At 39.0% G+C, this 57,249-nt stretch carries 59 protein-coding genes, 2 tRNA genes and 1 rRNA gene; 46 read left to right on the forward strand and 16 right to left on the reverse strand.

Annotation, left to right across the window (positions count from 1 at the left end; all coding sequences use genetic code 11):
* From LBH98_06315 to LBH98_06330, 4 genes are all read left to right on the forward strand, one after another.
* A 16S ribosomal RNA gene (locus tag LBH98_06315) occupies nucleotides 1-63 on the forward strand; the annotation flags it as partial.
* Nucleotides 64-291: 228 nt separating this feature from the next.
* A complete protein-coding gene (locus tag LBH98_06320) occupies nucleotides 292-1,479 on the forward strand; it encodes an efflux RND transporter periplasmic adaptor subunit (GenBank protein ID MDR0304365.1) in 1,188 nt (395 codons plus the stop codon).
* Entirely contained in the window at nucleotides 1,476-4,589 is a 3,114-nt protein-coding gene (locus tag LBH98_06325; GenBank protein ID MDR0304366.1) for an efflux RND transporter permease subunit, read from the forward strand. The genes LBH98_06320 and LBH98_06325 overlap by 4 nt, the downstream gene beginning before the upstream one ends.
* Nucleotides 4,586-6,043: a TolC family protein gene (locus LBH98_06330; GenBank protein ID MDR0304367.1), complete on the forward strand. Its 1,458-nt coding sequence runs from the start codon at nucleotides 4,586-4,588 to the stop codon at nucleotides 6,041-6,043. The genes LBH98_06325 and LBH98_06330 overlap by 4 nt, the downstream gene beginning before the upstream one ends.
* 44 nt (nucleotides 6,044-6,087) lie before the next feature.
* Here the strand turns inward: LBH98_06330 and LBH98_06335 are convergent, their stop codons facing one another.
* The gene (locus LBH98_06335) at nucleotides 6,088-6,591 is read right to left on the reverse strand and encodes a hypothetical protein (GenBank protein MDR0304368.1); all 504 of its coding nucleotides are present in this window, start codon (nucleotides 6,589-6,591) and stop codon (nucleotides 6,088-6,090) included.
* Between the two features lie 3 nt (nucleotides 6,592-6,594).
* Nucleotides 6,595-7,452, reverse strand: coding sequence for a dihydrodipicolinate synthase family protein (locus LBH98_06340; protein ID MDR0304369.1), 858 nt, complete (start codon nucleotides 7,450-7,452; stop codon nucleotides 6,595-6,597).
* Between the two features lie 229 nt (nucleotides 7,453-7,681).
* Between LBH98_06340 and LBH98_06345 the strand changes: the two genes are divergently transcribed.
* From LBH98_06345 to vsr, 33 genes are all read left to right on the forward strand, one after another.
* On the forward strand, nucleotides 7,682-7,867 hold the full coding sequence (locus tag LBH98_06345; protein ID MDR0304370.1) for a hypothetical protein: 186 nt from the start codon (nucleotides 7,682-7,684) through the stop codon (nucleotides 7,865-7,867).
* 3 nt (nucleotides 7,868-7,870) lie between these two features.
* A complete protein-coding gene (gene ruvA / locus LBH98_06350; protein MDR0304371.1) occupies nucleotides 7,871-8,476 on the forward strand; it encodes a Holliday junction branch migration protein RuvA in 606 nt (201 codons plus the stop codon).
* On the forward strand, nucleotides 8,473-9,123 hold the full coding sequence (locus tag LBH98_06355) for a thermonuclease family protein (GenBank protein ID MDR0304372.1): 651 nt from the start codon (nucleotides 8,473-8,475) through the stop codon (nucleotides 9,121-9,123). Before ruvA ends, LBH98_06355 begins: the two co-directional genes overlap by 4 nt.
* A gap of 2 nt (nucleotides 9,124-9,125) precedes the next feature.
* Entirely contained in the window at nucleotides 9,126-9,350 is a 225-nt protein-coding gene (locus tag LBH98_06360; GenBank protein MDR0304373.1) for an MjaI family restriction endonuclease, read from the forward strand.
* Between the two features lies 1 nt (nucleotide 9,351).
* Nucleotides 9,352-10,401 (forward strand): Holliday junction branch migration DNA helicase RuvB, encoded by a 1,050-nt coding sequence (gene ruvB, locus LBH98_06365; protein MDR0304374.1) that lies wholly within the window; start codon nucleotides 9,352-9,354, stop codon nucleotides 10,399-10,401.
* Between the two features lie 13 nt (nucleotides 10,402-10,414).
* The gene (locus tag LBH98_06370) at nucleotides 10,415-10,630 is read left to right on the forward strand and encodes a DUF2905 domain-containing protein (GenBank protein ID MDR0304375.1); all 216 of its coding nucleotides are present in this window, start codon (nucleotides 10,415-10,417) and stop codon (nucleotides 10,628-10,630) included.
* 86 nt (nucleotides 10,631-10,716) lie between these two features.
* Complete coding sequence (locus tag LBH98_06375) at nucleotides 10,717-12,438, forward strand: glycoside hydrolase family 9 protein (GenBank protein ID MDR0304376.1); 1,722 nt, start codon at nucleotides 10,717-10,719, stop codon at nucleotides 12,436-12,438.
* 10 nt (nucleotides 12,439-12,448) lie between these two features.
* On the forward strand, nucleotides 12,449-14,245 hold the full coding sequence (locus LBH98_06380) for a glycoside hydrolase family 9 protein (GenBank protein ID MDR0304377.1): 1,797 nt from the start codon (nucleotides 12,449-12,451) through the stop codon (nucleotides 14,243-14,245).
* 106 nt (nucleotides 14,246-14,351) lie between these two features.
* Nucleotides 14,352-14,648: a hypothetical protein gene (locus LBH98_06385; GenBank protein ID MDR0304378.1), complete on the forward strand. Its 297-nt coding sequence runs from the start codon at nucleotides 14,352-14,354 to the stop codon at nucleotides 14,646-14,648.
* 53 nt (nucleotides 14,649-14,701) lie between these two features.
* The gene (locus LBH98_06390) at nucleotides 14,702-15,064 is read left to right on the forward strand and encodes a hypothetical protein (GenBank protein ID MDR0304379.1); all 363 of its coding nucleotides are present in this window, start codon (nucleotides 14,702-14,704) and stop codon (nucleotides 15,062-15,064) included.
* Complete coding sequence (locus LBH98_06395; GenBank protein ID MDR0304380.1) at nucleotides 15,057-15,239, forward strand: hypothetical protein; 183 nt, start codon at nucleotides 15,057-15,059, stop codon at nucleotides 15,237-15,239. Before LBH98_06390 ends, LBH98_06395 begins: the two co-directional genes overlap by 8 nt.
* Nucleotides 15,240-15,342: 103 nt before the next feature.
* A complete protein-coding gene (locus tag LBH98_06400) occupies nucleotides 15,343-15,624 on the forward strand; it encodes a hypothetical protein (protein ID MDR0304381.1) in 282 nt (93 codons plus the stop codon).
* 12 nt (nucleotides 15,625-15,636) lie between these two features.
* The gene (locus LBH98_06405; GenBank protein ID MDR0304382.1) at nucleotides 15,637-16,536 is read left to right on the forward strand and encodes a hypothetical protein; all 900 of its coding nucleotides are present in this window, start codon (nucleotides 15,637-15,639) and stop codon (nucleotides 16,534-16,536) included.
* Nucleotides 16,536-16,835, forward strand: a complete 300-nt coding sequence (locus LBH98_06410; GenBank protein ID MDR0304383.1) for a hypothetical protein — start codon at nucleotides 16,536-16,538, stop codon at nucleotides 16,833-16,835. The genes LBH98_06405 and LBH98_06410 overlap by 1 nt, the downstream gene beginning before the upstream one ends.
* Nucleotides 16,836-16,932: 97 nt before the next feature.
* Nucleotides 16,933-19,203 (forward strand): hypothetical protein, encoded by a 2,271-nt coding sequence (locus LBH98_06415; GenBank protein MDR0304384.1) that lies wholly within the window; start codon nucleotides 16,933-16,935, stop codon nucleotides 19,201-19,203.
* 2 nt (nucleotides 19,204-19,205) lie between these two features.
* Nucleotides 19,206-19,961, forward strand: a complete 756-nt coding sequence (locus LBH98_06420; protein ID MDR0304385.1) for a hypothetical protein — start codon at nucleotides 19,206-19,208, stop codon at nucleotides 19,959-19,961.
* Nucleotides 19,962-19,964: 3 nt separating this feature from the next.
* Nucleotides 19,965-20,972, forward strand: a complete 1,008-nt coding sequence (locus LBH98_06425; protein MDR0304386.1) for a hypothetical protein — start codon at nucleotides 19,965-19,967, stop codon at nucleotides 20,970-20,972.
* Complete coding sequence (locus tag LBH98_06430; GenBank protein ID MDR0304387.1) at nucleotides 20,973-21,662, forward strand: hypothetical protein; 690 nt, start codon at nucleotides 20,973-20,975, stop codon at nucleotides 21,660-21,662.
* Nucleotides 21,663-21,863: 201 nt separating this feature from the next.
* On the forward strand, nucleotides 21,864-22,325 hold the full coding sequence (locus LBH98_06435) for a hypothetical protein (GenBank protein ID MDR0304388.1): 462 nt from the start codon (nucleotides 21,864-21,866) through the stop codon (nucleotides 22,323-22,325).
* Nucleotides 22,306-22,887 (forward strand): hypothetical protein, encoded by a 582-nt coding sequence (locus LBH98_06440; GenBank protein ID MDR0304389.1) that lies wholly within the window; start codon nucleotides 22,306-22,308, stop codon nucleotides 22,885-22,887. The genes LBH98_06435 and LBH98_06440 overlap by 20 nt, the downstream gene beginning before the upstream one ends.
* Before the next feature lie 49 nt (nucleotides 22,888-22,936).
* A complete protein-coding gene (locus tag LBH98_06445) occupies nucleotides 22,937-23,620 on the forward strand; it encodes a hypothetical protein (GenBank protein MDR0304390.1) in 684 nt (227 codons plus the stop codon).
* Nucleotides 23,621-23,635: 15 nt separating this feature from the next.
* A complete protein-coding gene (locus LBH98_06450; protein ID MDR0304391.1) occupies nucleotides 23,636-23,887 on the forward strand; it encodes a hypothetical protein in 252 nt (83 codons plus the stop codon).
* A 460-nt stretch (nucleotides 23,888-24,347) separates the two neighbouring features.
* On the forward strand, nucleotides 24,348-25,850 hold the full coding sequence (locus LBH98_06455) for a hypothetical protein (protein ID MDR0304392.1): 1,503 nt from the start codon (nucleotides 24,348-24,350) through the stop codon (nucleotides 25,848-25,850).
* A gap of 27 nt (nucleotides 25,851-25,877) precedes the next feature.
* The gene (locus tag LBH98_06460) at nucleotides 25,878-26,096 is read left to right on the forward strand and encodes a hypothetical protein (GenBank protein ID MDR0304393.1); all 219 of its coding nucleotides are present in this window, start codon (nucleotides 25,878-25,880) and stop codon (nucleotides 26,094-26,096) included.
* The gene (locus LBH98_06465; GenBank protein MDR0304394.1) at nucleotides 26,097-26,768 is read left to right on the forward strand and encodes a hypothetical protein; all 672 of its coding nucleotides are present in this window, start codon (nucleotides 26,097-26,099) and stop codon (nucleotides 26,766-26,768) included.
* A 57-nt stretch (nucleotides 26,769-26,825) separates the two neighbouring features.
* Nucleotides 26,826-27,530 carry a hypothetical protein gene (locus LBH98_06470; protein ID MDR0304395.1) on the forward strand — a complete coding sequence of 235 codons (705 nt, stop codon included), beginning with the start codon at nucleotides 26,826-26,828 and terminating at the stop codon, nucleotides 27,528-27,530.
* Nucleotides 27,531-27,601: 71 nt separating this feature from the next.
* Complete coding sequence (locus LBH98_06475; protein ID MDR0304396.1) at nucleotides 27,602-27,901, forward strand: hypothetical protein; 300 nt, start codon at nucleotides 27,602-27,604, stop codon at nucleotides 27,899-27,901.
* A gap of 130 nt (nucleotides 27,902-28,031) precedes the next feature.
* Nucleotides 28,032-30,107, forward strand: a complete 2,076-nt coding sequence (gene fusA, locus LBH98_06480; protein MDR0304397.1) for an elongation factor G — start codon at nucleotides 28,032-28,034, stop codon at nucleotides 30,105-30,107.
* A 91-nt stretch (nucleotides 30,108-30,198) separates the two neighbouring features.
* Nucleotides 30,199-30,711, forward strand: coding sequence for a hypothetical protein (locus LBH98_06485; GenBank protein ID MDR0304398.1), 513 nt, complete (start codon nucleotides 30,199-30,201; stop codon nucleotides 30,709-30,711).
* A gap of 20 nt (nucleotides 30,712-30,731) precedes the next feature.
* Nucleotides 30,732-31,487 (forward strand): dienelactone hydrolase family protein, encoded by a 756-nt coding sequence (locus tag LBH98_06490; GenBank protein ID MDR0304399.1) that lies wholly within the window; start codon nucleotides 30,732-30,734, stop codon nucleotides 31,485-31,487.
* Between the two features lie 214 nt (nucleotides 31,488-31,701).
* Complete coding sequence (gene dcm / locus LBH98_06495) at nucleotides 31,702-32,595, forward strand: DNA (cytosine-5-)-methyltransferase (protein ID MDR0304400.1); 894 nt, start codon at nucleotides 31,702-31,704, stop codon at nucleotides 32,593-32,595.
* On the forward strand, nucleotides 32,570-33,301 hold the full coding sequence (locus LBH98_06500) for a hypothetical protein (GenBank protein ID MDR0304401.1): 732 nt from the start codon (nucleotides 32,570-32,572) through the stop codon (nucleotides 33,299-33,301). The genes dcm and LBH98_06500 overlap by 26 nt, the downstream gene beginning before the upstream one ends.
* Before the next feature lie 13 nt (nucleotides 33,302-33,314).
* Nucleotides 33,315-33,740, forward strand: a complete 426-nt coding sequence (gene vsr, locus LBH98_06505; protein MDR0304402.1) for a DNA mismatch endonuclease Vsr — start codon at nucleotides 33,315-33,317, stop codon at nucleotides 33,738-33,740.
* A 106-nt stretch (nucleotides 33,741-33,846) separates the two neighbouring features.
* On the opposite strand, the gene LBH98_06510 is transcribed toward vsr, so the two are convergent.
* The 8 genes from LBH98_06510 to LBH98_06545 form a co-directional block, all read right to left on the reverse strand.
* Nucleotides 33,847-33,923 (reverse strand) — tRNA-Asp (locus LBH98_06510).
* A gap of 15 nt (nucleotides 33,924-33,938) precedes the next feature.
* Nucleotides 33,939-34,013 (reverse strand) — tRNA-Val (locus LBH98_06515).
* Between the two features lie 13 nt (nucleotides 34,014-34,026).
* Nucleotides 34,027-34,227 carry a hypothetical protein gene (locus LBH98_06520; GenBank protein MDR0304403.1) on the reverse strand — a complete coding sequence of 67 codons (201 nt, stop codon included), beginning with the start codon at nucleotides 34,225-34,227 and terminating at the stop codon, nucleotides 34,027-34,029.
* A gap of 59 nt (nucleotides 34,228-34,286) precedes the next feature.
* Nucleotides 34,287-34,892, reverse strand: coding sequence for a hypothetical protein (locus LBH98_06525; GenBank protein MDR0304404.1), 606 nt, complete (start codon nucleotides 34,890-34,892; stop codon nucleotides 34,287-34,289).
* On the reverse strand, nucleotides 34,885-37,230 hold the full coding sequence (locus LBH98_06530) for an HDIG domain-containing protein (GenBank protein MDR0304405.1): 2,346 nt from the start codon (nucleotides 37,228-37,230) through the stop codon (nucleotides 34,885-34,887). Before LBH98_06530 ends, LBH98_06525 begins: the two co-directional genes overlap by 8 nt.
* A 25-nt stretch (nucleotides 37,231-37,255) precedes the next feature.
* Nucleotides 37,256-37,492 (reverse strand): hypothetical protein, encoded by a 237-nt coding sequence (locus LBH98_06535; GenBank protein ID MDR0304406.1) that lies wholly within the window; start codon nucleotides 37,490-37,492, stop codon nucleotides 37,256-37,258.
* A 101-nt stretch (nucleotides 37,493-37,593) separates the two neighbouring features.
* Nucleotides 37,594-39,216, reverse strand: coding sequence for a hypothetical protein (locus LBH98_06540; protein MDR0304407.1), 1,623 nt, complete (start codon nucleotides 39,214-39,216; stop codon nucleotides 37,594-37,596).
* 12 nt (nucleotides 39,217-39,228) lie between these two features.
* On the reverse strand, nucleotides 39,229-39,906 hold the full coding sequence (locus LBH98_06545) for a hypothetical protein (GenBank protein MDR0304408.1): 678 nt from the start codon (nucleotides 39,904-39,906) through the stop codon (nucleotides 39,229-39,231).
* A 120-nt stretch (nucleotides 39,907-40,026) separates the two neighbouring features.
* On the opposite strand from LBH98_06545, the gene LBH98_06550 reads away from it, so the two are divergent.
* From LBH98_06550 to LBH98_06565, 4 genes are all read left to right on the forward strand, one after another.
* Nucleotides 40,027-40,206 carry a hypothetical protein gene (locus LBH98_06550; protein ID MDR0304409.1) on the forward strand — a complete coding sequence of 60 codons (180 nt, stop codon included), beginning with the start codon at nucleotides 40,027-40,029 and terminating at the stop codon, nucleotides 40,204-40,206.
* A gap of 193 nt (nucleotides 40,207-40,399) precedes the next feature.
* Complete coding sequence (locus LBH98_06555) at nucleotides 40,400-41,737, forward strand: hypothetical protein (GenBank protein ID MDR0304410.1); 1,338 nt, start codon at nucleotides 40,400-40,402, stop codon at nucleotides 41,735-41,737.
* A 144-nt stretch (nucleotides 41,738-41,881) separates the two neighbouring features.
* Nucleotides 41,882-42,826 carry a PAC2 family protein gene (locus tag LBH98_06560; GenBank protein ID MDR0304411.1) on the forward strand — a complete coding sequence of 315 codons (945 nt, stop codon included), beginning with the start codon at nucleotides 41,882-41,884 and terminating at the stop codon, nucleotides 42,824-42,826.
* Between the two features lie 78 nt (nucleotides 42,827-42,904).
* The gene (locus tag LBH98_06565; GenBank protein MDR0304412.1) at nucleotides 42,905-43,918 is read left to right on the forward strand and encodes a class I SAM-dependent methyltransferase; all 1,014 of its coding nucleotides are present in this window, start codon (nucleotides 42,905-42,907) and stop codon (nucleotides 43,916-43,918) included.
* On the opposite strand, the gene bamA is transcribed toward LBH98_06565, so the two are convergent.
* Nucleotides 43,899-46,178, reverse strand: a complete 2,280-nt coding sequence (bamA, locus tag LBH98_06570; GenBank protein MDR0304413.1) for an outer membrane protein assembly factor BamA — start codon at nucleotides 46,176-46,178, stop codon at nucleotides 43,899-43,901. The genes LBH98_06565 and bamA overlap by 20 nt on opposite strands.
* Nucleotides 46,179-46,357: 179 nt before the next feature.
* Between bamA and LBH98_06575 the strand changes: the two genes are divergently transcribed.
* Both LBH98_06575 and LBH98_06580 read left to right on the forward strand, forming a co-directional pair.
* Nucleotides 46,358-47,605, forward strand: a complete 1,248-nt coding sequence (locus LBH98_06575; GenBank protein MDR0304414.1) for a DUF5683 domain-containing protein — start codon at nucleotides 46,358-46,360, stop codon at nucleotides 47,603-47,605.
* A complete protein-coding gene (locus LBH98_06580) occupies nucleotides 47,593-48,285 on the forward strand; it encodes a hypothetical protein (protein MDR0304415.1) in 693 nt (230 codons plus the stop codon). The genes LBH98_06575 and LBH98_06580 overlap by 13 nt, the downstream gene beginning before the upstream one ends.
* Before the next feature lie 53 nt (nucleotides 48,286-48,338).
* Here LBH98_06580 and gap read toward each other — a convergent pair whose 3' ends face one another.
* Complete coding sequence (gene gap / locus LBH98_06585; GenBank protein ID MDR0304416.1) at nucleotides 48,339-49,355, reverse strand: type I glyceraldehyde-3-phosphate dehydrogenase; 1,017 nt, start codon at nucleotides 49,353-49,355, stop codon at nucleotides 48,339-48,341.
* A gap of 192 nt (nucleotides 49,356-49,547) precedes the next feature.
* Between gap and aroA the strand changes: the two genes are divergently transcribed.
* The gene (gene aroA, locus LBH98_06590) at nucleotides 49,548-50,834 is read left to right on the forward strand and encodes a 3-phosphoshikimate 1-carboxyvinyltransferase (protein ID MDR0304417.1); all 1,287 of its coding nucleotides are present in this window, start codon (nucleotides 49,548-49,550) and stop codon (nucleotides 50,832-50,834) included.
* Here the strand turns inward: aroA and LBH98_06595 are convergent.
* The 4 genes from LBH98_06595 to rlmB form a co-directional block, all read right to left on the reverse strand.
* Nucleotides 50,831-51,592, reverse strand: coding sequence for a class I SAM-dependent methyltransferase (locus LBH98_06595; protein MDR0304418.1), 762 nt, complete (start codon nucleotides 51,590-51,592; stop codon nucleotides 50,831-50,833). The genes aroA and LBH98_06595 overlap by 4 nt on opposite strands.
* Nucleotides 51,593-51,685: 93 nt before the next feature.
* Nucleotides 51,686-52,975, reverse strand: coding sequence for a MiaB/RimO family radical SAM methylthiotransferase (locus LBH98_06600; protein ID MDR0304419.1), 1,290 nt, complete (start codon nucleotides 52,973-52,975; stop codon nucleotides 51,686-51,688).
* On the reverse strand, nucleotides 52,972-54,762 hold the full coding sequence (mutL, locus tag LBH98_06605) for a DNA mismatch repair endonuclease MutL (GenBank protein MDR0304420.1): 1,791 nt from the start codon (nucleotides 54,760-54,762) through the stop codon (nucleotides 52,972-52,974). The genes LBH98_06600 and mutL overlap by 4 nt, the downstream gene beginning before the upstream one ends.
* Before the next feature lie 15 nt (nucleotides 54,763-54,777).
* Nucleotides 54,778-55,545: a 23S rRNA (guanosine(2251)-2'-O)-methyltransferase RlmB gene (gene rlmB, locus LBH98_06610; GenBank protein MDR0304421.1), complete on the reverse strand. Its 768-nt coding sequence runs from the start codon at nucleotides 55,543-55,545 to the stop codon at nucleotides 54,778-54,780.
* A gap of 25 nt (nucleotides 55,546-55,570) precedes the next feature.
* Between rlmB and LBH98_06615 the strand changes: the two genes are divergently transcribed.
* Both LBH98_06615 and LBH98_06620 read left to right on the forward strand, forming a co-directional pair.
* Nucleotides 55,571-56,131 carry a 5-formyltetrahydrofolate cyclo-ligase gene (locus LBH98_06615; protein MDR0304422.1) on the forward strand — a complete coding sequence of 187 codons (561 nt, stop codon included), beginning with the start codon at nucleotides 55,571-55,573 and terminating at the stop codon, nucleotides 56,129-56,131.
* Nucleotides 56,128-56,940: a hypothetical protein gene (locus LBH98_06620; protein ID MDR0304423.1), complete on the forward strand. Its 813-nt coding sequence runs from the start codon at nucleotides 56,128-56,130 to the stop codon at nucleotides 56,938-56,940. Before LBH98_06615 ends, LBH98_06620 begins: the two co-directional genes overlap by 4 nt.
* Nucleotides 56,941-57,249 lie beyond the last annotated feature (309 nt).

Consider the following 57,249-nt stretch of genomic DNA (forward strand, 5'->3'; position numbering starts at 1 on the left):
TTAATTGGGGCTAAGTCGTAACAAGGTAGCTGTATCGGAAGTTGCAGCTGGATCACCTCCTTTCTGGAGAAACCAATTTCTCACTCGCATACATCTTAATCTTACATTATAATGTTTCAAGCCTTAACTGTCTTTAAGACGGTTGAGGCTTTTTTATAAGTTCTTTAAACAATCTCTCGCCAATCGTTGAAAATAAAATCAAATACGATAATTATTTTTATTCATGTAACAAATATTATTTTTGTATTATCCAAACGAGCGAAGAGTTCCTAAAAAATATTGAGAAGATTAATGAAGAAAAATCACAGGGTATTTATAATCGTTTTCGTGAGCGTAGCCGCGGCGGCAATCATTATAGCGCGTATTTTATCGGCTAATCAAGGTGTGAAACCCGCGCTTTCATCCGGTATCGGACGCGGCGGTTCGACGATTATTGCGGTAGAGGCGGAAAAAATCAGTACGCGTCCTATGACGGATATTCGAGAATTTACCGGAACGGTCAAGGCGTCATACACATACGTCGTTTCCGCAAAAATCGCCGGACGACTTGTAACAATAAACAAACGTATCGGAGATCCGGTTAAGACAAACGAAATCATCGGTCGCATAGACGATACCGAATACCGTAACGCTTTGGAAGAAGCGCAAACACAGGTAAGCATTAGTCAAGCGACGCTTGAAGAAGCCAATACACAGTTATTGCATACGGAAACGGAGCTTAAACGAGCGCGTGAATTGTTGGGGAAAGGAATAGTATCCAAAGCGGAATTCGACGCTTTTAACACTCAATATGAAACTCAAAAATCACGATGCGAGCTTGCAAACGCAATGCTTAAACAACGTCAAATTCTTTTATCTCAGGCAAGAACCAATTTTGAATACACTCAAATTAGAACCGCACAGGACGGTTTTATCGCTCAACGTCACGTTGACGGAGGAACATTGCTTGCGGTAGGCGGAGCGATAGTTACGGTAGTAGGCATTGATACGGTTTTCGTCGAGCTTGCCATCAGCGAAAGAGATTATCGCAGTATGAAGCCCGGTAAAAAAGCCGTTGTAACTACTGACGCCATATTGAATAAATCTTTTGAAGGAGCGGTTTATCGAGTCGCGCCTTTCTTTCAATCGGCTTCAAGAACCGCCGCCGTTGAAATCGCTTTAAGCAACGAATCGCACCTGCTTATGCCCGGCATGTTTTCCCGTATAAGAATCGTACTTGAAGAAGACGATAACGCTCAAGTAATCCCGTCCGCAGCATTAGTTGATAAAAACGGGGTAAATGCGGTATTCGTAATAAACGATTCGTCAAAAGTAAAATTAGTCCCTGTTCAAACGGGGATAAACGACGGAAAGTATGTGCAAATACTATCTCCAAAAAACATTGACGGACTGATAGTAACGCTCGGGCAGCATCTTTTACGCGACGGTTCCGAAGTTATCGTTTCCTCCGTCGGCGGCAGGCAGGACAATATAAAATGAGCGAACACTCGTTAATTTCGCTTCCGATACGCCGTCCGATCCTTATTACAGTTATTTATCTTATAGTAATCGTTATAGGCGCATTTTCGTTGCTTCGTCTGCCTATTGACCTTATGCCGGAAATCACTATGCCTACGGTTAGCGTTATCACAGATTACGAAAACGCCGGCTCGCAAGAAGTAGAAGAACTTATCACGCGCCCTATAGAATCGGCGCTGGCGGGAATTCAAGGAATAGAAGAGATTACATCTACTTCCAGCGAAGGCAGAAGCGTAGTGAGAGTGACTTTCCCTTGGAATTCCAACCTTGATTACGCCGTTAACGATATGCGCGACCGTATTGACCGTATCCTTGGCATGCTTCCAGAAGAAATCGACAGACCTTTAATACGCAAATTCGACGTTTCCGCAATGCCTATTATGATACTTGGCGTAACGGTGCAAGACAAGGATATTTCCGAAATACAGCAGATACTTGAAGACCAGGTTCAATATCGTTTGGAACGAGTCGCCGGTGTGGCTTCCGTCGATATACGCGGAGGACAAAAACGACAAATACACGTAGATTTGCGTTCCGCAAGCATGGAAGCGTACGGCATATCGACGGACATGGTTGTAACGGCTCTGAAACGGGAAAATAAAAATATTCCCGCCGGCTCTATTATTTCCGGGAATCGCGATATTACGGTTCGCACGCTTGCCGAATACAGAGGCGCCGACGACGTAAACAACACGGTTGTGACCGTAAGCGACGGAGTGCCGATACGCATAGCGGACATCGCGGAAGTTAAAGATGGCTATGAGGACGTAAAGTCGTTTGTGCGAATAAACGGCGTTATGGGAATTCGGCTTTCTGTAAGCAAACAGTCCGGCAGCAATACTGTGGCTGTGGCTAACGGCGTGAAAAAAGAAATTCAGCGTATAAACAGAGATATTGAAGACATAGAAATAATAGCGCTCGTAGATAACGCAAAATATGTGGAAAATTCAATTAAGTCGGTTACCCAATCGCTTATTATGGGCGGCAGTATAGCAATATTCGTGTTGCTTCTATTTTTGCGTAATATAACGACTACTATGATAATAAGCGTTGCAATTCCTATTTCGGTAATCGCTACGTTTGCGCTGATTTATTTCTGCGGCTTTACTCTTAATATGATGACTTTCGGCGGCTTGGCTTTGGGTATAGGAATGTTACTTGACAACGCGATAGTCGTGCTTGACAACATTTTTCACAAAAGAGAAAAAGGGATGGGCGCTTACGAGGGAGCGATAAAAGGGGTAAGCGAGGTGTCTTCCGCCGTTATTGCGAGCACTCTTACTACGCTTGTAGTATTTATTCCGGTTATTTTTATGCGTGGAATGTCCGGTATAATGTTTCAGTCGCTTGCGTACGTGGTCGCATTTTCAATCTCATGTTCTCTGTTGGTCGCATTAACGTTTGTGCCTATGCTGACGACGAAATTTTTACGTTCCGAAAGTATAAAACATACGAACGATTCCAATATGGCTAAAATATTTCAGGTTTCGGAGAGGTTTTATGTAAAAATAGAGCATAGATATAAAGGCGTAATTCATTGGGCGCTGCATAACCGTCTCACCGTGATAGTATTTGTCTTTGCGCTCTTTGCGCTTTCATTTTTCGCTCTGCCGTTAGTCGGCGTAGATCTTATGCCCGCTACGGACGAAAGCGACGTGAGAGTAAACGTAGAAATGGAAATAGGAACAAAGCTTGAGATATTAGACGAAACGGTAAGAAAAATTGAAAGTATAATACGTAAAGAAGTGCCGGAAGCAATATTCACTTTGTCCAATATAGCATCCGGAATGGGAAGTCAGGCGGTCAGCGGCAACACAGCTCAAATTCGCATATCATTGGTTCCTAAAAACAAACGTTCTCGTTCGTCCATTCAAGTCGCGGAACAGCTTCGTCCAAAACTTTCAGGCTTGCCCGGAACGACCGTACGAGTTCGGGAAGGTCAAGGGATGTTTTTGCTTAGAATGGGAACAAATACGGATCAGGCGATAGGGATAGAAATTCGCGGGTATGATTTAGAAACTGGTCAAACGCTTGCCAAACAGATAAACGACGCCGTATCGGAGATTTCGGGTATTACCGAAACGCAGATAAGCCGTGAAGCCGGAATGCCGGAATATCGAGTGAAAATCGACAGAGGCAAAGCCGCCGAATTGGGCTTGTCCGCCACTCAAATCGGTTCTACGGTACAGACGGCGATGGGCGGAACATCCGCAACAAAAGTACGCGTCGACGGGAAAGAGTATTCGGTTATGGTGCGACTTGCGGAAGACGATCGAAAGAGTATTGACAACGTTAGTAATCTATCCGTAATGAACAGTAGCAATCGTCCGATACTTCTACAAAGCGCGGCGCAAATTGAAACCGGCATTGGACCGGTCAAAGTGGAACGCCGCGACCGAGAACGTATAGTGACCGTAAGCGTCAATTATGCTGGACGAGATATGAAAAGCGTTGTGGAAGATATTCGTTCGGCGATAAAAGATATTTCAATCCCGCAAGAATTTGTAGTGCTTATTCGCGGTGATTGGGAAGAACAGCAAAAAGCGCAAAGAGAGCTGTTTTTCGGTATCGCTATGGCTATAACGCTTATTTTCTTGGTTATGGCAGGACAGTTTGAGTCGTTAAAAGATCCTTTAATAGTTATATTCTCAATTCCTATGGCGTTGACCGGAGTAGTCGCTATAATGCTTATTACAAGAACTCCTTTTACGATACAAGCGTTTATAGGGTGCATCATCCTTGTCGGCGTGGTTGTCAATAACGCCATAATATTAGTGGATATGATCAACCGTTTGTATAGAGACGAAGAAATGGAACTTTTCACCGCTATTGAAATCACAGGAGAAAGGCGGCTTCGCCCTATTCTTATGACTACGCTGTCGACAATTTTGGGACTTCTTCCAATGGCTATCGGAATAGGAGAAGGCAGTGAATCGCAGGTGCCTATGGCAAGAGTAATTATCGGAGGTCTTACCGTATCAACGGTTATCACTTTGGTATTTATACCTGTGATTTATTCGTTGGTAGAACATAAAATTAAAAAAAGAGGAAAGGCGGTGCAGACGGCTTGATTAAACTTAACGTTAATAAAATTGCGATGATTGCGATTCTTTTTTCAACTTGGACGGGATGTATTATTTATGGAAACGATACTACCGCTCTTTCTTTAAGTCACACATTATTGCGGGCTATGCAGAATAATCCTTTAGTCAAAATAGAAAGGATAAATACTGACGCCGCCGTTTCTATATTAAGGGAGAATCGTTACACATACGAACCGCAAATTGAATTTTCTTACAGTACGAGCAAACAGGACAGTATAGATTTTTCGGAATCGAATCAAATGTCATTGTCTATTTACGAGACGCTTCCTACGGGAACAAACATTAAACTTTGGGGAGAAGCGGTTCCGCTTTCGTCTGCGTTAAAATCGGCAACCGGCGCTAGTTATCAAAATAACGTCGGTTTTACAATAACCCAGTCGTTGCTTAGAGGAGTTAATCCCGCCGTAAATTTGGCTCCGTTGCGGAAAGTGCGTATAGACGTTGAATTGCGGGAAGAAGAATTGACCGGATACGCACAAAAATTTTTGATGGATGCGGAGCGGGCGTACTGGGATTTGTCGTTAAGCGGCGAAGAAGTAAAAATTTATCGATATTCTTTAGAACTAGTGCAAAGATTTCTTTACGAAGCTGAAGAGCGGCTGAAAACCGGAAGCATAGCGGCGATAGATCTTGCGGCTATAAGGGCGGAAGCCGCTTCAAGAGAAAGACAATTATTTGACGCCGCTACCGCGTATAAACAAAAAATTCTTTATCTTGCTTACATTATGAACGCTCCAGAATATTGGAGCGTAAACGCAGTTATTACCGATACCATTATGTCTTTGGGCAAAGCGGATGCGCTTGAAGAGCATATAGAAGCGGCGCGGAGGTTCAGACCGGACTTCCGTCAAGCGGCGCTGCAAGCGAAAAAGGGGGAATTAGATTTAGCATATACAAAAAACGGGTTGCTTCCGAAACTTGATTTTTTCATTTCTCTGCGTGAAACTTCTTACGCAGAATCTTTTTCTGAAGCGCTGACGCCAAAAGACCCTGAAGGAATTATAACCGGCGGTTTTACGCTTCAATTTCCACTTACGAGCGGCGCTTCCCGTGAAAAATACCGTAGGGCTGCGTACTCAATAGAACAGCAAAAACTGTCTATTGAAAATTTTTCACATTTGCTTGAATACGAGGTTCGTTCTGCGCACATAGAAGTATTAAGAGCGGCGACACAGATTGAAACGGCAAAAACGGTTAGTGCGCTTCAACAACAAAAATTAGACGCCGAACAGGAAAAATTGAACGTAGGGAAATCAACCGGATATGCGGTATTGCAAGTGCAGCGGGATTTTGTATCGGCAAACCTTGACGAAGCAAGGGCGCGCACCTCTTATATTTACGCGTTGCTCTCCCTTTATTTTCGCGACGGCACGCTTTTACTAAGGCGCGGAATTAAGCCGATGGATACGATTTTCGAATAATCTAAATTATATCTAAAATATTTTACGAATTTTTTATCGCCATTTTAATTTTGTTTTTCGTTTACAATTTCAAAATCCGTTTGTGAAACCTCATAATCTTGTTTTGGCAAAACATCTAAAAAGCATTGCCAAAGCGGCGGAAAGGTTTTTTCAGCGTTTTTTTTGAAGAATAAAAGTAATTTTTGAATATGATATTTTTTGCAGAAAAGTTTTTTTGCTCCCGGAGAACAAGAATACAAATACGATGAACGAAAGTCGCACTGTAAATCAACAAGTAAATCAAAAAATTCTTTTGAAAGCGCATCGTGAAGCGTGGTAAGCGGGAATTTTTCGTCTTTATCTAAAATGTGAATTTTTGATATTTCCTTTACTTTTGTTAAAATGTCGGCGTATTCTTTTTTTACCGCAAAATGAATTTCAGCTTGCGGATATTGCCGTTTCAAGACGCGGATTGCCGGAAGCGTTTGCATAACTTCATCGCTTTTGTCGAATCTTATCGTCAAAATTTTAGTAAATTCCAATTCTGAAAGTTGTATTCTTTTGGGCATGATTCATCCGAGAATTTTTTTGTCAAACAATTCGTCTATTTCTTTTTTTGCAAACTTGTCAAGCGGCAAAAGCGGCGGCAAAACTTCCGGCGAATATTCGTTCAAAATTCTTGAAAGCGCATATTTTATCCTTGCAATTTGATCGTCTTTTCTAAAATGCGACGCTATTTCACAAATTTGTTCCTGCGTTTTTTTAGCGTCATCAAAATCACTGTTTTGCAATTGATTCCACATTTTTACCGCCAATTTCGGACAATAATTCGCCATCACCGATATTACGCCCTTTGCGCCTTTTCGATAAAAATCATAAATAAGCGAATCGCCGCCGCAAACATAACACGGTGTGTGTGTAATAAGAGTTTCGTCTTTGTCGGAGTCCTTGAGTGCGGCGGCTTGCGGTACGGATTTTATAATTTCCGGCGTGATTTTATTCTGTGTATGTTTTGTGAAATTGTATAACATACACGGAATTTCTGAAAAATTAACCGCGTCGTTAAAAAAATTTATAATTCCTTCAATCGGCGCGTTTGCAAAATAAAACGGCGGTATCAAAGCTATAGCGTCCGCACCGGAATTTTGAGCGAATTCTATATTTTTTTTTACATCCGAAAGCGATGTGTCGGAAACGTTAAAAATTATTTTACCGTTAAAATTTTTTTTTGTTAGTTCGAATAATTTATATCTTAACGAGTTTCCTATTGAAAAAAATTCTCCGGTAGTTCCGCCCGAAAGAATTTTATTGACTCCGTTTTTTTGCAAAAACTCAAGGTGGTCGGCGAGCGCAGCTTCTTCTATTTGAAAGTTTTTTATCGGGGTTACAAGCGCAGCGATTAAGTTTTCAAAAATCGACTTTTCATTCATGACCGTTCCTTTTTTATATAAAATACTAAATTTTGAAATAAAAAGGCGGTTTTTGCGACTGCTGCGGAATTACTTGACGATATAACGATCTTTTAAAACAATTACAAATGCGATAGAGATATTTTCGGTAATTGTCCGGGTTGAATATAAAATTATTTTCGCTCTTTAATGTCGCGGCTTATCGTATTTTTAACATAAGTAAGCGGACTTATTATACAAGTGAGGTAAAATGTTAATAACATGTGGAAGAATAACTATTCTTTTGGAGGAATCGGTGTCTCACGCGTTTGCCGGCGCAAGAGTTCTTGACGTTCATTATTATAGGGAACAGTATGTAGAATTTCAAACAACCAAAGGGCGTATCAGCATCCCTTATTCACGGGTAGTTTATATTAAGGAAGAATTGGCAAAGTAATTTATGTTTGAATTTTTTAAAGGGAAGTTGTTTTTTTCCGATACGAATACGGCGGTAGTGGACGTTAATGGAGTCGGATATAAACTCGGAATTTCGTTTAATACTTCACTTGCGCTTCCTAAAATTAATGAAGATATTTTTCTTTTCGCATACTATCATATCACCGAAAATTCGCAGGGGCTTTACGGGTTTATTTCCAAAGAAGAACGAGAAATTTTTTTGAAACTTATTGATATAAGCGGAGTCGGACCGAAAGTAGCGCTTGGAGTTTTATCGGGAATGACCGTAGAGCAAATTGTAAATGCGGTAGAAAACGAAGATGCGTCGATGTTCAAATCGGTAAGCGGCGTAGGAAAAAAAACGGCGGAACGCTTAATCCTGGAACTTCGCGGAAAATTGTCGGGGATTTCTATTCAAACGGCGATTAAACCGAAATCGCATAAATCGTCGCCGCTTGCCAAATCGTCTCGCGACGACGCTTTTGCAGGGCTTATCGCTTTAGGCTATACGGAAAATCAGGTACGTAATATCTTGGCTAAATTGGATGAGATTATGGATGAAGACATCCCCGCTCACGAGTGGATAACTGCGGCTTTGAGGGAAATATGAAAACAACACACAAAATAATAAACGGCGATTGTAGAAATATGCGGGAGTTGGAAGATAAAAGCGTTAATCTTATAATTACTTCTCCGCCATATTGGCAATTAAAAGATTACGGAATACAAAATCAAATCGGCTTTCACGACAGTTATGAAAATTATATAAACAATTTGAATTTTGTTTGGAAGGAATGTTTTCGTGTGCTTTGCGACTTTGACAAGGAAATTAAAAATTTACCTTATGTATTTGTTGACAGTCATAAGTTGGATAAAAAAATTGATGTAAAAAAATTACAATACGGCTCAAAAATTGATAAAGAAAGTAAAACGGTTCAGAAATATTTTTCTGTAAAAGAGATAATTTCTCCTGAAATTTTAAAATTGAATAACGATTTGACAGTTCGTTTGATTGGAATTAAGCAAAACCCCAAAGTTAACGGTTCTGCGACGAAATTCTTAAAAGAGAAATTAAAAGGCAAACGTGTTTTTCTAAAATATGACAATGCAAAATATGACAAAGATAATAATTTAATGGTTTATTTATATTTGGAAAATAAACCATTTATCAACGCCCATTTGTTGAAAAACGGTTTGGCATTAATCGATGAGAGTATAGAATTTGAACAAAAAAATAAGTTTAGAGCTTTAATATAAAAATGAATAAGCGCTCACAAGATTTCGGTAAAAAAGAAAAGGTGTTGAATTACGCTTGTCAAACATATCAACTTTCACGACCGAATAAAGTCGGAGCGGTTATGGCTTTAATTCGTGAATGCCAGCCGGACACAATATCGCGACGGCAAAAATGGTATTTTGAAAACGCATATACCGAAGCCAAAAATTACCAAATTAAACGGGAAATTGAAAGATTGAGTAAATAAAGTGGAATACACACGCATAATAACTCCGGTCGCACAGAATGACGACAGCGAATTGGACAGGACGTTGCGTCCGCAAACGTTTGCCGATTTTATAGGACAAGAACAGTTGAAGCAAAACCTGTCGATTTTCGTAGCGGCGGCAAAAAAACGCGGCGAACCTATCGACCACATACTTTTTTCGGGACCTCCGGGACTTGGCAAAACTACTTTAGCGAGAATTCTGGCTAACGAAATGGGCGTAGATATTACGACGACATCCGGTCCGGTGCTTGAAAAAAAAGGTGATTTGGCTGGAAATTTAACCGGACTTAACGATAAAGAAATATTTTTTATTGATGAAATTCATCGCCTTAATCGGGTTGTAGAGGAAGCTTTGTATCCCGCAATTGAAGATTTTGTGTTTGATATTATGACGGGAGAAGGTCCTGCGGCAAAATCGATACGCCTTCCGCTAAAACGATTTACGCTTGTCGGCGCAACGACAAGAGCCGGACTGATTACGTCGCCGATGCTTGCGCGCTTCGGATATGTCGGGCAAATGAAATATTACACCCCCGACGAAATGCAAAAAGTCGTTATGCGTTCGGCAAAACTGCTCAACATTCCTTGTGAGCCTCAAGCCGCTTTAGAATTGGGAAAACGCTCGCGCGGGACGCCCAGAGTAGCCAACCGCCTTTTGCGGAGGGTGAGAGATGTCGCCGATGTCCGCGGAAACGGAACTATTACGACGGATACGGTTTCACAAACCTGCAAAATGCTTGGAATAGACGATATAGGACTTGACGAAATGGACAGGGCGATTTTGACGACAATCGCACATCATTATGGCGGCGGACCTGTCGGAATAAAAAATATCGCGGTCGTAATCGGCGAGGAAACCGACACGATAGAAGACGTTTATGAACCGTATTTAATCCAGTGCGGGTTTCTAAAGCGCACCCCGCAAGGACGCGAAATCACTGAAAAGTCGTACAAAACGCTCGGATTAACGCCGAAAGTTAAAACAATCGGAAATAACGCCGTGCAAACAAGTATTTTTGATGAATACTGAAAGGAATAAATATATGTATTTTTCAGAGATAGGACGGTTTTTATTGGTGGCGGGAGTTTCAATTGCGATTGTCGGCGCTTTGTTTTTGCTTTCCGATAAACTTCTTGTCGGACATTTGCCGTTGGATATAAATGTAACCAAGGGAGATTTTAAGATTTCATTCCCGCTGATGACTTGCATTTTGTTGTCGCTAATATTGACCGTAGTAGTAAATTTTTTCTCAAAATGAAAAATTTTATTTTTCATTAGAGTAATAAATGTATATTAATAAGTTATAATTGTTATGTACTAAATCCTTACGAGAGGAGTTGTTGAGTGAAAAATTTTTGTAAAACGGCCGCTATCGGTTTATGTGCTGCCGCGTTGTTTTCGGTGCAGGCGCAAATATTTGTCCGAAGCAATTTGGCAGGATACTATCCGAATGCCGAAAAGAGAATCGTGGTAATGTCTTCGTCCGATATTTCCGCAAAGCCGTGGAAAATTACCGATGAAAACGGAACGGTCGCCGATGAAGGTAAAATTGGGAAAAGCATTGCCGGAAAAGGCGACCATTCTCCACTGGCTTTCAATTATGAAGTGTTTTTTTCAAAGATAAGCAAAGAGGGAAAATACCGGTTTAACATCGACGGCGTTGAAGAATCTTACCAGATAGCTGTAACGAAAAATCCGTACTCCGAAGCAATCTCGTCTTCTCTAAGATGGCTGCGTACCCAAAGAAGCGGAACGAAAGACGTTTTAGACCGTCAACCGGCGCATTTCGGCGATTCGACGGCTTTTGTTTATTATCGTGAAGGTAAAGAAAAGGATTCCGAATGGAGCGAAGACGAAAACGGAAAAACGTTCGACTTGATGGGCGGGTGGTATGCCGGCGGCGATTTTACAAAAATGACTTCGCTTATCGCATATACTTCTTATTGTTTGATTAAAGCGTATAATATCGCCCCTGAATCTTTTTCAAAAAAATACAGCAAATCGTCTTTAGTCGATATTCTTGACGAAGCGAAATTCGGTTTGGATTATCTTTTGAAGGTTATGCCTAACGATAATGATTTTATTGTAAATGTCGGCGGGTATGATTCTGAAAACGGCGTTCGTCTCCCTCATGAAGACATTATGGAAGGTAAGAGAACGGCTTACTCCATTTTAAGTTCTTCAGATATGGGGCTCGCCGCCGCGGCGTTAGCGGCGGGTTCTGCGGCTTTTAAAAGCATTGACGCGGCGTTTGCCGAAAAATGTAAATCTCAGTCGATAAAAATTTACAACAAAATTATCTCCGAAAAATTGGTTCCCGAGTGGCTTGAAAAAGATTATCCCCTGCATCCGGACGAATCGGACAAAGACAATTTACTTTTAGCAAGCGCGGAATTGTATAATTTAACCGGCGACGCGGATTATCTTTCAAAATCAAAAGCGTATTCCGATAAACTCGAAGCGGCCGGCTGGGCTGGCTGGGAAGTTCTGAATATGCCGGCGCAGGCGCTTATAGCCGACAAACACAACAATGCGAAAAAACTGTTCAAAGAGGATTTGGACGATTTTCTAAACAATCAAAACGAACAGGGAAACGTTTGGAAATTGCCTTTGGAATATACGGTAAACGGTTTGTATAATTGTTTTGTTATAGGTATTTCCGCCGGACTCTATGAAAAAGCGTTTGGAGGAAACACATACGACGGTTTAGTTCTTGACGTGTTGAATTATGATTTTGGACTTAACAATTGGGGGGTAAGTTTTACGGCTGTTCCAAGTATAAAACAGAGTGTAAAAAGATTTAATCTTCCGGTTTACAAACTTCAAACTCGTCTCTTTCCAGAAGGGGCGGTGTCAATAGGGCCTTGCGACAGAGAAGCCCACGACGAAGAAAGTAAATGGATTTTGGACGATATTCGCGTTAACTATTGTTATCCTTTCAACACGAAAGCGGTTGTGTTTTTAGACCACTACGACGATTATATGACTATGGAAGCAAGAATTAACGGCGCGGCGGAAAACATTTATCTTATGACTTTGGCTAACACGATTTTTGGTGGAAAATAAGGAGAAAAAGATGAAAAAAATTGTAATAATGTCTGTTTTTTTGTTTATAACGTTTATGGCGGGATGCCAATCGTCAAACGAAGCGACCGCTCCCAAAAAAAGCAAAGACACGGCGGTTTATGTCCGTTTTAATATGCTTGGATATACGCCTTCGCGTCAAAAAAGAATGGTGATAATGTCTGAGAAAAATATCGCCGGAAAAGAATGGTTTTTTGTAAACATCGAAACCGGCGATACGGCGCAAAGAGGTCGTTTGGACAATTCGATCGGCGGAAAGTCCGGGCATGTGCCTATGGACTTTAATTACGTTATAGATTTTTCGGCTCTTAACAAAATAGGAAAGTATAAATTTGTGACCGAAGGCGTCGAATCGGTAATTATATCTATAGAAACAGATCCTTATTCATGGCTTGTAAGCGAACCGCTGCATTGGATGCGCGCGGCGCGCTGCGGTTCAAACGACGCCGTTGACCACGGATTCTGTCATGGCGGAGATAAATCGTGTGTTGTTCATCACAGAGAAGGATCCGATAACGGTTCTTGGCACGACGACGGCAGCGGCAAAAAAATCGACGGTTTCGGCGGTTGGCACGATGCGGCGGATTATCTTAAATTTTCTCTGACGATAGGTTATGCGACATATTTCTTGCTTCGCTCTTACGAAATAAATCCCGAACTTTTTGACAATATGAAGCAATACAGTAAAACGGAATTTAACGATTTGATCGACGAAGCGAAATGGGGTTTGGATTGGCTTATGAAAACCATGCCGGAAAACGATACCAACGAATTTATTATTATGGTAGGAGATTCCGAAGATCACAACGCGGGATACCGTTTGCCGGAGAATGACGAATTTGACGGAAAACGTCCGGCGCTTTCCGCGCTTTCTCCTCATCAAATGGGATATGCTGCGGCAAGTTTGGCGCTTGGCGCAAATATTTTTAAGAAACTCGGCAAAAAAGATATCGCACAAAAATACGAAAACAAATCAAAATTGATTTTCAGAAGAGCGACGTCTAAGGACGCGGTTCCGATGGCGGCGCTTAACGACGAAGTAAACGTGTTTTACGGCGACGAGACGGTGAACGATAATTTGGAATTGGCGGCTGCGGAACTTTATAAACTTACAAACGACGATTTTTATAAAACCGAATCGATAAAGTATCAAAATTTGGCGAGAACGGCCGGATGGCGCGCTTGGGAATCGGTAAATATGCCGGCTCATGCGGTCGTTATGCAGTGGGATCCGATTGCAAAAAACGATTTATACGCCGATTTGGACGAATTTTTGACCAATTCGCGCAGAAGCGGAAATATCTGGGGCGTTCCTATGAAATACGTTTGGGGCGGCTTGTACTCGTATATAGGCGTCGGTTCGACGGCTTTGGAATTTCAATTGCTTACCGGCGAAAGGAAGTACGAAGAATTGGGCAGGAATATGTTTGATTATTTGTTGGGCTACAACAACTGGGGAATATGTTTTGTAGCGACGCAAGACCCGCGTCTTGACGGGAAAACTATAACAGACCCGTATTCTCAAGTCTATAATCTTCAGGCGGATAAATTTCCTACGGGCGCGATTTCCGAAGGTCCCGGAGACAGAATAAGTTGGGAAAAATTCAAGACATATTTCGGCTTTGACGTTGACGCTCAGCGCACAAACAAGTTTAATACTATAGACGGAGTTTTCTTTGACAGCCGTAAGGACTTTATGTGCATGGAAACAACCATCGGCGGAGTGGCCGACGGAATATTCATGATTGCGGTCGCTTCAAAATTCTTTGCGGAAAAAGACGAAGAATAATCCGATCAAATGTTTTTAAGCGGAATGGAAAAACATAGAGTATATTTAATTTGTAAACGGTTTTAAAACATTCTCAACCTTCATATTAACCGTTATAGGAGATATTATGAGTGTGAGAAATTTGTTTACAAAATTTGAAAACTTGGAAGCGGAAATTACAAAACGAAGATATTCGACAGGAATTGTTTCGGAAATCGCAGTACAAGGTTTAGACGCAAAAACTTGTGATTATGCCGAGAGTTTGAAAAAGGTAATAGAGAACGACGTTCGTCAATCAAAAGGCGTTAAAAACGCCTTAAATTGTCTTACAAATGAAGAACATTTACTTAAATTAGCCGTCGTCGCCAAAAACGCATTGAGCGAGAAAGCAGGCGCAATTGCCGCGAAAAAAAAGATAATTTAACCCCAAAACTTCCATTCGAAGAATTCATCAAACATTGTGTAGGAGGAGACGATGTGGTAAATAGCCGTCTTAGGACGCAGCCTCCCGCCTGGCGGTTTGAATTTACTCACATTTCCGACGATTTGTTTTGGCACGAAGCGAAAGTTTGGCTTAATCATGTAGAAGCGATAAAATTTCTTGCTCGTGTGGACAGAGACGCGTTTATGCTGGACGGCCGCAGGCAGTATCAGGCAACTACAAGTTATCAGATAGAACAGGAGGACGGCGGTGTCGTTTCGGCGATTGAAGCGGTAATCAGAGTGCAGGAAAAATTGAAATTGGAGCAGGAAGAACAAACGGAAATAGAAGAATTAACTGCGAAAGTAAACGGAGTAAAAATAACGGTGAAAAGGAAAATGGAGGAAGAAAATGTCTAAATTAGACAGATTTGTGAATGTGAAGTATAATCAGCGACTATCAAATTTTAGCGATATTGATTATGACACGGTTGTTATAATTTCAAACACAATCGTTGGAAAAGGTAACGCCGTATTTGGTCCCAAAAGTACAGAAACCAAACCGACTGAACCGACGGTATTTACTGCTGTCTAAATATATCCGTACACATTGGCAATATTATGTTCCCCCTTCTAACGCAATATCGTTTTCTGAAAATCCGGATTGGAACCGTATTACAGATTGTGCGGCGATACACATGGGAAATTTCGGGAAAAACGTAATAGTAGAAGGAACACAATATAGATTTCGTTTAGGTCTTCCGGATCACGTTCATGACATATCTGTAAGAGGCAATGAGTGGCAAGAGTGGACAAACGATGGTGATAGATTAACATCTTTAGAAACAGACCGCACGAAGCATAATACAAATTCAAATCTGGTACCGCAAGAAGCGATAAACAATGATTATGATACAAATACGAACACATACCCGATGCGTATAAAAGCAAATTACGTAGAATTATGGGTAAAACCTTAAAAGGAGGGTTATATGAAGAAAGCATTATTTTTAATATTAGCGTTATTGATTTTTTCCTGTACGGATACAGGAAATGTGAAAGAGCCTGATAATCCAATCGACTCAATCAATCAAAACCACCAAATTATAGAGTTAATAAGAGCAATATCCGGCTCAACGACAGAGAAAATAAAAAAAGAACTAAATATGTCTTTTATAAGGCATGTAAGTCGTGAAAATGGAAGTAATTATGACGTTTACAGAAACGAGAAAGGTCTTTTGTTGAAGGTGTTTGAAGATACTGATTTTCTTAAAATCAGTATGGACGTAGAATATTGGAAAAACAAAAACAATGTCAATAATTATGTTCAGCAATTTATTTGGTCATACTGGGACGATACATGGAATACACAAGAAAGATTTCCAGAAACAAAAAATGAGTTTATAAATATTTTTGCTCAAAACATAGACCAAGCAGAATTCGAAATACTGAGATCGTATGGAACAGAAGGTGTGTTTATGGTTCTTTCACTTGGTGAAACTATCTATAGTGCAATGCTCTTACAGAATTTAATAGTATTATGCGAAGAAGAGATGATGGAACAGCCAGATGAATTTGCAAACGTGTCGGAATGTGTTCAGTATTACGAATCGGAGGATCAACTATTATTGTTTAATTCAGTAGAAGATATGGCAAATTTTGTATATATGGACAAAACGATACGTTTTTATCGTCCACAATCAAATGGCAATCCTGAATTAACTCCGAAGGAAGCTATTGAATATTTTTCAACAACAAATATAATTTACAGAGTGTTCACTGACATAGATTTGTACATTACTGATGATGGCATTGCAAATTCTTGGAGTATTTGGTTGTATGAAGCAAAAACGAAAACAGAATCCAATATTCGAATTCGCGGAGGATTATAATGAGAAGAGTGCAAGATTTATTCAGAGACATACTGATAGAAGAATATGCAGCAGCACATAAACTATTTGAAAATTATAATCCTGTTGCAGGTTTACCTGCTCGTGAAACAGACTGGCTACATCGTAAAACTAAAGAAGAACACTTAGATACGAAGTTCGGATATAGCGAATCGAGAGAAATAGTGACTTCGCTTGAAAATCCGTGGTATGCTGAAGATACTAGCTTTGAACATCGCGGTCGCAGAACCGTATATGCTCCGGAGATTGTAATTGAACAGGAAAACTCATCGAACGAATAATAAAAGTGTTTTAGTGAAAATCGCAAAATTGCCGCATGAAATTGTAATGTAAAATAATTTAAGCGGACAATTAACTTTAAATAAAAAGGATATGGCAATGGCAGGGATAATCGCACAAATAAGAGAATGGGAAGGCGATCCTGAAAATCTTCAGCCTGGCACAGCAGGATATGTTCAGATAGGACCTAATAAAGGAACCGCAAATGAGTTGTGGTATCGCAATCGCAATGGATTGCTTACGCGTATAGCTTCGTCTGCAACGGAAATTCCGGAAATAGTATCTACGTTTGCGTCTACCAAAGAAGTAGATGGCGGAATATTATTAACAAACCTCCGATCCGTAAAGAATTTCTCAGGCGGATGGAACGGCGGCTATAAAACGATTATATTTAATCCGTTGCCGGAAGGCGGAGGAGGAAGCGGTCCGGGAATGGGAGGGGCGCCGGATACGCGGCATGAAAATTGGGAAAACATGAAAAAATACGGAGAGGGTAACTGCCAATTTATTTGCCCCTTAGACACTAACGCTTTGCTGATAACGTCAAACGAAATCGGAAATAAAAAGAAAGAATATACGGGCGTTTTTTGGATAACCAACGGAAACGTTTATAAAATAGGCGGACAAAAAAGTAAACTGAGCGTATTTGCCAAATATGAAGGCTGGCTTATAATTAGAGGCAATGCGGAACCGTCTCCGGGACCTGGACCTTACGGACCGGGTTATATCGCGCCCGTTGCTATCGACTATACGATTTATCTTCCGGTTAAGGAAAAAATTTTTGAAGATTATCATATGATAGGAGATAGATTTGAACTCGAAAGCGAATCTCGACTGACTTGGTTTCCGGCGGATAAAGACGAGGAAGAAGTCGATCCTTTATTAAATAGAGACCTCAGATTTATAGGTTATATAGGGTCTGACGACCCCGGTAAAAGTCATAAATTAAGCGCAGGCGATTTATGGTGTCAAAGAGACAGTTCTAACGGAATGCCGGAATTGTCCGGCGGGGCGTATCCTGGTTCCGTAGGCGTTTATACCGGCTGTAGAGTTTGGATTCCGCCGCGGACTTATTGGAGCGCGCCGCTACAAGGTCCGGGATATTTTGTAACGGAACCGGGTCGTTGGCAGGAAGACAGAACGGATTGGTTCTTGAAAAACTGGGAAATTTGGGAGGCGCAAAACGGTAAAAAATATTACTATCATGATGGGAAATGGAACGTGTTCGGCTGCGAGAAAGAATCGACGGATTCGGGAGGAGGCGTCGGTTTAATTTTAGCGGCGAACGGCAGTCACCCGCAAAACTTAGCGGACGGGAAAATCAGACGTGATTTTGATACGTTATTTATCGGACTGTATTCGGCATACGACGGGGTTACGCCTAATGGAATTCGTTATTCTGGAGAAACGCATAAAGGATTTAGAATCGAATTGTCGCTTTTATGTTTTGGATTCCCGTTAAACGATAACGCCGCACGAACATCGACGGTAAGCGTTATTCAGTATAGAGACAACGATAAATACGCCGTTTTTCCAATAGAGATAAAAGCAAAAGACCCGCAGACTATAGGACAAGGCGGCGTAGAAGTAAACGGAGATATTAAATTCGGAGATTTATTTTTAATATCGATTCCTAAAGATCAATTGTATTTGTCTTACGTAGAGGGAAATCAAGATTTACAATGGGCGTTAAATATTTGGTCTGTCAGGCAAGACAAGCCTAAAATAAGCGGAGCCGACCAATTCTTTGCTCAAAAGTATTCGACTTCGACAATGCGTAATGATAACGGAACCGGAGATAGCCCGCGTCAAGGAATTGCAGACTTTGGAGGTATGCCGGACAGTGTAGAAAGAATGAATTTTTTAGATAATCTCGGCTTTAAGCATCAAACATATATAGGTCGTTTTAATAGCTTTACAGACGTTACAGAAATTCCACCGACAGACGCGCTGCAAATGGGGCAAGGAGGTCCGGCTGCATGGGGACCGCAGAAATCGTTATCTGTAAGATTGCCGGACGGCGTAGATTATGTTAAGATTAGTCCGACAGACAACCAGAACGGTGCGGGATTGAGTAAAGAAATATTTGCGTTAACGTGCGGTAACGGCTATTGGCCAAACTTCTCTTGTCAAGGTTTTACGTTTAACAACACGATTAAAATAGAATTGAGAACTATATGGACTTCAGATTCTCAATTTAACGGAATTAAGAACCACGTAATACCGGAATTTGACGAATCGCTTCCGGCATCCGCTCAACCGGATATTGTTTGGATTAAATCTACGGAATCGTCGGAAGAAGGTATTTATTTGTTCTCTAAAGTAAGTTTAGTGGAACTTCCGATTTTAACAGAATTAACAAGGGGTTGATTATGAGCGTTTCGTTTACACGAATATATCAAATTCCGGCTTCGTTGGGAGATATGTTCACAACTCCTCCGGCAAATCCGAATATCCTTTCCCCGGCATTGCCTGTAAAACGCGGCTTGTCATACTCATTAAACGAAGACGGTTATGCATTAGATTTGCCGACAAACAACCAGGCGCAGGTTTCTAATGACTTTTGGCGCACGCGCGGATATATAGGCTTCACGGCATTGGGCGTATTTATTCCTTTGTCGGAATCTCCGATGCGAATAAATGCAGACAAAACTTCATTAAACTTACCGAATACGCGCCCGGAACGGATAAAAGGAACAAATGCTTTATCAATTCAAAAGGCGGATGCAAATAATATCTTGTCGGTTGGCTCGCTCGGCAATCATAACGTTGTCGATCAAAATACGCCATATCCAAGAATCGGAAAAGTATTGCAAGAACCTATCGCAACGACTGACGGAACGTCAATCACAACTCCAGAAGACGGCGGATTGGCGATAGCGAATTTAGTTAATTTTGCAGGTCAAGGTTTTACGATAAATAATACGCTAAAAGTTGAAATAACGACAAACGATCCGACTATGCCAAAAATGACGATACCGGAATTTGACGAATCGCTGGGAGATAATAATCCGGACGTTGTTTGGTGTATGACGGCGGAAAGTTATTTGACAGGTATTTATATTATGTCCCGTATCGCTTTTACGAATGTTTTGTTTAATTTGTTTATGACACGGGCGTCGGAATAAAACATGAAAATTAAATTCTGTGTAATATCGAGCGTAGAAGACGAGAAGTTCTTGAAATTCATAGACGGACTTCAATTCTTGCCGAAAGAATGGGAAACTCACGTTCTTCGCAATAAACCGTTGTCGGAGAAAACTAAAAAGCGTTGTGCGAAAAATAAGAACTTGTTTATGCGTTATCGTGAAAATTCACAATATGTTTCCCCTGAAATTCAATATGGAATTAAATTTGTAAAGTTACGATATGACAGCGTTCAAGAGGCGCATCCGGAGGAAAACGATTGGATTATGTTAGGAGACGACGACATGTTTTTTGATGCGAAATTTCGCGACGTTTCGGCTCCGAACATTGAAGAAATAGCAAAGTCCGGCGTCGTTGACTTCTTGGTCGGCACGTATTCGTCATCCGTGTCATATTCGTTTACAGCGGCGAAGCGGGAAGGAATACGTCACGGTCAAGTATTTAGGTATAGAAAAGAAATAATGGAAGAATACTATAAATATTATGACACATACGGCGGCGGTGAAGACAGCATGTTCGCTTTAATAAATTACATGAAAGGGCGCTGCGTTACAAACATAACGCCAGGGGTAGAGCATACGGGGCATAATCTTGCAAATTATATACCGAAACCGTATGATCAGAATAATGAAAAATATGTCGCTTGTATAGTAACGAATACGTGGTTAAATCCGGAAACGGTTCGTGTAAGAAATAAAATTCATACAGACGCATACTGTGAGTGTAAATCGTCGGGATTAATTTATTCTCCGAACGTTTGTCAATTTAATCCGAAAGCATTCGCTTCACAAGATAAAACGGATTATATTATAAGGCGGGGCGATGTAAAGCATTCGGGAAGACAACAATTGAGCGAATGCGGTTTTGAAGGAAACGTGTATGAAAATAATTGTAAACACTATATTCAATTAAACGAGTATGTTCACCCGTGTAAATGGCTGGGTTACTCAAGAGTATGTGTTTATGAAAACGCAAATAACCAAGGAGGATGAATGGCTTATTTAGAATTGGGCGACGAGTTATATAACAACGTTAAAGTAATTAAAAGATCGGACGGTTCTCATGCGGTAGTGTATGGAGCCCCTATGTTTACGGATAACAGAGCGGATTGGAGTGAAGTTCCGGTCGCTTTTGTAGGAAGCGGTACGGGAGAAATTTCTTTTGTCGCGTCTCATGTAATATTATTACAGCGTTCATATACGGCGGGAGGTTCTGAGAGAGTTTTCTTCGGTCGTGAAAATATAAATGCGAATCAGGATAGCGGAGGAGAAATACCGTTTTCAATATTTTTACCGAAAGGTCGTTACAGATTGAATTGTATAGGAATGATTAGAGCGCAGTCGGGGCAGCAATCGGAATACATGATGGATGTGTATTTTAAACGAGGAACTCCAAATCATTCAATCCCGGCTCCGACTATAAGTTCTTCAGGCGAATCGCCAAACGATTTGGGAAAAGCGTTGTTTTGGGCTGACGGACAGGAAGGACTTGTTACTCGTTACGGCGGCACGACAGGCGCGTGGTCTTCGGAGAATACGTCAAACGGACGCCGCAGGATTTCAGACGAAATATTAGAAGAAGAAGGCGCATATTACTATTTTATAGGATGTGTAAGAAGAACGCAAGGGACGACAGGCGCTATGGTTATGTCTATTTCAGGCGTGATAGAACAGATAGGTTAATATGCAAGAATATTTAACAGAAATGTATTTCGTGGTAAATGGTATAGTAATGTTAATATCTCAAGATTTACCATATACGGTAGATTACGTAGTAGAAATCATGGAGAGTTTATAATGCAATTTACAATAAACAATGGAACTCAAAAGCACTGCTCCTGCGGACATTGCGTCTTCTTGGCGTGGACAGAGTCGGAGGATTAAATGGAAATAGAATGGACAGACATTCCGCCAGAACGAGAAACATTTGCTCAATCTATAGAAAATGTTGTCTGTGACGGAATATTTTCACAAAGTCCGCACAAAGTAGTCGAAAAATATACAAAAATGAACGAAATCTATGTGTGTTCGTGCGCAGCTAATATAAAACACGGCTTGGCATATGATATGTGTTTTATAGCATATAAAAGTGAATACAGATGCTTTGTAATACGCGCAATTGAATCTTTTGTTGATAGACTGTTTGAAGAAGAGAAGGTAAGGAAAGTAATTTACACAGCAGTAGTAGGCACAAAAGCGCAGGAAATGAATGATAGGGCATTAGCAAAAAGAGGCGGACGTGTAGTAGGCATATACAAAAATCAAGTAGAAATAAACGGAAAATTTAAAGATATAAAAGTTTGGGAAGGAACAAAGGAGGATTGGTATGAAAAAAAGACGAAGTAAGACAGTCGCAGTAATAATAATAATATATCTATTATTGAGTGCGTGTGGCTCAGAGGACTATAAAGGTCAAGAAAACTTCAACGCAGGAGAAGTAATAAAAAAAGCCTTCATTGACTTATTGGACAGCGGAAAGATTAGCATTTTTGTCCCGTGGGAAATAACAAAATCGGGTAATGTGTCAGGTTTTAGAACAGACGTATATGAAACGTTTGTAACAGGGTTTAAACGAGAAGAACCGAAAGAGTTAATAGAGGAATATAAGCAACAAACAGGAAATATAGAAGCGAGTTTAGAAACCTCGAACGTTACGATACTAGAAAAATATTCAAACTTAGGATATTATGAAATGACAGGAAGTATTGTAATGATAGAGATAGACAGAGGACAAAACATGCAAGACGCTCTTATATATAAATTTGACGTGATGGCAGGGAAGTTTACAGTTAAAGCAGTATTATTTATTGAACTTGACAGTGAGATTTTTGAAGGCTTTGCAACAGTAGACGGAGAATGTGTATTTAAAGAATTGACGGAACTGATAGGAAATAAACATGGAAACTAACCGCCATTACGTCTTTATGAGCTTATAAAATGAAAAGGGAGGCTTAGATATGAAACAATTTGTATTAATTTTATTAATGTTTACTTTATTGGTGTGTATTTCGTGTTCGAATGACAATGGAAGAAATTTTACGCATCCGAATATAGCGGAATTTTCCGTAGTTCTTTACGCATGGAATTGGTCGGAAGATCCGGAAGAGTGGTATTCCTTTGACTACTTTCAAATATACGCACGTAGCGATATAGACACTATAGGTAGCCTTTTTAGAACAACTTTAGATCCTACAGAAGAAGTTGACACGTTAATCCCATTCGGGAAAGCCAAATTTTTGGGTGGGACCAAAATTATTGAGGATTATGAAGAATTCGAACCAATTCTTCGTTACAGTTTAGGAGATACCTTAATAATAGTAACCGAAAGCGAATTTGAGTATGGGACTCCTTATGTAAATGAAAGTAAATTGCAGGACGAATTGTATTTAATTGTTAATTTTGGAAGTGGCGATCTTAGATGTATTAAGAATCCATGGAATAATTCTCCGGAAGAAGTCGTTGTGTCGGATATAAAAACGTTATCGTTGTTTAATGCGATGGAGCAAGCGGGTATTTTTAATCAACCGACCAAGTACGATAGAGATATTTGGCAATTTTCTCCAAAAAATAAAGAAGAAAAGATTGTAATGTTAGTTCATGAAATGTATAATCAAGATACGGATTATGGCGTAGGTTGGTAATTGGGTGGGGGTAAAATGGAAAGAGTTCAAGATTTATTCGAGGATATAATAAAGGCGCATCACGAAGCGGTTGTATATGCGGCGGCGAGTTATAATCCTTTACTGATAAGCCCTACGGTCGAAGGGAAAGACATCAGAACGATTCCGTTAGGCTTTGTAGAATCTAAAGACATTTCAAACGTTTTTTATTTTGGAGATTCTATCGATCCCAAAAAGAGAATGGCCGGTTTTAATTACGACGGCAGAAAAACTATTTACCAGAAATAATCGATAAAATTAGAAAGGAAGAAAATATGGAAGTTAGAATCGAACAATTGGAAAAGTGCCCTACGTTGCCTAAAGGATTGGGATTTGAAAAAGACGGACTGCCAACTATTTATGAGAGTTAAGGATTATGCATGTAGAACGATTTGAAAGTTTTAAAAGAAGGTTATGTTGTATTGCACAACGGAGCATTAAATACTGAACACATAGTAGAAACAGGTCGAGAATATAGATTTGAACATGGTATGCAAGAACACCATCACAGAATACAGGCAGGACCGCAGACACACTCTGGAATAGGGGGGGGGGCGTGATTCAGGAAGAAATAGATACACTACAGGTGAAACGTTAAGAACATTAGAAAGTATGAAACAACTACACAGTGATTATGATGGTGAATATAGGTGTCAAATGAATTTACAATACATTGACACAGAATTATTCGTTTACAATGGAGGTAAAAATGCACAAATTTAATTGCTTATTCTGTGTTAAAAGCATTAATGTTATAGCAGTAATAATAATTGCCATAACAATAACAATGGCACAAGGAAGTGCTATTTGGGACGGAACAACGGATGTTTCATGGTATAATGCTTCTCAAGCCGAATTTACAATAGCTACTGCCGAACAATTGGCTGGATTGGCGAGTTTAGTAAATAATGGAACAAACGATTTTGAAGGCAAAACAATAATATTGAAAAACAATCTCTATTTAGATAATAGAAATTGGACTCCGATTGGTGGGAACATTGGTTTTTTGGGCATATTTGAAGGAAACAATTATTCAATATCCGATCTGTTTATCTCATCGAAACAAGAATATGTCGGGTTATTTGGACATGTTGATTATGGCGGACAGATTAAAAACCTTATAGTTAATGTTACGGAAATAATAACAACAAGCGATGAAGGGGTTGCCGGCGGATTAGTAGGACTTTACGGTTCTACAAAATCTATAGCAAATTGCGGAGTAATCATAAAAGAGAAAATTCATTCTACTTTGTATTCAGGCGGATTGGTAGGATTAAGTAACATAGAGATGACAATTAATAATGCTTATGTAATCGGCAATGTTTCTTCTTCAAATTTTTCTTATTCTGCCCACTCCGGTGGATTAGTGGGATGGGGAAATAGTATTACAATTAACAATTCCTACGCGACAGGAAATGTTTCTGCTTTTTGTGGCGGTGATCTTGATGAAGAGCCATATTCTTTTGCCGGCGGATTGGTAGGAGGCGGTGATATCATGGTTACAGTTAACAATTCTTACACAATTAGTAATATTTCTGCCTCTTCGACAGAGGTTGCTCTCTCCGGCGGAATAGCAGGATTTGCAGGTGGTCAAGGTATAACGAGCAATTCCTACGCAAGTGGAACCGTAACGGCAACAGGTTTGGAAGCTGGAGCCGGTGGTATTTTCGGAAACGTTAACGATTCGAGAACAAATATTTCTGTTTTTTATAATTCTCAAGGAGCAAATCAAGCAACAGGAGGTGGAGAATCTATTGGAATCTTAGCCAAAAATTCTGAACAATTGAAAGCTCAAAACACCTTTCTCAACTGGGACTTTATCGACATTTGGGGAATTAACAGTGAAATCAATAATGGCTACCCTTATTTGCGCGTAATCGGAGATAATCCAGTTGTTTCAATTAGCAACGCTCAGAGAAGCGACAGCCGCTGCGGTATAAGATTTACAAACAACGTCGTTTCGAAACAAGCCGAAATCAACATAATTCTTCCGAATAATGAAAAAACAGCGGAAATGAAAACGGTAATTTATGACAATATAGGTAACGTTGTATTCACGTCTGTAAAAAGAGGCGATAAAGCGGTTTGGGATTTAACTAATAATACCGGACGTAAGGTAGCTAACGGAACGTATTTGCTTGTCGTTGAAGTGAAAGGCGTTTCTGGTAGAAGTTATATGTATTCGGCGAAATTGGGTGTGAGTGGGTGGTAAAAAAATGATTATAGGAGAGGATGAATTATGGAGTTTACAGTAGGGAGAGATACTAAAATAGAAATCGCTCCCCAAGAGATAAGAGAATCATGGATAGGGCAATATGCCAATATGGTTCATCTGTATAATTCGGATGAACGTAGATTTTTGGAGTTGTTCGGTGTTGTATTTTCGCTTTTTATAAGTCGTAATAGAAAAGAACACTGGATACCGCAAGCCTATTCAACATCGGAAAGTGAGGATTAAATGATTAAATTATTTTTAATGTTTGTAGCAATGCTACTGGTTGCGTGCGGTGATGGAACCGGCCGAACAAACCAAACCGTCAATAGTTGTATTGAAGGAGTAGAAATTCCAAAAGGCGCCCTTGTTCAGCGTGGAGGAATTAAGGTGAATGGTAATAACGTAAAGGAATTTTTGACCGTGTTTGAGAGTGCGTTTAACAGTGACGAAGAAGAGTTGACGGTGCAAAAATCCGAACAAGAAGGCTGGGAAGTCTTTATAAGATACGGCTTGTATGGGTATATCAAAGAAAGGCAAAAAACACTAGAAGAAACAAATCTAAACGTAAAGGAATTATTTGACTATTCGGAAAATGGAAGATTGTATATAGGAGGAGGTGAAATAGAAATATATAATGACGACACAGATGAGTCGTGTAATGTAGCTAGATTTCAATTTACCGGAGAATTTTCAGGAGAAGTGGTATATGAGAACTTAAAACTGTCGTTTGAATCTAAAGAAAACGGGTACGTTATAAAGCGCACGAGTGGTAAAGTGACAGTTAACGGCATAGATATAACCGACCTGACGTTTCCGGAAAGGACAGTAATTTGTTACTACGGTAACGGAGAAAATAACGAATGTCTTCCAATGGGGGTATTAAGATGGAAACTAACCACAGAGTGTTTCAAATAAACACATTTGGGGAAATGTTGCAAAACGTTTTGTATAAAGCTAAGAGGAGTCTTTGTTATGAAATTATTTAAATTGTTATTAGTGACGATATTCAGTATTGTTGTGATGTTTTTATTCGGATGTGGAGACGTTACACTAACAAACGGTTTAGTTGTTAAATTGGTAATGGTAGAAAATAATTTGTATGGAAACTTGCAAGAGCAAAATAGAATTACATTAACACACGGCATGTGTGATATTTTTACAAATTATCAAAATTTATTTAAAGCTGTTGCAGAAGAAAGAGAGAATATCGCAGCGTCGATTAATACGAAATTAAAAACTGAAGAGTGGACGATAGACGTTGCAATAAAGATTGATTTTTTTACAGGCATGCAAATTCTGGGAGTAAGTCCAAACAGTGTAGAGTTTTATCCCGAATGTGACATTAGAGGAATTCGCAATGATACATTGTTTTATATTTGGAATATCAACATAGGCGACGAAGATATAAAAGAGACAGTGGAAAAGCAATTAGAATTTTTAGGACTCCCGCCGCGTGAAGTAATAATGTCTTGTTATCGTGACAGAGTTTTGTATGAAGTAAAAAATGAATTTTATGAATATACATATCAAGAAAGTGAACACGGTAATGCTTTTGTAAAAATACATTTTGAAAAAGTGTTTGAAGGTGCGTTTGATAAAAGTAAATTTTCTTATCTGGAACCATTGACTTATGTCGTAAATTTACCTTATTTAGGTGTAGGTGACATAGAAGAGTGAAATACAGAATGAGGGTAAATTAATGGCAGGGATATTCGAAAAAGGAGTTCTTGTGAAAGAGAGAAAAATTTATGAATGAATTTGGCGGTGAAATTGCTGGCGTAAATGCCCCTAAGGCGTTTAAAGTTTTGCTTGTTACAAGTAAAAGCGTAAACGATGCAGAAAATCTTCTTTGTAAAAAGTTTTCTGAGTGGTGTGAATGTGGCTACGGCGCTAAAATGAAGTTCTTGGAAAATAATTTTAATTTTAGCTTAGTTGGTCGTTTTACTTTGGAAACAGATGAAGAAAGTAAAAAAAAAGAGGATTATTTTGCAACTCTTCAATATCTAATTTCTGAAGCGAGATATTATGGAATAAAATCTGTTATTTAGAAATTATAGGACTTAAAAAGCGCCTTGATAGTTATATATAAAAATTCAAAATAAGTTAATCGTAAAAAATTTATTGGCTCAATTCTAGTTAAGCACAAATTATTTTAATAAACAAAATTTTGGAGAGAAAATGAACGATTTGTCGAAACTGCGTAACATCGGAATTATGGCGCATATAGACGCCGGAAAAACCACTACGACCGAACGAATTTTGTATTACACGGGCGTTGTTCACGCTATTGGGGATGTAGATGACGGAAACACCGCTATGGACTGGATGGTTCAGGAGCGCGAACGTGGAATTACGATAACTTCGGCGGCGACCGCTTGCATTTGGAAAGATATAAACATAAATATTATAGATACTCCCGGACACGTGGATTTTACCATAGAAGTAGAACGTTCTCTGCGGGTTTTGGACGGAGCCGTGGCGCTTTTTGATTCGGTTAGCGGAGTCGAAGCGCAAAGTGAAACCGTTTGGCATCAGGCGGACAAATACGGTGTCCCGCGAATTGCGTTTGTTAATAAAATGGACAAAAACGGGGCGGATTTTTTTAACGTTCTAAAAATGATGAAAGAAAAATTAACGGGAAAACACGTAGCACTGCAAATTCCCATAGGCGCGGAAAGCGGTTTTGAAGGACAAATCGATTTAATAAAAATGGTTGCGCTGAAGTACTCAAACGACGATTTTGGAAAAACGGTCGTCGAAGAAGATGTTCCCCAAAATATAAAAGACGACGCTGTAATTTGGCGCGAAAATCTTATCGAAAACATTGCCGAATACGATGACGAAATGACGAATTTGTATTTGGACGGAAAAGAAATTTCAAATGAAATAATTTACAGGACTTTGCGAAAAGCCACTATAGAAAACGGCGTTACTCCCGTGCTTTGCGGTTCGGCGTTTAAGGATAAAGGAGTTCAGCCTATTCTTGACGCGATAGACGCATATTTGCCGTCGCCGCTTGATCGCGGAAACGTTAACGGAAAACTTATTGACGGGAAAGACGCGTTTCGTCGTCCGCAAAACGACGATAAATTTTCGGCGCTGGTTTTTAAAATCGCCGGAGACGAACACGTCGGACGACTTGCGTTCATCCGCATTTATTCGGGAACGGCGACTGTGAAAGGGCGATTGCTGAACCCGCGAAACGGACGAAAAGAAAAAATTACGCGGTTTTTCAAAATGCATTCCAATAAAAGAACGCAAGTCGAAGAAGTTACTGCGGGCGATATTGTCGCGGTTGTAGGTCTTAAATGGACGACGACGGGCGATACGCTTTGCGATGAGGATAATCCGATTGTTTTTGAAGGTTTGGAATTTGCAAAGCCGGTTATTTCTGTTTCACTTGAACCGAAAAACGCCGAAGAAGAAGAAAAAATGCTTGAAGCGCTTATCCGTCTAGAAGACGAAGACCCCACTTGCAAGGTAATCGAAGACAAAGAAACGGGGCAGCGGCTTCTGTCGGGAATGGGTGAATTGCACTTGGAAATATTAATAGACAGGCTCAAACGGGAGTTCAACGTTGAAGTTTATACCGGTAAACAGCAGGTCGCTTATCGTGAAACGATTTTGAACGAGAGTGAAATTTGCGAGAATTTCAAAAAACTTGTCGATAAAAAAGAACAATCCGTCGAAATTACTTTAAAAGTTATGCCGCTTGAAGATATTTCAAAAGATATGGTTTTTGAAAGTGAAATAATTGACGAAAACGTTTCTTTGCAATTTATAAACGCCGCTAAAGAGGGAATTTTGGAATCGCTTTCAGGTGGAGAAAAATCAGGATTTCCAATAATAGGAGTAAAAGCGATTCTCAAAAAAATTGTCGTTAACGAAGCGGAAACAACCGAAATAATTTGTAAAATCGCCGCTTCGGTTTTGTTTAGAAAAGCGTGCATAAACGCGGGCGGGGTGATTTTGGAACCTGTTATGAGCATAGACGCGGTCGCGCCGGAAGAATTTGTCGGTACGCTTATCAACGATATTACGACCAGACGCGGAATCGTGAGAGGAGTCGATATACAAGGGGTTCGACGGATAATTCACGCCTGTGCGCCGCTTTCGCAAATGTTTGGATACGCGACTCAAATACGTTCGCTTTCTCAAGGAAGAGCTGCGTACACGATGGTATTTTCGCATTATCAACACTGCGACAAAAAACTTGAAAAAGAAATTTTGCGCTCAATAGGAAGAATTTATTAACGCTTATGTTATTATTGAGGTGTTTTGTTATTGTTTTTAGATCGGAGTCGATAGTTAAAATGTTTTTTATATGAAATTTGGAGGTATGAGAATGGTAAAGAAAGTTTGTTCTTTTTTCTTGTTTATTGTTTTGAGTGTGAGTTCTCAAGACTATGAGGATGTTTTGCCGATAATCGGCGGCGATTTTAAATATGAAAACTTACAGTACTTTAAACAGAGGGCGATGAAATACGAATCTTTTAGATATTTTCAAGAATTGTATTTGGAAGCGGAAAGAGATTTAGGCAAAGAACAGCCGACGAATAGGATAGGTTCGATATTTAAATGTGAAATTTCGTATAAAAATATGGTCGAAATAATACTGTTTATTGCAGAAGAATTGGGAGAAAATGCACAAGAATTACGAAAAGGTGCGGCAAATGCGGGCATAAAGCTGAGAACCGATTTTAATAAATCGGTAAACTCCGAATGTGCGAAATGGTCAAACGCTCTTTTGGTTAATGCGGAAACATATAAAACAGAAAAAAGAAAAGATATTGAAAGTAATTATAAAAATATTGAAAAGAAACTTTTTTCTTGTTTGAAGAAAAATGTGTTGAAATAAATTATAGTCACGGTTGAGACTTGAAAAAAGTTATAGTTATTCTAATCGTCTTTGCTTTTATTTCTTGTAAAAAAGATAAAAATCTTTCAGAAATCGGCAACTTGCCCGATTCGTCAAACTTTGCGTTAAAAATAAAACTTCCAAACGAAAATATTGAGTGGATTTTGGGAATTCATGCAATAAAAAATGCGGCAAAACCGCTTCCATTAATTGTTTATCTTCACGGCGGGATTGGCGCTAACCGTAACGACAAAGGCGAGAAAGCGTTTGAAATGATGAATTTTATTTATGACAGCATCCCGATTTTTGCGGTAAGTCCGTCATCGGATTTACAAAATCCGTGGTGGTCTTCAAACGGAGTTGAGAGGATAAAGTTTGCAGTGAAATATATGACCAATAATTACAATATTGATACTTCAAAAATATTTTTATGCGGAGTTTCGGACGGGGCGGCGGGCATTTTTTATTTTGCCGCGACGCAGGACTATCCGCTGTTTGCAAGATATTTTGCAATTTCCGGGTTCGGTGAAATGATTTTGGGAGATCCGCCGATAATTACGCAAAGTTTGCGAAAAAGCAAAATTTATATTGTAAATGCCGGAAACGATCGCCTTTATCCTGCCGAAAGAACCAAAAGTTTCGCCCAAAATTTAATAAATGACGGAATAGACGTAGAATTTAAATTTTACGAAAACGAAGAACACGGCTTTGATTACAAACAGAAAGAGTTTGACAATTTTGTGCAACGAATGGGCTTGTTTTATTTACAAAAATAAGCAAAAAGTATCTATTGTTGTTTTGAAAAACATTAAAAATTTCGTAAAAAATACTTGTTGCTTTGGTTGTACAACAATATCTGCGCTTTTTTCTTTATGATTATTTGTTTTTTATGTTTTTTTATTAAACATTTAGTATTTTTTCTATGGTATAGTAACGAAAAAACGAATGAAAAGCTAAAGGTAGGAGATTTTGAATTTTAGTTATATAGATTTGTTTGCCGGTATAGGCGGATTTCATCAGGCGGCGGACGATTTAGGCGGGAAATGTGTTTTTGCCTGCGAGATTGATTCGGAAGCAAAACGGGCGTACGAATTGAATTATGGCATAACTCCGTACGGCGATATAACACAATTAGATAAATCAGAAATACCCGAACATGATATTTTATTTGCAGGTTTTCCTTGCCAGCCATTCAGTATAATAGGAAAAAAATTAGGATTTGATGATATTCGAGGAACGTTGTTTTTTGAAATTGCTAAAATATTAAGTGAAAAAAAACCTAAAATGTTTATTTTGGAAAATGTAAAACAATTGAAAACCCACAATAAAGGGAAAACGTTAGATGTTATTTTGAAAACATTGGAAAATTTAGGTTATAAAGTTTATAATGATGTTTTAAATGCACTGAATTTTGGGCTTCCGCAAAAGAGAGAGCGTATCATTATAGTAGGGTTTTTAGATAAATCCATTAATTTTTCTTTTCCTAAATATAAAATTAAGGGGAATTTAGAAGATATATTGGAAAAAGAAAATAATGTTGAAGTTAAACATTTTGCAAGTGAAAAAATTATTAAAAAGAGAAAATCAAAACATGAAAGCGAATTCTTTCCAAGTATATGGCATGAAAATAAATGCGGCAATATATCAAGTTACCCTTATTCGTGCGCCTTACGCGCCGGAGCGTCATATAATTATTTACTTGTAAATGGAAATAGAAGATTGACGCCTCGTGAAATGCTTCGTTTGCAAGGTTTTTCTGATACCTTTAAAATTGTTTGTAACGATAGCCAAACAAGGAAACAAGCAGGGAACGCAGTGCCTGTTAATGTCATAAAAGCTGTGCTAAAGGAGGCGCTTCTTGCAGAGACCAAAACTAAGAGATAATAAAGAAAAGAAATTATATGAATTATACCCTTTAGGACAAATTTCTGATGAAGTTGTGTATTCTATCGGCAAATGGATGACATATTATTTTGCTGTCGGAAAATCCGACATAGACGGCGAAGATTGGGGTGATATTTTTGCAAAGGCAATTAACGGCGGACACCTGAATAGTCCGCTTGGGATAGCTGATGTTATTTACGAAGGAATGGCATGGTCTGTAAAATCCGTTAAATTAGAAAATCCTTTAACAGCAAAGCATATTAGATTAATATCCGGTCGTTGTTCGCCGGATTATTCTTATAATATTTCAAATCCGCATGAAGATATTCAAAAAACTGGCGCCGCAGTGTTAGGAATATGGAATGAACGAATAAATATAGCAAAAGAAAAATATGAGCCGTTACGTACGAGTATTCTTGTGCGTAATTTTAACAGCTTAGAATTTTTATTGTTTGAAAATGAAACGGAACGTTTTATCACTAAAAATTATATTTGGAAAGAAAATAAAAATGGAAATTTAGAAGGATTTGATATTCTTTCAAATAAACATGCTTTTACATGGCAACCGCACGGATCTCAATTTACAATATTATATGATATACCTGTATCTGCAAAGAAATTTAGAATTAAACGTCCAGCGGTTTTGGATTTTGAAAAAACAATGGAAAGTATAGGATTTGAACAAAATTGGGTCGCAATTTTATGATTTTTAGGTAATTATGGATACGTTTTCCAAATCAAAGCGTTCCGAAATAATGTCAAAAGTGTCCGGTAAAGATACAAAGCCTGAAATTTTAGTTAGGAAATATTTATTTTCAAAGGGATTTCGATTCCGGAAAAATGTCGCCAACTTACCTGGCAAACCAGACATTGTATTGCCAAAATACAAAACAGTCATATTTATTCATGGTTGTTTTTGGCATGGACACAAAAATTGTGAAGCGGCTAAACTTCCTACATCTAATATTGATTATTGGACAAAAAAAATATCTTCAAATATCAAAAGAGACCTTAAAAACGAAGAATCTTTAAAAATTGCAGGTTGGAATGTTATTTTTATTTGGGAGTGCGAGTTGAAGGCGGGCAATAAAGAAAAAAAGTTAAATTTGTTAGTAAGTCAACTTCATAAAAAATCGTTGAATTAAAAAATATAGATTCTATATCGTATAAATAATCGAATGTTCAATTTTTCGATTGCAAAACGTTCAAGTAAAAATATTTGTCGGTAACTTCTGCGATATCAAAAAAATGTGGCGGACCGGACGGGACTCGAACCCGCGACCTCCTGCGTGACAGGCAGGCGTTCTAACCGGCTGAACTACCGGTCCGTCTTATAATGGCGGTGGGGAATACAGGGCTCGAACCTGTGACCCCCTGCTTGTAAGGCAGGTGCTCTGAACCAACTGAGCTAATCCCCCAAAAAATAGAAATTCAATTGTTTTCAACGTTTGCTTTTTTTAGAAGAACCGCAAGCGGTATCATTACCAAATAACAAAAAACAAGAACAAACGGGGCTACTGTCCAAGAAAGCGCGTTATCAATGGGGGCTACTGCAAGCAAAACATATCCGATAATTCCGACAATTATTGCCGCTACGAGCAACTTAACATTTATAATCGACCTTACATTCATAGCTTTCTCCAACATACAATAGGACTAAAATAGTTTTGTGTACGCTAATAAGTCAAGGGTCAAAGTTTTTTTTGCGCCTTGAAGTTTTCTTTTTGTAAATCGTCTTTTAATTCAATCGCTTCATTTATTCGTTCTCTGGTAATTTCCGTCATTTTATTAAAAAGCAGAGCAAGATTTCCCATCTTATCCCCTTTTCTCAAATGAATTTCTTCTTTGTAATCTCCATCAATAACCCTTTTACACGCAACTTCCATTCTAAAAACGGGACCGGCTATCTTGTGAGAGAAAAATATCGTCAAAAAAACAAGTTCAACAATTGCAAGAAGAAAACCCGGCAACAAAATATACGTTAAGGACAAAATTATCGTATTCACGTTTTTCTCGCGGTTTAATTTTGAATCTTTACCGTTAAGCATCAGTCTCAAATCTTCTATCGCAATTCTATAATCTCGTTCAGTCGGTTTATCTTTCCCAACGAGAGAATTTGCGATTTTATCGTTTATTTCGCGGGTTGTAGTTTCCATTGACGATGACACTCCGCTCCTTAACGCGAAAACAAAAATCGCCATCATTATCAGCAGCATTACCGTCATCGGCACCAAAAACGAAATCATATAAGCCGTTTGAATTTCTTTATTAATAAGAAAATGCTCTCTTTTAAACATTTTTATTATCCTCCGGATACTCTATTCTCTCATGAAAAATACCTTTTAGCGCAGGCATAAAATCATTTATTATTTCAAAAATATTTCTAAAAGTCAGCCCGCACTCGTCTAATTGACCGGAAATTACTATTTTTCTTACATTATCTTGTATCTTTTTACGCAAATCCGTTTCATTTTCTCCTTTTATCGATTTTGACATTGCTTCAACCTTATCTGCAAGCATTAAAACGGCCGTTTCTTTCGTTTGAGGTTTTTCGCCGTTATACGAATATTCTTCTATATCTATTTTTTCGTCTTCTTTCTTTTGGTCCAATGCTTTTTGATAGAAAATTCCGGCGGTACTTGTTCCGTGATGTTGGATTATTCCGTTTTTTATGATTTTTGGAATCCTGTATTCGTCAATGAGTTCGCAGCCGTCGCGTATGTGGGCGATAATAATTTTTGCGCTTCTTATAGGACTAAGTTTATCATGAGGGTTTTTACGGTCTAATTGATTTTCGGTAAAATATATCGGATTTTTTATTTTTCCTACGTCATGATAATACGCGAGAACTCTACATAAAAGAGGATTTGCACCGACTCGCGCAGCGCCTAATTCAGCAAGGTTTCCGACCGCCAGACTATGATTAAATGTCCCCGGCGCTTCGATGGCAAGCCGTTTAAGCAGAGGATTGCTCATGTCTGCAAGTTCCAAAAGCGTTGTTATCGTAACGACTCCAAACAGATATTCAAAAAGCGGAAGAGTCAAATAGACGACCGTAACCGAAACTATCACTTCCAAACAAGGAGCGACAATCAAAGTGAAAGGCGTTTGTAAAAAAAGCGTGTTATTGACAAAATTAAGTCCAAACCCTATAAAGACGTTTGCCAACGCCATGAGCGCTATCATCCAAAGAAGGTGTTTACGATATTTTATTCTTTGCGAATAATGAGAAACAAATCCGCCTATAATCAAAACGCTCAAAGGAACAATTACACTGAACCGAGAAATTAAACAAAAATAAACGGAAAAGAATACTGAAATTAAAAAACCTGTTTGCCTGCGGAAAAGAAGAGACGTCAAAAGTATAGCCGTAAAAACCGGACTCCAAGATATAACGTCCCAAATTTGATTCGTTTCGAGCGGCAAATTGTCTTTTTGCGTGTAAATCATATTTACGATAGTCAGTGTCAGCCACGTAAGAAAAAACTGAATAGCGCAAATTACGGAAAGCGAAAGGAAATACCTCTGTGTTGTTAAAAATTGCGGAATATATTTTCCTATGTGAAAAATAATCATTACGGTAAATCCTATTATTGCGGTAAAAATTATTATTAGATTAGCGGTTTGTCTGAAATTATGGACATCCTGTTGTCGTTTGATTTTTTCCGTACGCAAAGTTTCAAGCACTCTATATATTTCACCTGTAACCAATTGATACTGACGGACGATGGCGACGTCTTTTATTATGGTTTCTTTGACATTGCTTATAGAAACGAACGCGGCGTTCAGATTTTCTTCATGCCGTTTCTTGTCGTAAATAAGCGACGGTTTAACGATTTTTCCAGTCAATGCAAATATTGCGGAACTGATTTCCTTTGAAGAGAAATTATTGTTATTTTGCGAATAAATCGCCGACAGATCTTTAGCCGTTTTTATCCGAAACTCAAAAATACTTTGGACGGAATCAACGGAAACGGCTCGTAATTTCAAATTTATCGAATCGCTTTCGTCAAAAATTTCTATAAAATTACTAGCGGAATGTATATAATTTTCTTTGGTGTTGTATTCTTTTTGAAGCGCCTCTCCTTCAATATCGGAAGCGGCTACGATTTTATCCATAAGTCCTTTTTTACTCGCCGACAAAATTAATCCTCTTAAATCGTTTAGGATTTTCGGTTCTTCTATAAAGATTTTCGGCGCCGGAGAAATAAAATTCTCAATGGTTTTCATGTAATATGCACGTGAGGTATCGTCTTTTCGCGTATCCGTATATTTGTATATTGAGGCGATAATAGTGTCGATTGCGGTTGTCGTTTTTCTGGATGCGGATGCGCTATAACGAAATACCGGCAAGACCTTTTGGCTTAATCGTTCGCTTTCGGACAGTAATTCCTGATCGGTTTTAACTACGTCAAACGAAAAAGGCGCAATTATCGTTTCTTTTGAAACTTCTCCCACTTTGGGATAAAACATGTCTCCGCTGTTTTTGTCGTCGTACGGGAAAAAAACAAAAAGAGACGAAAGAAAGATAAATATCGCCAGCCAATAACGTTTCACAAACACAATCGGGTTCAAAACCTTTTTTTCGTAAGTTTTGAGTTTTAATGTTTTTCTTTTACTGTAAGATAAGTTCATTGAAAACAAACTCTGATAGAGTTACTTATTTGTCTTCCATTTGTTTTTCAAGTTCTATTCTTTCAAGTTTTTTTTCATAATAGGCGTTTTCCGCTTCTTCTGCGGACGCTTTTGTTTCATTCAATTTTTGCGTTTGCGCTTCTGACGGCGCAGTAGAACGTCCTCCCGCGCTTTTGCCTGCGTTTGTTCCGCCGCATCCGACAAAAAACATTGACACGGACAGCAAAACCAAAGCTTTAAGCGACGATTTCAAAGAAAACATAAAGATAACCTCCAAATTTAAATGTTAAAGCCCAAGATATTCTAAAATAATATATTGTTTTAAGCAATATTGTTTTTTTACCGAAGTTCCAATAATTTTGTCTATATACCCGTTTCTTTTATGTATGATTTAACCAGCGCTCTTCTGATACTGGACAGTTTTTCATAAGGAAAAAATTCGTCTAAAAGCGACCTGTTGAAATAAAACAATAAATATGCTTGCGTCGCATTGTTTTTGGCTATCATATCGTTTATTTCTTTTGTAATTTGTATAGATTTTTCCCGTTTCCCTTCTGTGGAATTTTCTTTATGTTTTTTCATCATCGCAATAAGTTCGCTGTCGGCGTCATTTTTTATATTTGTTTGATTGTTTACCAAAACTTTTACGTCATAATAGTTCTTTGGCGTAGCGTTTGCAAAACAAAGATCTTTCTTGCTTTTGAATTTTTTTACCGCCGCCGCACCTTTTCCTTGTGCAAACATTTTAGAAATTTCCGCCAGAAAATCGTCGCATTGATACTGTATCTTTTTTTGTTTCATGTGTGTTGAAACATATTTGTTTATAAAATTTTTATTCTTTTTTTCAAAATGCGCCTGAGCTTTAATGTCGTCCGCCTCGTTTGCCGATCGTATGGAATCGGTTTTAGTTTTAATCTTTTGTTTCATGGCTTCGTTCATCGCCGTCACGCTTTCTTCGGAAAAGTTTTCAAATTCCAGATTGCTTTCATATGTGTTTATTTTGCCGCCGCTGGATTCGATAATCGCTCTGTCGATCGCCGCCGTTCTATTTCTGTCTGCGCCAGACGGAAAAAGCGTTTCTCTAAGAAATATTGACGCTTCTTTATACTTTTGCCCGTTTACAAGCGAATATCCGTATTGAATGAGAGAATCCTCACGCCTGTCTATATTTGCCGAAAGATTGTTTATTTTCATTTTTGTCGATGAAATAAAGCTTTGAGTCAAGAGAACGCTTGCGCCTGTCAAATTGTTATTTAACACCTCGATATGCCGCCTCGCTTCCGATAAACGATTTTGCAAAACTATTCCGTTGACAAAGGCGATTTGATTATCAATGCCCGCTTTCAAATAATCGGCGTCTCTTTTCGCCTGAATGTTTTTTCGCCACGACTCTATTTCATAATTGGAAATATTTAAATATTTTCGATTTTCCGTTGCGTAATCATAATCGTTATCGGCGCGGGTGTAATCGTTATCGGCAAAAGCGTTTGTTATGGATTGTTTCAGATTAAACGAAACGCTTCGATTTTTTTGATTTATAATTTCCGCAAATTCGTTTGTTTTGCTGACATCGACGGCAGACATTCTTTGGTATAACGTATAAAGATTTGCGAAATTAGGACGCGGCTGTAATACTTCTTTGTTAAACAAATCTACCAGTTCGTTTATTTTCTTCACCGTGGCGTATCTTTGTTTAAGCATAACTTCTTCTTCTTCAAGCCCGATTTGCGCCTCTAATTCCGAAAGCCGCCATAAAATATATCTTTTATTCGGATCGTTTTCCGCAAGTTTTTTAAGTTCCGAGACTACTCCTTTCGCCTTTTGGATCGCCGACGTTTGCGTAGAGCCGCCGGCTTCTTTGTTTGCCGCCACAAACCCGTAATACGCACCTTGAATGGTCGTATCAATAAATTCTTTGCTCAAAAAATCTTTCGAAAAAACAATTGAAGTAACACATAAAAACATTGCAAATGTTTTTAATTTCATCAAAGCCCCCTATTATTGCATTAAAACCAAAACGTTTATTTCATCCGTAACGATAATAGTTTGAAAGCCGAACTTTTTGCCGTTTATAGAAAGCGAATCTGTGTCCGAATTCAAAACCGCCGGTTTGCCGTCCAATTCCAGCGTAGAATTGACGACAGTCGAATTGTACAGAACCAAAATTTCACTTCCGAAGAGAATATTTTTTAAATTTTCAAAATCTTTATTTTTCACGAGCGTAGCGGCTGTTATGTAAATTCCGCTGTCGTCGTATCTTAAAATTGTCCACAAACTGTCGCTTATCACGCTGAATTCTTTCTCATACGCCTCAAAACTCCTGTTTTCCCCAAATTCCGACAGAGGATAAAACTCGCCTTCGGATAAAAAACCCACTTTACAATAGTTGATTTTAGGCGAAGTGTATTTTTCGGCGGACGACAAAACCGATGCGCTGAAATAATCCTGTAAATAAACGGACAACATGAATTCACGGTCTTTTTTGAGCGAAGTTCCTATAAATTCCGTTCTTTCTTTTGTATTCTCGACTATATTATCAAAATAATACTTAACTATATTTTCCGTAAGATAGTTGTTTTTTTTAGTTTCTTGCCCGCTTGTCGGCGAACCGGATTTGTTGTTGAAACAGGAAATGAAAAAAAATGCGATAAAAAGCAGCGATATTGTTTTTTTCATGAAAAATCCTTAATTTTATGAAAATCTTATTCGAAATATAATTTTTTCCCGCAACGCTTTTGGAAATATTATATTTTTTAATACAGAAAAATAAATAATTGATAATTGCAAGGAGTTTTTATGAATTCAAAAGGTTCAAAGAACGCGCGTGAAAACAGAGGCGTCGCATCAATAATGAAATGTCCTGTGTGCGGCGACGAGAGAAAACCGATAAGAATCATGTCCGTCTCAAAAAACGTTATGGGTTACGAGTGTAAATGCGGACTTTTGACAAAGTCGCGTGCGCCTATCGGTTTATAATCAATTGTGAATAATGTGTGATTTATAAAGGGCGGGAAGTTATTCTTGTCCTTTAAATTGTAATAAGTTTGTAAAAATTTGTAAAAATTTGTAAAAGTTTCCGTCGCGCTTAATTTGCATTTTATAATTTATCGACGTTTGGTTTATATTGGTTTTATAATTTATCGGTTTTTTAATTTATTTTGGAGGCTTTATGAAAAAATTGGTGGGAATCGTTGCGTTGTCGTTAACGTTCTCGTTGTCTGCACAGGATGTGCAAGACGAAGCGGTTATGTTGGAACAGGAAATGTCGGATGAGAGCGCGTTCATACAAGAAGAACCCGCACCTGCGCCGGTACCGGTAATTATTGCAAAGGTTGAAGAGCCTGCGCCTGTCGCCGTAAAACTTGAAGAGAAAAAAGAAGAGAAGAAAAGCGAGTATCCTAAAATCAAGCAAAGCGGGGCAGTGTCTTTTACGCCTCGGATGGAAATCTTGGGAAGTAACGACGCTTCCGGCGATAAAATTGATAATCCTGCAGCGAATCAACGCCGTTTGATGCTCGGCTGGAGTTACAAGTTGAGCGTCGCGGTTAATGAAAAACTTGATCTTAACTTCCGTTTATCTGAACCTTCTGCGGAAGCCGGAACCGCTATCGCAGGGTCGGGAAGCAATCTTAAAAATATGATTGCCGTTTATTTACCGAACGCATATTTCACTTGGAAAGCGGCAAAAGTTTTCCATCTTTCCGGCGGATTGTTAAATATTGCAAACAATACGGCGCTTGATTTGGAAACCAACTGGAGTGAAAAAGATCCGTCGAAAGTTTATGGAAACCAGTACTTCAATTCGCTTGCCGGACTTGATTTTGCGTTTCCCGTTACGCCTTCCGCCAAAATTTTTCTGACGGCGGGTATAGTCGATAACACTAATTGGAATAAACTTGAAATAGCGGGCGCCGATACAGTTAAACCGTACAGCGACGGAAGAATTATGGTGGGAGCGGATTTGTCTCTTGCCGAAAAGAAAGTCAGTTTGAGACCGCTTATCAGCGTTAAAACCAGAGGCGATTTGAAGATTAATGACAGTACAATAAATTCAGACAGAAAACCTGTTATCGCCGAAGGCATTGACATGAGTTTTAAGATTGCAACTCCATTTTCTTTGAACGCTAACATAGGCGCGGTTCAAGACAATTTGGGCGATGATAAGGAACGTTACAATCTTATCGGCGCGGGAGTAGAACCGGTATTTACTTTCGGCGGTGAAAACAGTAAGTTGTTTACTATTCGTGCGAAATATGCGTTCGATATATCAAGCAACGGCGCCGATTCCGCGGTAAGCAAAGATAACGACAAGAAATCTTTCACGAATCATATAGACGCCCGTTTCGCGATTGCGGTTAACGAAAAGATGTCGATTGTTCCGCGTCTTCGTTACTGGCAAAACAACGGGGCAGGCTGGTATGAACGGACAACTAAAGCGTATGTCGACAATGACGAACGCTCAAAATCTCTTGCCAGATATGAAATCGCTTTCATAGCGTCGTTCTAAAATCCGAAATTTTTAGAAAATTTTGGGCGCAGACATAATTTGTCTGCGCTTTTTTTGTTTGTAAAATTTCGTTTTTTGTTGAATTTATTGTTTGTATGATATCTAAAAAAGTATTTTTTGTGAAAAGAGTTACGGGAGGTTTTTGTGAGAATTTTTGAAAACGTAAAGTTTGATACGAGTCCGATACTCATTGCCGCTTGGCCCGGAATTGGAAACGTCGGAATTATGACCGCAAATTATATTCGCGAAAAAATAGGAGCGTACCCGTTTGCCGAAATAGATATGAAACCGTATTTTGTTCCCGAACTCGTAGTCGTTAACGACGGAATTGCAGATTTTCCAAAACCTCCGGCTTCAATTATTTATTACAAGCGAAATCCCGATTTGCTGGTTTTTGAAAGCAACGTACAAATAACGGGAAGGGACGGATTGGCAATTGCAAAATCACTAATCCGTCTTGCCGCATATGCGAGAGTTAAACGACTTTATACTCTTGCCGCGCTTCCCGTAAATACGACACACAAAGTCGAATCGCAGATTTATGGAGCGTTTACCGAAAAAAACGTTTTGGAAGAGTTTGAACGAAAGAGCGTAATTCCGCTTACGGAGGGTTGTATAGCCGGGCATAACGGACTTTTGCTGGGACTCGCTAAAGAATATAATATTGAAGCGGGATGTTTTTTGGGGACGGTTCCGGTTTTTGCGGCGAATACTTACTATCCGAAAGCGTCGTTAAAAATTATTGAATTGTTTGAGGATTTGCTTGAAATCGAAATTGATAAGACAAGTATTAAAGAAAAAATTATGCTTGTTAATGAACATTTTAATTCAATTGAAGATAAAATTAAAGAATTTCCCTATAGAATACTGCAGCCGGAGACAAATGTTTCAAATCCGATAGACGATATATTATCGGATAATTCGCTTAACGGCGACGAACCGATTCCCGAAGCGATTATGGAGAAAATAGAGCGTTTATTTCAGGACGCGGCAAACGACAGGAACAAAGCGGTCGTTCTTAAAAAAGAATTGGACAGGTGGAACGTATATGAACTTTACGAAGACAGGTTTTTAAAGTTGTTTAAGTAAGGAGATAGTAAAATAGCGAAAAAGATTTTCAATTTAGATAAAACAAAAGCGTATGAAGCGGCGGCAAAAGCGCAGGCATTGGCGTTTGCGCCCGCGTTTTTTCACGCGGCGATTATTTTGCGAAATAAAGGCGTTCTAAACTTTCTTAACGAAAACGATGAAGGAAAATCCGAAAAAGAAATAGCGGCTTTTTGTAAATTAAACGATTACGCCGCAAGAATTTTGCTTGAAGCGGGAGAGGCGGCGGGCGTTTTAATTAATAACGAAAATAAATATTATTTGTCAAAAATGGGATTTCTTTTAATTTCCGACGAAATCACAAAAAGAAACTTGAATTTCATAAACGACGTTTGCTATCAAGGTTTTGCCTTTTTAGGCGAGTCTATTGAAGAGCGAAAACCTGTCGGACTAAAAGTTTTCGGAGAATGGGATACTATTTACGCCGGACTTTCACAACTTTCTCCAAAAGTTAAAAAGAGTTGGTTTGAATTTGACCATTACTATTCGGATACGGCGTTTGACGAAGCGCTGAAAATTATTTTTGAAAATGGAAAATGCCAAAATATTCTTGATGTCGGCGGAAACACCGGAAGATTTGCGATAAAATGTGCGCAATTTTGCGATTATGTAAAAATTACTATTTTAGACCATGAAGGACAACTTGTCGCTGCGAAAGAAAATGCAAAAAATGCCGGATTTCAAGAACGAATCGACGGTTTTGCGTTAAATTTGCTCGACCATTCAAAAGCGTTCCCGAAAAATTTTGATGCGGTTTGGATGAGCCAGTTTTTGGATTGTTTTCCTCCGAAAGATATTATAGAACTACTCAAACGCGGAAAAGAAGCGTTGAACGAAAACGGGTTTTTGTACATTATGGAGCCGTTTGTCGATACGCAAAAACATCCGCAGGCTAAACTTGCGCTTGTAGGAACTTCTTTATATTTCACCGCTATGGCAAACGGAACGTCCAGAATGTATCATTGCGACGAGATGATGGAATATGCGAAAGCGGCGCAGTTGGAAGTTGTCAGCATATTTGATTCGGTAGGCGGTTTTCAGACTATTCTCAGACTTAGAAGCCGCGATTCATAATAAAATGCAAATTAAATTTTGATTTTCGTCCGTCGGACATGAATCTTGCCTGCGGATCGTCAAGCCCCCAAGCAAAGTCAAATCCTAAAAGTCCTACCATAGGAAGCATTAGGCGAAATCCGAATCCTACGCCTTTACACATATCGGTTAAGTCGATTTGCGAAGCGTTTTTCCATCCGTTACCCATGTCGAAAAAAGTTCCCATATAAAATTGCTGGTCGACTATGGGAAAACGGATTTCTCCGGAAACAGTAGCCATGTTAAGATTTATGCTTACCTCTCCTTCGTCATAACCGCGTAAGATCCCGTCGTAATACACTCCGCCGACTTGGAACAAGTCGCTGTATGCTATAATAGGTTGCTGTCGTTCAATTAGCGAACCTATCATTCCGAATTTTGTCTTTGCACCTAATACGAATTTCCAAAACATAGGCAAATACCATTCATAAGATACTATTCCTTTTACAAAACTATACGTTTCAAGCCCGTTGCTAAGTAAACGTCCGTTCGTTCCTCCGATGAATCCGCCAATTCTGAAAATTGAGCCCTGGGTCGGAAATTGCGGGTAATCGGTATCGTTTCTTGTTATTGACAAATACCATCTGCTTAGAATACCGCGATTAACAATTTTGACGCCGAGCGAATCGTCTATGAACGAATAGTTGGTATTGTTGTAATCGTAACTTAATAAGTGGCGGATTCCCGCCGAGAAATAGTCGTCAGGCCATTTTAAACGGCGGCCTATCCCGTACTCGATACCGGCTCGGCTGTAATTGTAATATTCGTTTGTATATTTTACATCCTCATAAAAAATTTGAGATGAAAAAGAAGTCGGCGAATTAAAAATCCATGGCTCCATAAATCCTATAGAGTATCGTTTTCTTCCCTTTGCAAAATCAATCGTCGCATCAAGCATTTCACCCGCTCCTCTAAAATTCGGTATCGCGACGCTGAAATTTCCTCCTACTCCGTCTTGAACGGAATAGGTAACCCCTGCGGAAAATTGTCCTATGTTTTCTTTTTCTTTAACGTCGAATATCAAATCGATAGTTCCGTCGGGATTCATTGATATATCGGGCGCTACGTTGTCAAAATAATTTAGTTGGCGCACGTCGCGGATTGAACGTTCCATAGCGGATTGGTCGTATTTCTGCCCCGGATATATACGTAATTCTCTGCGTATTACCTGTTCTCGCGTTTTTTCATTGCCGGTAATGTCAATTTTGCGGACTATTGCAGGACGTCCTTCCGTTATCGAAAATATCACGTCTATAGTATCGCCGCGATATTTGTACTTTGGTTCTGCGCTTGCCCATAAATAGCCTTGATTTCTATAAATGTTTCCTACCGCTTGCCGCGTCATTAAAAATTTTGTCCGCGCAAAAGGTTTTCCTCTTTGCATTAATACCGCCGCCTGTAAATTGTCTGAATCGATTATTTCGTTATTCACAAAATAAAAATCGCCGGTATAATATTTTTTACCTTCTTCTATTTCTATGTTTATCGTTATGCCTTTGCCGTCTTTGGTTTTGCTCACGGAATCGCTGATTATACGTGCGTCCATGTAACCTTCTTCGTTATAAGATAAAACAAGTGAATCTAAATGTTGTTTATAAACGGATTCGTTAAATTCTCCGCTACTAAAAATGTGTCGTTCTTTTGTGCGAAATTTATGTTTGAGCTTTTTATCGGAAAAGGAACTGTTTCCGATAAAATTGATTTCTTCGACCCGCACTTTGTCGCCCTCGTCAATAGAAAATTTTAAAACGACGTAACCCAAAACTTTTGTTTCCGTTATTTCGGACGTAATGTCAACGTTTAAATATCCTTTATCGGCGTACGCTTTTCTGATTATTTCGGTTAAAGAATGTATTTTAGAATCGGGAATACGCTCTCCCTGACGAATTTTCAGCAGTTCGGTAAGGCGTGATTTTCCTATTTTACGGTTTCCTTTGAATTCTAATGCGTCAAGATACGGATTTTCTACGATTATAATTTTCAACGAAACCGACGATTCGTCTTCGTTTTGGGGGACGATATCTATTGTTTTAAATTTTCCTGAACGATAAAGTTGTTTTATTGTCTTTGCGACATCTTTGTTTTCTATATTTTGTCCGACGCTTATGGGAATCATAGAAAAGATAGTTTTTTCACGCTCGTTTATAAGTCCTTCTATTGTTATATTTTCCAATTTTTTTTGTGCGAAAATACTACCCGAAATAAATAGTAAAAGCGCAAAAATCGTATATAAACGAAACATTATTTCTCCGTGAAATTCAAAAAACCCGCTTATTTTTTTCATAAAATAATTAATGACGCGCTTACAAAAGGAGAAATTTCACAAAAAACAAAAAATACAAACGAGTTTTTGTTTTTTCTTATTGAAACAAAAAGTATTTTGTTAAAATGGGTTGTAACTAGTGTTTTACAGGAAAAAGAATGAAGAAATTATATTTCGTAACGGTACTATTTATACTTTTGAAAATCAATTTTGCGCAGACGAATCAGTCGTTAGAGGAAGAATTAATGTTATTCGGCGCAGAGGATTTCTTTATTGACGACAGCAATATCTCGTCAAACAGCGTTGAACCTTTCCAGATTCAAGAAGATACGGTTGTTGCGGCTGACGACGGCGCAAGCAGCCTTGATACTACGACTGTTCCCAAATCGGGACGCGTCAGCGGCAGACTTCAAGCGATACCGGCGTTTTCGTCGTCGGCTCCTATATCTACGGGGCAAGGCAAGCCGACGGACGCTTCAGTCGTAGAAATTTCAGTTTTTGACACCGCTTCGGTTACGTTTGAATCGTCAATTGATTTTTCACGGAATTTATCGCAATACCGCTCGCCGCAAAAAGCGCTTTTTTATTCGCTTTTAATTCCTGGATTTGGGCAGGCGTACAACAAAAAATATTGGCGTACCGGTCTGTACGCGGCAATTGAAGTCGGAATGATAGCGGGTGCGATTTATTTTAGAAAAGATGCGAAAAACGTTCGAAAAAACGCCGAGAATTTTGCTAAAGAGCATTTTGAAAAGGATAGTTTAGAAAAATTTTATCGCAAACTTACAGAATACGGAGAAGGTATCGATTATAGTTATTCCGATTACGAAGAAGAAAAGGAAAAAGATGTCGGCAGATTGATTTTCGGAGACAATTTAGGATTCTTTAACGAATTTGATTCTATTACAGGAAAAGAAACAAAGGGTTACGAAAGATATTTGGAAGAATTTGACAATGATTTTTACGGAAACAGATTTGGGGTCGGAAGTATTTTCGGCGTTCATGGCTGGGACGACGCAGCGCCGGACTACGGTGATAAATATTCGAGTTTTTATCCTGATAAATATGATATTGACAGCGCCACGCTTTTGCGTATAATGATTGAAGGAAAGGCGGTGTTTGGCGCTTCGCGAAATCAGAACGATTACAATTCAAGGATGGATTACAGCAGAAAACAGATGCAGCGCAGTTCGGTTTTTATCGTTGGAATTTTTGTGAACCATGTCGCTTCGGCAGTGGATGCGTTTATTTCGGCGATTATCCATAATCGCAAATTACTCAAAGAAGAAACCGGCGACAGTACAAAACCGGAAGATATTTTGAGCAGAATTTCAATTAATGGAGGAATGTATGTTGGCGCCGACTATAATTTAACGTCAACACTGGGACTCACATGGAGATTTTAGCAAAGAAAAATTTCTTGTTTATTATAATAATTACATTTTTTTGTAATTCGTTTTCACAGGAAATTTCGGTAGATTTGCAGGATATTAAACAAAAAACAAATACAAAACCGAATTGGGCGGCGAGCGGAATGAATTTAATTTTACCTGGAACCGGTTTTTTTTATTTGTCCGAAAAAAAACCCGCTACGGCGTTTTTAACCGCCGATATTTTATTTTGGAGCGGATTTTTTTATACTAACGTTACTTCCAAGAACCGCTACGACGACTCAAAAAGTTATGCGAGAATGTATGCGCATACACAAAGCGGAAGATCAAGCGGCGACCAATACTGGGCTTATCTGGCGAACAAAAATTTTATGAAAACGCAAGATTTTAACAATGCTATTAAGAATAATCGAGAATTGGATAAACTATATACGGATGAAAACGATTATTGGAGTTGGGATAGTGAAGAACGCCGCGATGAATATGCGCAAATTCGTAAAAAAGCCGGATATTGGAAAACCGCATCGACGCTTATTTTGGGTTCTCTTGCGCTTAATCGGCTTGCGGCTTTTGTTTCTGCAAGAATTGTTACAAATAAATATAACGACAAGGTGGAAATATCCGCACCTGCCGTCGTCGGCGTCATAGACACCCAATCAAAAACATTCGGAGTTTCACTCTTATTCGGAATATAAAAAAGCGGATCGTTTTCAATCCGCTTTATCAATCGTTAAAAAGTTTTCAAAAACTATTTTGAAATTACTTTCGCCATTTCAATACATTTATTTGAATAACCCCATTCGTTGTCATACCAAGAGAGCAGTTTAACAAAATTGCCGTCAAGCGCTAACGACTTATCAGCATCGAAAATGGAAGTACGAGCGTCGCCTCTGAAATCCGTCGAAACTACCGATTCTTCGGTATAACCCAAAACTCCTTTGAGTCCGCCTTTTTCAACGTCTGTTTCCGACGCTTCTTTAATCGCTTTTTTAATTTCGTCAAATGTCGCCGCGTTTTTAAGTTCCGCCGTCAAATCCACGATAGATACGTCGCTTGACGGAATGCGAAGCGAAATACCTGTAAGTTTTTTATTAAGTTCCGGCAAAACCAAGCCAACCGCTTTCGCGGCGCCTGTTGAAGACGGAATTATATTTTCAAGAATACCGCGTCCGCCTCTCCAGTCCTTTTTGGAAGGTCCATCTACTGTTTTTTGCGTCGCCGTCGCCGCATGGACGGTAGTCATAAGACCTTTTACGATTCCGAATTTTTCATGAACGACTTTTGCCAAAGGCGCAAGGCAGTTCGTTGTGCAAGATGCGTTTGAAATAATTGTCTCGCCCGCGTATAACTTGTGGTTTACGCCGTACACGAAAGTCGGCGTGTTATCTTTTGCCGGAGCGGAGAGTATTACTTTTTTTGCACCCGCCGCGATATGTTTTTTTGCAGTTTCTTGATCAAGGAAAAAACCGGTCGATTCAATAATAATATCTGCGCCTACTTCGTCCCATTTAAGATCCGCGGGGTCATATTCCGCGGTTAACCGTACCTTTTTGCCGTTTACGATGAGATTATTGTCTTCTATTGAAATCTCACCTTTAAATTTACCGTGAACCGAGTCGTATTTTAGCATATATGCCAAATAATCCGGCTCAAGCAAATCGTTAATTCCTACGATTTCGATTTCGTCGGCAAAACTCGCAACCGCGCTGCGAAATACATTGCGACCGATACGACCAAATCCATTAATACCAATTTTAATAGCCATAAATCCTCCAAAACTAAAAACTATTATACTAAAAACATATCCGTAAAATACATTATGCTAAAAGAGTAAGCGAATTTTTTTCATTACCGGCAAAATAAAGTCGCTTTTGATGTTTAATTCACATGATAATCGGTAATATTTGTAATTTTTTAATTTCAAAAAAGTATTTTTCGGTAAAACCGAAAGGGAATTATGAAATGGAAAGTAAAAAAGTCGGTTTTGAACGGGACGATTGAAATTCCCGCTTCAAAATCGCATACGATTCGTGCGTTACTTATCGCATCGCTTGCGGAGGGCGAATCGGTAATTAAAAAACCGCTTTTAACGGGTGACGGATTTTCTGCGCTTAACGCCGCAAAGGCAATCGGTGCAAAAACGCAGCAAAAAGAAGACGGGTTGCACGTTTTCGGCGTCGGAAAGAATGTAAATTTAGCGAAATCCGTGAATATGGAAAATTCCGGGACGGGAACAAACATGTTTTCGGCGGCTGCGGCGCTGGGAGAAACGCCTATAACGTTCGACGGCGATGATTCTTTGCGCACAAGACCGATGGAGAGTTTACTTTCGGCTTTGGAAAAAATGGGCGCAAAGGTTGAATACCACAAGAAATTCGGCGGACCGCCTTTTACTGTTTGCGGAAAAATAAGCGGCGCAAAAATTGAAATAGACGGAAACAATTCGCAGTATCTTTCCGCTTTGCTTTTGGTCGCTCCGCTTTTGAAGGGTAAAACTCAAATTTCTCTTAAAACGCTTTTTGAACGTCCTTATGTGAAAATGACGCTTTGGTGGCTTGACAAAATGAGAATAAACTATTCGGCGGATTTTGAAAATTTGGAGTTTACCGTAGAAGGCGGACAAAAATACGTCCCGATAAAAGAAACGATTCCCGGAGACTTTTCTTCAGCTACGTTTTCGGCGGTCGGAGCGGTTTTGACAGGTGGGAAAATCGATATTCGCAATATAGATTTTTCTGACCCGCAGGGTGACAAAGAAATATTTCGGATTATAGAAAAAATGGGTGCAAAAGTCGAAAAAACTCAAAACACGGCGACTGTTTCAAGAAGCGGTGATTTGCACGGTTTGGAAATAGACTTAAACGCTATGCCTGACGCTATTTGCGCTTTGGCTGTTTTGGCGACGCAGGCAAAAGAACCGACAAAAATATACAATGTCGCCCAAGCGCGAATCAAAGAGACCGACAGGATTAGTCTTATGACGCGGGAACTTGGGAAAATGGGTGCGAAGATCGAAGAATTTCCCGATGCGATGACGATCTATCCGTCAAAACTAAACGCGGCAAATGTCAGCGGATACGGCGATCACAGAGCGGTTATGGCGCTGACACTGGCGGGAATGGCGGCAAGCGGCGAGACGATTATCGACACCGTACAGGCGGCGGACGTGACTTATCCCTCGTTCAAAGACGACTTTTCGGCGATTGGCGCAAAGATTGAAATTTCGGGGCAATCTTTTGCCTAAATTTTTTTGCAAACCGCAATAAGAGACAGCCCCGGCAAACGGATAAATATTTTGTCGAGTATTCTATTTATCGCGAAATCCAAATTCAAGATCGTTTTGATAAATATCGTTAAAAAGTGATTTTCCGAATAATTCCACTTGTTGCTTTTGTAATCGGATTTTTCTTTTTTAAGAAAAGATAATAGGCATGATAAAAACAAAGTTGTGTAAAAATAGTGGCAGCATTCAACTTTTATATCGCGTCGTTTCAGCAAATTTATCAATTGCTTTCGACCGTATCTACGGTAATGCCGCGCTCTAACGTCATGTGCGGAAAATAAAAATTGAAATGCGGGAACGGTTATCAATATTGCGCCGCCGCTTTTCAGTTTGTCCGCCGCCGTGTTGAAAAAAGCGGCGTCGTCTTCAATGTGTTCCAATACGTCCATCATGACCATGCAGTCTAATTCGTTTTGAGGTAATTTGTTTATATCGTTAAGATATTTTATTCCGTTTTCTATGACGCACCCTTCTGGAAATAATATATCGACCGCATAAATATTTTCATCTACAAACGTCTTCAGTTTTTTTGTGTAAAAAGTATGACGTGCGCCGATATCCGCAAGATTATGTAATTTTCTATTTTTGAGAACGCTTAAAACACATTCTCTCCTTGATAAATACCAAGGATGTCGAAGAACGTTTTCATCGTCTGGAAGACCGAAGCCTGTCGATTTATTGTTTGTGTCGTTTTGTGTAATGGGGAGGGGCGTTCTCATTAGCAAATTCCTTTTTTTAAAATATTTTAACGCAGAAAATACATAATTTTATCGGTTTAAAGTCAAGGAAAAGATAATCCGAGTCATAAAAAACTACAACAAATCCGCTTCAAAAAAATTCTTTGCCGAATTATATTTTCTCAAAACAACCTCGACAATCTGGTTTTTTCTAAAATTTGGATTTTTTTCACCTTTTACCCGCAGATAATTTTGCGTAATTCCGCTCAATTCTCTTTCGGTTTCTATAATAATTTTCTGCGTCTTTGAAATTTGCAAATTTGCAAAATTTTGCCTTTGCAAAACGAACAATTCTCGTAAAATCTCGCTTCTTTGTTTTTTTATTTTTTCAGGAATTTGATTTTTCATGGCTGCGGCTGGCGTTTGAGGGCGTAAAGAATACATAAAAACGTGTCCGTAATTAAATCCGAATTTTTGGATGTTTTCTTTCGTTTTGATAAAATTTTCTTCGCTTTCATTTGGAAATCCCACAATAAAATCGCCGCCTAAATTCAATTCCGGTATGAATTTTCGATATTTTTGCAAATTTTCAAACAAATTTTCGATCGCTTTCGGATTTCTATTCATTAAAGTTAAGATTTCTGGAGAAAGCGATTGAACCGCCACGTGCAAGTGCCTGCAAATTTGCGGATTTTCTGCCATAAACTCAAACAATTTTTCATCGCAATCGTCAGGATTCATTGACGATAGTCGTAAGCGGATTTTGTCGTTAATCGAAATAATTTTTTTTGCAACGTCCAAAAAATTTTGGCCTTCGTTTTGATATTGTCCGATATGGGTTCCGGCTAAAACGATTTCGTTATAACCTAAATTTATAGAGTCTTTTGCAAGAGAAATTGTTTCGTTGAAATTCGCGCTTTTTGGCGTTCCGCGTAAGTATGGAACTATGCAATAACTGCAAAATGAGGCGCAGCCTTCCTGAATTTTTATTGAAAATCGTGTACGGTCGCAGGCTTGCGGCGGCTGGATTGTTTTTAAGATTTTTAATTCGGCGTTGTTTAAGTTTTCAACAAAACAACCTCCGTTTTCTTTGGATATTATGTTAAAAATATCGTTTTTTTTAGCGTTTCCGATTACAAATTCGACTTTTTGAAAATCTTTAGGCGATTGCTGCGCCAAACAACCCGTAACGACTATTTTGGCGTTTGGATATTTTTTCTTAAGACTATCTACAAATTTGAAATTTTTTTGCTGAGAAGTAAGAGTGACCGAGCAGGTGTTTACGATAATAAAATCAGCGTCGTCAAAATTTTTTTTATCATAAATTATTTCGAATCCGTTTGCTTGAAACGACGACGCGACAGCGTCGATTTCTTCTTTATTTGTTCGGCAGCCAAACGAATAGAACGCCGCTTTTGCCGTCATCTTAAAAATCTCTTTGCAATTTCGTTCAGAGAAATCTTTGAAAAAGTAGGTCGTCCGTGTGGACAAATATGGGGGTTTTTCGTTGAAAAAAGCGCAGTTAAGAGCGCGTTCATCTCCTGATTTTTAAGCGTATGTCCAAATTTTATCGCGGCTCCGCAAGCGTAAGACGCGGCGAAATGCCTATGAACCGACGATAATATCGCCGAATTGTTTTCGTGGATAAACTGCGCCGCAATGTCTTCTATCGCCTCTTTTATTTGGCTCTCACGTGAAAAATCCGTAGGCATTGAATAAATTGCCACAGTATTTTTGCCAAAATCTTTAATGTCAAATCCCGCTTTTGAAAAAAAATCACGAACAGATAAAATTATCTCTTTTTCAAACGGTTTCAATTCCATAGTTACGGGGAATATCAACGATTGCGATTCAATCCCTTTTTCCATTCCGTCAAGAATTTTTTCGTATAAAATCCGCTCGTGCGCGGCATGCTGGTCAATCAAAAGCAAGCCGTCGGCAACCGAAACCGCAACATATCGATTGTGAATTTGAAAGCAAGGGACAGTATCCCAAGAATTTGCGTTAAGTCCTATTTCGGCAAATTTATCGTCAACAGTTTCCGCCGGAATCAAACTCATAAACGGCATCGAAATTTGCTGCGGTTTTTTTACGTTTTCGTCAAACTTCGGGTTTTCAATCAATTTGTATTTGCAATTTTGCGATTCTTCAAATGCAATTTTTTCTTTTGGCGTTTCGGACGAATATTGCAGATTTTGAACAGGATTTATCGTGTTTTTTTGATAAGTTTCCAATTCGTTGAAAACGGTGCGAAAAATAAAAGAAAAAAGCGATTTTTCATCGTCAAACTTTACCGTTTGTTTGGTCGGGTGAACGTTTACGTCTATTTTTGACGGCTCAATATCCAAAAAACAAAACCAAGACGGCTTATTTCCGTATGCCGAAATGAAACGTGAAAAACTTTCTCGAATTGCGCCGGCTATCGCGCCGTTGTCTATTTTGCGGAGATTTACATATAAATTTTGATATTTCGGCCTTGGTTTCGCTCCGCTCGGAGAACAGATATAAATTTGCGCCGACATTTCCGGATTTTCGTTTCCGCAATAGATTAAATCGTTTGCAAAATTTATTCCCGCAATTTGTGAGATTCTGGTTTTATGGTCTTGAACGGCCGGAACGTCATAGATTTTTTTGCCGTCCGCTATGCATGTAAAATGAATTGTTGGAAACGCCGTGAATATATCTTCCACCGTCGATAAAATAGAAAGTTTTTCGCTGTTTTCGGATTTTAAAAATTTTTTTCGCACGGGAAGATTAAAAAACAAATCACGGCATTCGACGCTCGTTCCTTTTAGATGAGCGACCGGTTCAACTTGGGAGAAATCTCCGCCGTTTGAAAAGATTTTATATCCCGCTCCGTCGTTTGAAACGCTTGACGTAAGCGTCATTTTTGAAGCGCTTGCCACACTTGCGAGCGCTTCGCCTCTAAATCCCATTGTGGAAACGGCATACAAATCTTGTGCAGAATTTATTTTGCTTGTCGCGTGAGGAGTAAGCGCCAAAAGAAGTTGGTCCTTTTCTATTCCGCAACCGTTATCCGTGACTTTTATTTTGCTTATTCCGCCGTTTTCAAAAAAAACCGAAATTTTGTCTGCACCCGAATCAATCGCGTTTTCAAGAAGTTCTTTTACAATTGACGACGGGCGCTCGATAACTTCTCCGGCGGCGATTTGCTCGACGACATTTTTGGGTAGTAATTTTATTTGAGGCATAAATTAACTCCGTTTCTACCGAGAAAATAATAAACGCTTAAATTGCCTTTGTCTTGCCGCCTCGTAAAGCAAAATTCCCATAGCGACCGAAACGTTAAGAGATTCGACTTCTTTTACCATGGGGATCGCGATGATTTTATCACATAATTTTGATAGATACGCGGGTATTCCGTCATGTTCTCCGCCGGTGATAATAAGAACGGGATTTTTGAAGTTTACTTCCGACGGACTTGTTTCTCCTCGCCCGTCTGCGCCGATTATCTGAATACCGCACTCTTTCATTTTTTTTACAAGCGATTCAAGATTGTCCGGCTTAATCAAAACGGCGTTTTCAATTGTTCCTGCGGACGTTTTTGCGACAGTTCCGTTTAACGGTACGACACCTTTGCGTTCAAATAAAATCGCCGATACGCCGAATGCGCATGCGGAACGGATTACCGCTCCCAAATTTCCAGGATCTTCTATTGCGGCGGGAAGAATAAAAAGCGGATTTTGAACGTTTTCAATAATTTCCCACAATTTTTTTTCATCGTCGTAAGGACGTATCGTGCGAAACGCCACTACTCCCTGATGCGGAAAATTATTCGACATTTTGCCGAGTTTGTTTTCCGGGATGCAGGCGTAAGAAATCTTTTCTTTTTTTACGGTTTTGAGCAATTCAAACAATTTTCCGGTTTTGTTTTTGTCGTTAAAATATATTTTGTCTATTGATTGACGGTTTTTGTTCACAAGTTCTTCGACCGCATAAATTCCGTAAATTATATTTGTTTCGTTTTGAGACATTTTTACTCTGTTGAAAAGGTTAATTTTGGACGAAAACACAAAAGATACGCTACGAAAATACTATAGGGAAATAAGGCAAAAGGCTGTAGATAAAGAAAAATTATCTAAAATAATATGCGGACATATAAAAATTTTGAATTTTTACACAAACGCTTTGCGTCCGATTCTTTATTGGGCGTGCAAAAGTGAAGTTTCGCTTTTGGAAATTTGTGAAGAACGATGGGAAAAAAAAGAAAAGTTCGGACTTCCGCGATGTTTGGATAAAAACGGAAATATGGACGTTTTTGAAGCAAAAAAATATGAAATGTCGTTTGATTGCAACAAGGTTTTATCGCCTAACCCAAAAAATATTATTTTGCCTCGGGATATCGATTGTGTTTTTGTGCCTGCAATCGCTTTTGATAATTTCGGAAGGCGGCTTGGGCAGGGCGGCGGGTATTACGACAGGTTTTTGCGAAAATGCGGCGATGCGATAAAAATCGGCGTTTGTTTTTCGATGCAAATTTCGCAAGATCCGCTTCCAGAGGACGAAAAAGACGAACGCGTTTCAATAATAATTTCGGAAAAAGGTATAATTAAAGTATGATAATTTTACAGATTTCTTTACTGTTAATACTTTTCTTAATATTGGTTGTTTTGTTTGTTGAAAATAAATTTTCTTTTGATTTTTATTCCCCGAATATTTGGAATATTCGATGGGAAACGATATTTTTTAAGTATTCTTTCGGCTCAAACGGAAATAATTTTGATTTTTTCCTGAAATTCAAACATAAAGAAAAACTTAGACGAAAAACCGAAATAGAATTTCCAAAAGAATCAAAAGACTATTATGAAAGCGAACGCAAAACAGAAACACATAGTCGGAAATCGAAATCGAAAATCAAAATTCAAAAACCGAAAAAACAACGACAAAAGTCCGAAAATTACAAGGAAAGCAATAATAGCGATTTACAATTTTTAGATGAAGATGAAGAAAAAACGGAAGAAGAAAGAAATTGGTTTGATTTTATAAAAAAAATATGGGAAAAAGAAAAAAAACCGATTAAAGCGTTGCTCAAATTTGTTGCGACGGTTATAAAATTATCGTTAAAACTGCTGACTCCGGCGAAAATAGAATCAAATTTATTCGGCGGAGTTCGTGATCCGGCGGAAACGGGCTGGCTTTATTCTTTATTTATTTTATTTAATTCCTCTTTTGAAAACAACAAACGAATTTCACTTAAATTCATTCCGAATTTTGTTGAAAACGGATGGAAATTCGACGGACATATAATGTATAGTTTTTCGATAGCCGGAATATTTTTATTTATTTTTATAATTATTTTTCGCTTTCCGTATTTTGCTGTAATCAAATCGTTGTTCAGGTATCGAAAATTTATTTGGAAGAAAAACTGAAATCTTTACTCAGTCTCTTGACGCAAATATTATTTTAATTAAAGTTTTGGCTAAAATCAAACAGAATAGACGGATGGAAATGGCGCATAATTACTTGAGAAACTTGACTTTTACAGAGGCGAATAGTATTTTATACTTGTATATTATGAATGTCTTCGGTCTTCGGTCTTCGGTCTTCGGTCTTCGGTCTTCGGTCTTCGGTCTTCGGTCTTCGGTCTTCGGTCTTCGGTCTTCGGTCTTCGGTCTTCGGTCTTCGTTCTTCGGTCTTCGGTCTTCGGTCTTCGGTCTTCGGTCTTTGGTCTTCATTTT

This window comes from Chitinispirillales bacterium (genome assembly GCA_031254455.1).
In the GTDB taxonomy this organism is placed as follows: domain Bacteria; phylum Fibrobacterota; class Chitinivibrionia; order Chitinivibrionales; family Chitinivibrionaceae; genus WRFX01.

What these genes read in the sequence shown, in the direction of transcription:
- LBH98_06320 (MDR0304365.1), top strand. Translation starts at nt 292, where the DNA reads ATGAAGAAAAATCACAGGGTATTTATAATCGTTTTCGTGAGCGTAGCC.
- LBH98_06325 (MDR0304366.1), top strand. Translation starts at nt 1,476, where the DNA reads ATGAGCGAACACTCGTTAATTTCGCTTCCGATACGCCGTCCGATCCTT.
- LBH98_06335 (MDR0304368.1), bottom strand. Translation starts at nt 6,591, where the DNA reads ATGCCCAAAAGAATACAACTTTCAGAATTGGAATTTACTAAAATTTTG.
- LBH98_06340 (MDR0304369.1), bottom strand. Translation starts at nt 7,452, where the DNA reads ATGAATGAAAAGTCGATTTTTGAAAACTTAATCGCTGCGCTTGTAACC.
- LBH98_06345 (MDR0304370.1), top strand. Translation starts at nt 7,682, where the DNA reads ATGTTAATAACATGTGGAAGAATAACTATTCTTTTGGAGGAATCGGTG.
- ruvA (MDR0304371.1), top strand. Translation starts at nt 7,871, where the DNA reads ATGTTTGAATTTTTTAAAGGGAAGTTGTTTTTTTCCGATACGAATACG.
- LBH98_06355 (MDR0304372.1), top strand. Translation starts at nt 8,473, where the DNA reads ATGAAAACAACACACAAAATAATAAACGGCGATTGTAGAAATATGCGG.
- LBH98_06360 (MDR0304373.1), top strand. Translation starts at nt 9,126, where the DNA reads ATGAATAAGCGCTCACAAGATTTCGGTAAAAAAGAAAAGGTGTTGAAT.
- LBH98_06370 (MDR0304375.1), top strand. Translation starts at nt 10,415, where the DNA reads ATGTATTTTTCAGAGATAGGACGGTTTTTATTGGTGGCGGGAGTTTCA.
- LBH98_06380 (MDR0304377.1), top strand. Translation starts at nt 12,449, where the DNA reads ATGAAAAAAATTGTAATAATGTCTGTTTTTTTGTTTATAACGTTTATG.
- LBH98_06385 (MDR0304378.1), top strand. Translation starts at nt 14,352, where the DNA reads ATGAGTGTGAGAAATTTGTTTACAAAATTTGAAAACTTGGAAGCGGAA.
- LBH98_06395 (MDR0304380.1), top strand. Translation starts at nt 15,057, where the DNA reads ATGTCTAAATTAGACAGATTTGTGAATGTGAAGTATAATCAGCGACTA.
- LBH98_06400 (MDR0304381.1), top strand. Translation starts at nt 15,343, where the DNA reads ATGGGAAATTTCGGGAAAAACGTAATAGTAGAAGGAACACAATATAGA.
- LBH98_06405 (MDR0304382.1), top strand. Translation starts at nt 15,637, where the DNA reads ATGAAGAAAGCATTATTTTTAATATTAGCGTTATTGATTTTTTCCTGT.
- LBH98_06410 (MDR0304383.1), top strand. Translation starts at nt 16,536, where the DNA reads ATGAGAAGAGTGCAAGATTTATTCAGAGACATACTGATAGAAGAATAT.
- LBH98_06415 (MDR0304384.1), top strand. Translation starts at nt 16,933, where the DNA reads ATGGCAGGGATAATCGCACAAATAAGAGAATGGGAAGGCGATCCTGAA.
- LBH98_06420 (MDR0304385.1), top strand. Translation starts at nt 19,206, where the DNA reads ATGAGCGTTTCGTTTACACGAATATATCAAATTCCGGCTTCGTTGGGA.
- LBH98_06425 (MDR0304386.1), top strand. Translation starts at nt 19,965, where the DNA reads ATGAAAATTAAATTCTGTGTAATATCGAGCGTAGAAGACGAGAAGTTC.
- LBH98_06430 (MDR0304387.1), top strand. Translation starts at nt 20,973, where the DNA reads ATGGCTTATTTAGAATTGGGCGACGAGTTATATAACAACGTTAAAGTA.
- LBH98_06435 (MDR0304388.1), top strand. Translation starts at nt 21,864, where the DNA reads ATGGAAATAGAATGGACAGACATTCCGCCAGAACGAGAAACATTTGCT.
- LBH98_06440 (MDR0304389.1), top strand. Translation starts at nt 22,306, where the DNA reads ATGAAAAAAAGACGAAGTAAGACAGTCGCAGTAATAATAATAATATAT.
- LBH98_06445 (MDR0304390.1), top strand. Translation starts at nt 22,937, where the DNA reads ATGAAACAATTTGTATTAATTTTATTAATGTTTACTTTATTGGTGTGT.
- LBH98_06450 (MDR0304391.1), top strand. Translation starts at nt 23,636, where the DNA reads ATGGAAAGAGTTCAAGATTTATTCGAGGATATAATAAAGGCGCATCAC.
- LBH98_06455 (MDR0304392.1), top strand. Translation starts at nt 24,348, where the DNA reads ATGCACAAATTTAATTGCTTATTCTGTGTTAAAAGCATTAATGTTATA.
- LBH98_06460 (MDR0304393.1), top strand. Translation starts at nt 25,878, where the DNA reads ATGGAGTTTACAGTAGGGAGAGATACTAAAATAGAAATCGCTCCCCAA.
- LBH98_06465 (MDR0304394.1), top strand. Translation starts at nt 26,097, where the DNA reads ATGATTAAATTATTTTTAATGTTTGTAGCAATGCTACTGGTTGCGTGC.
- LBH98_06470 (MDR0304395.1), top strand. Translation starts at nt 26,826, where the DNA reads ATGAAATTATTTAAATTGTTATTAGTGACGATATTCAGTATTGTTGTG.
- LBH98_06475 (MDR0304396.1), top strand. Translation starts at nt 27,602, where the DNA reads ATGAATGAATTTGGCGGTGAAATTGCTGGCGTAAATGCCCCTAAGGCG.
- fusA (MDR0304397.1), top strand. Translation starts at nt 28,032, where the DNA reads ATGAACGATTTGTCGAAACTGCGTAACATCGGAATTATGGCGCATATA.
- LBH98_06485 (MDR0304398.1), top strand. Translation starts at nt 30,199, where the DNA reads ATGGTAAAGAAAGTTTGTTCTTTTTTCTTGTTTATTGTTTTGAGTGTG.
- vsr (MDR0304402.1), top strand. Translation starts at nt 33,315, where the DNA reads ATGGATACGTTTTCCAAATCAAAGCGTTCCGAAATAATGTCAAAAGTG.
- LBH98_06520 (MDR0304403.1), bottom strand. Translation starts at nt 34,227, where the DNA reads ATGAATGTAAGGTCGATTATAAATGTTAAGTTGCTCGTAGCGGCAATA.
- LBH98_06525 (MDR0304404.1), bottom strand. Translation starts at nt 34,892, where the DNA reads ATGTTTAAAAGAGAGCATTTTCTTATTAATAAAGAAATTCAAACGGCT.
- LBH98_06530 (MDR0304405.1), bottom strand. Translation starts at nt 37,230, where the DNA reads ATGAACTTATCTTACAGTAAAAGAAAAACATTAAAACTCAAAACTTAC.
- LBH98_06535 (MDR0304406.1), bottom strand. Translation starts at nt 37,492, where the DNA reads ATGTTTTCTTTGAAATCGTCGCTTAAAGCTTTGGTTTTGCTGTCCGTG.
- LBH98_06540 (MDR0304407.1), bottom strand. Translation starts at nt 39,216, where the DNA reads ATGAAATTAAAAACATTTGCAATGTTTTTATGTGTTACTTCAATTGTT.
- LBH98_06545 (MDR0304408.1), bottom strand. Translation starts at nt 39,906, where the DNA reads ATGAAAAAAACAATATCGCTGCTTTTTATCGCATTTTTTTTCATTTCC.
- LBH98_06550 (MDR0304409.1), top strand. Translation starts at nt 40,027, where the DNA reads ATGAATTCAAAAGGTTCAAAGAACGCGCGTGAAAACAGAGGCGTCGCA.
- LBH98_06555 (MDR0304410.1), top strand. Translation starts at nt 40,400, where the DNA reads ATGAAAAAATTGGTGGGAATCGTTGCGTTGTCGTTAACGTTCTCGTTG.
- bamA (MDR0304413.1), bottom strand. Translation starts at nt 46,178, where the DNA reads ATGTTTCGTTTATATACGATTTTTGCGCTTTTACTATTTATTTCGGGT.
- LBH98_06575 (MDR0304414.1), top strand. Translation starts at nt 46,358, where the DNA reads ATGAAGAAATTATATTTCGTAACGGTACTATTTATACTTTTGAAAATC.
- LBH98_06580 (MDR0304415.1), top strand. Translation starts at nt 47,593, where the DNA reads ATGGAGATTTTAGCAAAGAAAAATTTCTTGTTTATTATAATAATTACA.
- gap (MDR0304416.1), bottom strand. Translation starts at nt 49,355, where the DNA reads ATGGCTATTAAAATTGGTATTAATGGATTTGGTCGTATCGGTCGCAAT.
- aroA (MDR0304417.1), top strand. Translation starts at nt 49,548, where the DNA reads ATGAAATGGAAAGTAAAAAAGTCGGTTTTGAACGGGACGATTGAAATT.
- LBH98_06595 (MDR0304418.1), bottom strand. Translation starts at nt 51,592, where the DNA reads ATGAGAACGCCCCTCCCCATTACACAAAACGACACAAACAATAAATCG.
- LBH98_06600 (MDR0304419.1), bottom strand. Translation starts at nt 52,975, where the DNA reads ATGACGGCAAAAGCGGCGTTCTATTCGTTTGGCTGCCGAACAAATAAA.
- mutL (MDR0304420.1), bottom strand. Translation starts at nt 54,762, where the DNA reads ATGCCTCAAATAAAATTACTACCCAAAAATGTCGTCGAGCAAATCGCC.
- rlmB (MDR0304421.1), bottom strand. Translation starts at nt 55,545, where the DNA reads ATGTCTCAAAACGAAACAAATATAATTTACGGAATTTATGCGGTCGAA.
- LBH98_06620 (MDR0304423.1), top strand. Translation starts at nt 56,128, where the DNA reads ATGATAATTTTACAGATTTCTTTACTGTTAATACTTTTCTTAATATTG.